Genomic DNA, 54,133 nt, shown 5'->3' with positions numbered 1-54,133 from the left:
CGCGAAGTACAAGTCGACCCTCACCCCCGCCGAGTACCGGGCTCTGCGTGACGAGGACGGTGACCACCCCTACCGCATCTACGACCCGGTCACGCAGGACCAGGACCCCGTCACCGAGGAGGTGGCGTGCGGCCCGTGGCTGGTCCTGGGCAGCGGCGAGCAGCCCCCCGCCACAAACGACCCCCGTTGGGTCGCCGACCTGCCCCGCGCCCTCACCAGCCACCCGGAGTTCCGGTGGTGGCTGCCCGGCAAGCTCACCGGCCTGCGCGCCGCCGTCGAAGCCCACGCCAAGAAGCGGACCCCTGGCCTCTTCGGCGTCAGCACCTCCAAGGCCAAGTACGACGGCGTCGACGGCCAGCTGTGCGTCGAGGTCGACGTGCCGTTCGAGCGGCCCGTGACCCGCCAGGAAGACACCGACTGGATGACCGGCAAGAAGCTGCGGCGGCCCAAGACCGTCCGGGTCACCGTCAAGCGCAAGCTGGTCCTGCCCGTCCCCCCGTCGGTGCACGCCGACAACTACGCCGCCGCACTCGCCGACTGGGACACCCAGTACGCCTACTGGACCGGCCTGATCGACTCCGAGATCGGCGTCCGGGCCTGCAACCACTGCGGCGGTCACGGCTACATCCCCGACGGCGCCGAGGAGTACACCCCGGCCCCCGCCTCCCGGAAAGACGCCCAGTGACCGACACCACCGCCCCGGAACCCGGAGAAACGGCCGCCACCGCCCCGGCCACCGCACTGACGCCGCGCGAGATCGCCCTGTACACCCTGCTCGCCATCGCCGACGTCGCCTTCAGCTTCGCCGACGTACTGCACAACTCCCGGTAAGGAGAGACCCCATGGCCGACACCACCGTCCTGCTCACCATCCACGGCCAGCAGCACATCCCGCTCGACCCCGCATCCCTGGCCGGAAAGACCGTTGAGCAGCTGGACGACCTCTTCGCCCCCTACTTCGACCAGCTCGACATCCGCACCGCCGTCGTACTGCCCGACGGCACCACCATCCCCCTCGCACCCGCACCGCTCCCCGGCCCGGACATCCAGGCCCTCGCGATCGCCGCGTACGAGAACGTCGTGGACGCGAAGCGCTCCGGCCCGATCGATGCCATGACGAAGCTGCTGCACGCCCTCGGCATCGACCCCGACCAGATCCCCCCGTTCTGACCCCACCCCCAACCGCCCCGGCCCCCGCCCCGCCCCGGCGCAGCGGGGGCCGACCCGTACCGGAAGGACCACCGGTGAACACCGACCTCGCCCAGTTTGCCGCAGCCGCCCAGCCGTGCCCCCTCTACCCCGACAAGGACCGCTACGCCACCGCCGAGGCCGCCGAGAAGGCCGCCGCTCCGCGCGCGATCCTCTTCGGCTACCGCCGCCAGCGGTCCTACCTCTGCGGAGCCTGCGACTGGTTCCACATCACCACCAAGCCCCCGCGCGTCGTCGCCGTTCCTACCGGGCCCGACGGCCGGCCGCTCGACCACGACGCCCTGGTGGCCTGGTTCAACGCCCGCCCGCGCGACGTCCAGCAGTACCTGGTCGTCAAGGACGCCGAACGCCTCCTCGCACCCGAACTCGCCGCCGCCCTGCGCGACCCCCGCTGCGTACCCACCTGGCTGCACGTCCTCAAGCGGCTGCGCGCCGCCGCGAGCGCCGCGACCACCGGCCCGACCGGCGCCCGCCGCACCGCCCGCGCCCGCCTCACCCTCCTCACCGCCCTCCACTCCGAGGCCCGCCAGCTCCTTCCCGCCCCGCCCACCACCCCGAGCAAGCCGAGCCCCATCACCGTCCGCCGATACGCCGCCGACGCCCTCGCACGCCGCCAGGCCGCTGAAGCCCGCGACAGCGCCGTCGACCTCCTCATCGGCCGGCACCCCGCCGAGTTCGCTGGCCTCCTCGACCACACCCGCCTGGAGCGCGGCCTGCCGCCCGAGGACGAGAACAGCACCGCCGCGGCATGAGTACCGTCTCCCGCCACGGCCTCACCCGCTGCGCACTCTGCCTCGAGACCGTACGCACCACCATCACCCAGGCCGCCCGCCGACAGCTGGTCAACCCCGAGCCCGACGTCCAGGGCAACGTCGTCGCCCGGCTCGACCACACCGGCACCTGGCGTTCCCGCGTTCCCACCGACGACCGGCCCCAGGAGCCGTACGAGAGGCGCTTCATGCCGCACGCCGCGACCTGCTCCCGCGCGCCGCGCCCCGTGTCCCAGACCCGGTTGCCCGAGGGCGTGGCCTCCCTTGACGCACAACGCCGGCGCCGGGAGCGGACGGTTCCTCACGAGCCCACATAAACAACTTGCACAATGAAGGTTGTTTATGTGAGGGTGTTCCTACCGGCAACGAACCCACCCCGGAAGGACCTCACATGGCAACCGAATGGCGCACCGAGACCTGCAACGACTGCGGCTTCGACTTCGAACGGTGCTGGGTGATTACGGCCCCCTCCCACGCAGCCGAGTCCACCCGCACCGCCAAGCCCACCCGTGACACCACCCTGTGCATGTGCGACGCCGAGTGACACACCGCTTCAACCGCCGCCGCCCGGCTGCACGCCGGGCGGCACCCACCCCAACGGAGAAGACCGTGAACCTCACTCACATCCGCACCGAGAACAGCACCACCACCCTCATCACCCGCGAAGCCCTCGACGAGATCAACGCCGGCCAGATGGACGAGGCCGTAGAGCGCACCATCCGCGAGATGTCGTGCGGCCCCCGTAGCGGCGCGATCATCAAGTACCGCGACGGCCGGGACGTCCGCATCCGCCGCGCGACCCCGGAGGAGATCGCCGAGCACACCGCGCCGACCCCGGTCCACGAGGCCACGCCCCTGAAGTACCGCACCCTCAAGGGCGCCCGAGTTGGCGACGTCATCACCCTCTGGACCCGCGGCGGCAACAAGGGCCCTGTCGGCGACCTGATCACCGTCACCATCGCTGGCACCAGTGGCGGCTGGCGCGTCACCAGCCCCGACAGCGACCGCGTCTGGTTCCTCGGCGGCACCGGCTCCAAGTACTGGGTCGCCGCGTGAGCGGGGGGAACACCTGCCGCGACAAGACGCACCGGCCGCGCTGGCGTGTGCAGTTGCGCAACGCCAACCGGTCCGCGTTCAACGGCTACCGGCTCACCCCGTCCGACTACTCGGAGGTCAGGTGCGGCGAGTGTGGCCACGTCTGGCGTACCAAGGCCGCCTACGTCACCACACTCCCGGACGCCTGACCACCCCCGGCGGCCGGCACCCACCGGCCGTCACACACACCCACCACGGAGACCAGATGCCCAAGCGCACCGCCCGCCAGGAGATCGAGCGCGCCTTCCACGTCTCGTTCAAACTCCCCGACCAGGCTGCCAAGTTGCTCGACGCCTACCGTGTCGAGGTGCTCAACGAGGGGTGCATGCTGATCACCACCGCCTCGAAGAGCCGGCTCGACGAGATCGACGAGGACGACCTCCGGCCCAGCGACTGGGAGCGGCACGAGCAGTGGGCCGCCGCCGCCGATGTCCTCAAGCGCGCCGCCGGCGGTGCCCAGTGACCGACACCCCGCCGCTCCCCGACCTCGCCGACATCCGAGCCCGGTTCGAACGCACCACAAACCCCGGTTGGCGCGACGTCACCGACGTCGGACGCCTCCTCGGCGAGATCGACCGGCTCCGTACCGAGCTGGCCGCCGCCCGCGCCCAGCACTTCACAGAGGCCGCCGAGCTGATCCGGCGTCACGCCGAAGAGCAGTGCGAGAAGTCATACAGCGACAACAAGATCTTCCACTTCAACGGTGCCCAGCGCGCCGCCGAACTCCTCCTCGCCGCCCGCACCACAACCAGCTGACCCCTGACACCGGACGCCGCCCGCGGGCGGCCCCAACCGAGGAGACCACCGTGGCCACCACCCGCCTGATCTGCCTGACCCCCGAGGTCGCCGCTGACGTCGTTGCCGAACACGCCCCGTTCGGCGGCCGCAGCAACACGGCCACCCAGGACGGCAACGCCGTCGTCATCGAGTTCTACGACCCCCGCTGGCCCATGGACATCGCCGAGTACGCGTTCAACAGGGCTTGACTCACGACGAGGACGCAGCTTGTGTGATCGCCGCCGCATCGGACGCGGTCGACGCTTCCCGCTGACTCGCCCCGGCCTGCCGTCACCCGGCGGCAGGCCCCAACCACCGCCGCTGGAGCACACCGTGAACCACAACGCCTACGTCGTCATGAGCGGCGACCGACCCATCACCGTCACCACCACCCTCGAAGCCGCCCAGCACGCCGCCACCGAGCACGACAGCCGCCACCTGCCCGACCCCCGCGAGTACCGGTGGGACGAGCGTGCCGACCAGTGGGAGCTGATGTTCCTTGGCCGCTCCGGCCGCTGGAACAAGGTATACACGGCCGTCCACCGGGTCCCCACCGCGTGACCGTCAGCCCGTGGCTGGTCCTGGCCGGCGCCCTCCTCGGCGCTGGCCTTCTTGCTGTCCTCGGCGCTCACCTTCCGCACCGCCCACAAGCAGGAAGACCGAACATGGCGAAGAAGCCGACTCCAATGCCCCTCACCGCGACCGAGCGCGCACACCTCGACAGCCTCATACGCCGAGCCGCCTACGCTCTCACCCCCACCGAGCAGGACCGCCTCCTCCGCCTGTGGGAGCACGACCAGGCCGACCGCGCCCAGGAGAAGCGCTCAGCCGGAGGTGCCGCCGCCGCCCTTCGACGCACCCAGGCCGGACGACCGGCCCCCGGAGGTCCCGCGCCCGCCTGACCGCGCCACCAGCCATGGCCGAGGGGCTTGGTGGTGGATGTGGCAGCGCGTCTGTGGCGTAGCGGAGTTGGTGCATCGTTGCAGGTCAGCGTGGGTGAGTTGACTCCGTGGCCCGGAGGGGGCCACTCGAAAGCTATAAACAACTTGCAAATTGAAAGTTGCTTATGAGAGGGTGGTGCCACCGACAACGAACCGGCACCACCGGGAGGGACCCCATGGACAACCACGACAGGATCTTCGAGCACGTCTCCTACTACGCCCTCGTCCACGGCGACAGCATCCGCATCCCGTCCATCGACCACGCCGGCACCTTCAGGAACTGGTCGCCCGTCCCCTACACCTTCAGCCACCTCACCGTCAGCGGCGACACCCTCACCGTGCACCTCGCCGAGCCGAGCCCCAGCGGCGCGCACGAACTGCCGCCCATCGCCGGAACGGTCCGGATCGCCTACGGCGTCCGCCGCCTCATCGACCAGGGCCAGCCCCTTGCCGACACCGTCGAGACGCTCAGCAGCACTCCGATGGCGTCCCCCGCGCTGCGCGCCTACGCGGATCTCCTCGCGCTGGTGGCGGACGGCAGTCTCATAGCGCCCCACAGCGTGCACATCGGAATCGACCAGCTGAAGATCATGATCCGGCCCGAGTCGATCGACCAGTGGGTGGCGTGGACGAAGGCGCTCAACGCGCCGTCCGGAATCGGGGTCGTCCACTCCGCTGAGGGGTCCTGCGCGGTCAGCGAAGGCGCGTGCTTCGGGGTCACGGTCGAGATCTCCGGGTGGAACGTCCCCGGGCTCCTCGCGGCGGCGCTGCGCGAGGCGTAGCACGAGCCCGTTTGGGGCGCCCCGGGACCGTCGTCCCGGGGCGCCCGCCAACCGCCCGTCAACACCCCAACATCCCGAGGAAGGCCTCCCATGGGCAGCCACACCTACTTCAAGATCCGCACCGAGCGCGGCGGCTGGATGCTGTCTCCGGCGGAGTCCGTGCACGCCGCCGCCAACCACGGCGACAACGTCTCCGAGCGCTACCCGGACGGCTCCGTGACCATCACCTACGCCATCGGGCGGGGGGAGCCGTCCCACTACATCCCGGTAACGGACGCCGAGGCCGAGGCGATCATGAACGCCAACGAGGCCTTCGGCAAGCGGGTCGCAGCCCTGCTCGCCCCGGTGCGCACGGCACTCGCGGCCGCCGAGAACGTTCCGGACGGCAAGCACATGCTGGAGTTCGGCGGCCCGCACGCGGCCCGGGGCGGTGTTGTCGCCTCCGTCCACGGCGGCGCGGTCCACGTCTACTGGTGGCACCTCACCCACGTTGCGGCGCTGGCCGCCGAGCAGCCGGGCCAGGACCCGTGGGCCGACGGCGGCGCCCGGGACGCGACCCGCGCAGCGCTGGTCGACTTCGCCCGCGAGCACCACGCCACCCTCACCGAGCAGCCCGGCCAGTTCGGGGAGCACAGCCGGTTCCTGATCGCCCCGGCCTGACGCTCCCCGGTGCCGCCCTGGCCGTCCGCCGGGGCGGCACCGCCCGCCCAGCCCCGTCGACAGGGCGCAGCACGGGGGCGGGGCCGGTTGCGGGTGATACCGGGGGCGCGGCACCGGTCGGGAGCCGGCCGGAGTGGCCGGGGTGGGAGGCCGGCGCAGGGTTCAAGATCACCTCTATAAACAACTTGCAACTTGAAAGTTGTTTATGAGAGGGTGGTGCCACCGACAACGAACCGGCACCAACCGGGAGGGGACCCCGATGATCCGCGCCACCGACACCGCCACCACCACCACCCGCCTCATCAAGGCCATGGACCGCCAGCACCCCGTCACCGTCTCCTACGTGAAGGAGGACAACACCACCACCGTCCGCACCATCGAGATCTACGACTTCACCGTCAGCAAGGCCGGAAACGTCCTGGTCAAGGCCATGGACCGCACCACCGGCGAGCGCCGCGACCTGCGCATCGACCGCATCACCGGGTACACCGTCCACCGCACCCGCTACCTCATCGAGCGCGAGGACACCACCCCCACCGCCCCCACCCTGCGCTTCCCCGGCGACCCGATGACCCTCGTGACCAACCCCGACATCCCCGCCGCAGACCTCGCGGACCCGGTCACCCTGCTGGCCGACCTCCTCTCCCACTGACCGCCCGCCGGGCCCGCCCCACCGGCGGGCCCGGCCCCCGCCCCGCCACCCAACAGCCGGAGAGAGGCACCCCCCCGTGACCGACACCGTCCGCACCCCCGCCGTCGCAGCGAGGATCGAAGAACTGTTCCTCGCAGTCCACGAGTTGCGGCGCATCCACCCGGACAACCGCACCGACGCCGACCGCAGGAACCACGTCGAGTTCATCCGCGAGCTGGAGCCCCTTCTCGCGCTCCCCCCGGCCGGTTACGCACTGCCCAAGGCCGCTACCCGCCTCATCGACCACGCCAAGGCCAACGGCTGGAAGCCGTACGTGCAGTGGTTCTGCCAGGCCGACGACGGCCCCTGGGTAACGGTCCAGGTCAGCCGCCTCCTCGCCCCGGCCGAAGCAGCCCACCGCCGGTCCAACCGCTGGACGTACTCGATCAGCTGGCACTCCCGCTACTGCGCCCCCGGCCGCGTCCGCCTCTTCGGCCGTGTCCTCGCCCGGACGCCGGACCACCCGGTCACCCACTACGTGCCCTCCCTCAAGGCCGTACGCGCCGTCATCACCGCCAACCCCACCGCCCCGTAACCCCGCCCCCTGCTGCGCTCCGACCCCCTCCCCGGGGCGCAGCAGGGCCCGCCCGGAAGAGACTCGCTATGTCCGTCCCGAACGTTGCCCCTGCCACCTCCGACGGTGTCCTCGCCGAAATCGGCGCCCTCACCAAGGAGCTGGCCAGCCGCCTCGGTTTTCGCGTCCGCACCTCCTACGACGATCACCGCATCACCGTGATCAACGCCCGGCTCCGCACCCTCTACGCCATCGCACCGTCGGGCTACGCCCTGCCCACCAAGGCCGGCCGCCTGGCGCAGCACGCGCGCACACACGGATGGACCGCTGACATCCGCTGGTCCCACGGCAACAACAGGGCGGTACACGCCAAACACGTTTCCGTGGTCCTTGACCTGCGCCGCCCCGACGTTGAGCACCAGCCGCACCCGGAACGCTCCGGCCTGTGGATGGTCACGTGCACCTGGCACGGCGGCTACTCCGGCGGGGACCTCGTCTATCGGGGCGGTCACATGCGCAACGGCACCGAAGTGCACAACGCCCCCGCCCTGAACGTCCTGCCCGACCTCATCGAAGCCAACAGCGCCATCCGGTAAGGAAAGTCGGACCAGCCGCTGCCTGCTGCGCCCCTCCCCGGGGCGCAGCAGGGTCCCTTGAGGTGTTGCCCCGGGGCCGGTCCTGTCCGGGGTTGTCCCCGGGGCCGGCCTTGGTCCCGAGACTCGGGGCCAACCTCCACCCTTATAAACAACTTGCAAATTGAATGTTGCTTATGAGAGGGTGATGCCACCGACAACGAACCGCCCCCAACCGGAACGGACCCCACCGTGGACCTCTCCAACTGCACCTGCGACCCCTGCTGCCCGTCCACCCCGTCCTGCCACGAGCCCGACTGTCCGGCCGTCAAGACCACGACCGCCGACTAAGCCGCAGGCCGGGCGGCCCTCCGGGGCCGCCCTTCCCAGGGAACCAGCGCCCACCGGACGCCAGAGAGAGGCCCACCATGATCACCGCCGCAGAACGCCGCGCGCTGTACCGCCGCACCACCATCGACGCCGCCCAGCCCATCGCCGACGCGCTCGCCAACATCCCCACCAGCACCCCGTTCCCGGTCGTCTTCAACTACCACGACGACAGCGTCACCGCCGTCTACAGCAACCGGGTCAGCGCCGAGCTGCGGACCGTCATCACCCACGCCGTCTGCGACGCCTTCAGGGCGGCGGGATGGGGCTTCAACAACCAGCTCGCCCCCTTCGACCCCGACTCACCTCGCGCGGTCACGATTCTCAGCACCCGCCTCACCCACCCCTCCTACCTCACCCGCATCGGCATCCCCGGTCAGGAACCCGCGACCCTGAACAGCGCCCTCGCCGCCTTCGCCGAGTGCATGGGCAAGCGGGACGGCATCGGCGACATCGTCGGACCGATGTCCTGCCCCGAGGCGGCCGCGATCGCCGACCTCCTCGCTGCCGTCGGCCGCACCGACGCCGCCGACACCTGGCGCAGCCAGCACAGGGAAACCGACCCCGAGTGCACCTGCGCCCCGGCGACCAGCACGCTCGCCACCGCCTGAATCGCCAACTCCACCCACCCCGGGGCGCGCACCGCGCCCCGGGGCCCCAGCCCCAGGAACAGCACATGGACACCCTGCCCAAGCCCACCTGCCACCACCTCTTCAACCACCCCGCCACCGACGCCGACCACGTCCAGCTGGCGGAGGCACTGGCCTACGCCCGCAGCATCGGCGACAACACCGGCATCATGATCGGCCTGGCACGGCTCTACGGTGCCGCCGCCTGCCGCGCCGAGCTCACGGCGGCCGCCCGGTGAACCTCCTCGCCGCCCGCTTCCACGCCTACCAGCTCCTCGCCGCCGCCACGGCCCGCCCGGACAGCGAGATCACCGACGTCGACATGTCCAACCCCGCCGACGGCAACGGCCCGTGGGCCATCACGGTCACCACCACCGACGGCCGCCGCTTCCGCTTCACTGTCACCGAGGACCAGGACCCCGGCGAGACGCCGGCCACGCTCCACCACTACCGGGCCGGAAACCGATCCCTGCCCCTCGGCACCTACACCAACCCGGCCGCCGCCCGGCAGCACGCCGAGGACTACGCCCGTTACCGCCTTGCGGCCGACTCCACCCGCTGGGAGCCGGCCGACGCCGACCCCGACCAGGAGCAGAGCCTGTACATCGGCCACGACGGTCACGAGTCGTTCACCGCCATCACTGTGACCCCGGTCGAGGTGCGCGACACCTACGACCCCGAGGCCGAGGAATGAGCGTCGACTACACCGCCCTGCCGTCCGGCGTCCGCCCGGCCGACGACGCCCAGGTGACCCGCCTCATCCGGCTGGTGCAGACTCTGGACGAGCGCCGTGACGAACGCGTGCTGCGCGCGGCCACCAACGACCTGGCCCACGTGGTCGGCGGCTACCTCGGCCCGGTCCTGGCCCGCCTCGCCGCCGTCGAACAGCTCCTGGCCGCCAGGGCCGGAGAGTGCTGGGACTGCGGCAACCAGCGCGGCAACCTCGCCTTCCTCTGCCCCGGTTGCGATCGGATCATCCCTGAGGAACAGGCCTACGGGGCCCCGTGCAACCACTGTGGCGCCGACCCCGGCGAACGCTGCGACCCCCTTACCTGCGTTCCCCAGCCCACCAACTGACCTACCCCCGGGGGCGCGGCGGCAGCGCTGCGTCCCCCGGGGTCGACCACCTCCTGGTGGAACGGACTGCCGTGCCCGCCGTCGGATCCGCCGGCCGCTACCGTGCCACGGCGTCGACCGGGACCGGAGAAGGGGGAGGGGCCGCCTCTCATAAACAACTTGCAAGATGAAGGTTGTTTATGAGGGTGTGCTGGTGTCGGCAACGAACCACCTACGGAGAGGCCCACCATGACCACCACCGCCCAGACCCCGCAGACCCACATCGCCCTGGCCGCCGCCGCCCCGATCGCCTCCGCCATGGCCTACCTCCCCAGCGACACCCGGTTCGTCGTCCGATTCGCCTACCACGACCAGCACGTCACGGCCTTCTACTACGGCGCCCACCTCACCCCCGAGGCGCTGAACCACGTCATGACCACCGTCGTCACCGCCTTCAGGAGCGCCGGGTGGGACCACAGCAACCGCTACGCCGGAGACGGCGAGACCGTGCTCCGCACCCGCTTCGACCACCCCACCACCCCCGCCCAGCGCACCCCGGCGCCCCGTGCCACCTTCACGGACGTCCTTGAGGCCTTCGCCGAGCACATGAGCCAGGACGACGCTGCCACCCGCCTCGCCCCGCACATGACCCCCGAGGAAGCGATGGCCCTGGCACACCTGCTGTCCCGCTTCGGCCACACGGCCAGCGTCATCAACTGGCTCACCATCCAGCACGCGAACTGACCCACACGCCCCCGCCCCGGGGCGCAGCACCACCGCTGCGCCCCGGGCGGCCCCGACCCAGAACGGACCGCCGTGGCCACCACCGCCGCACAGTTCCACGCCGTACTCGTCCGCCGACCCAACGGGTTTCGTGACATCAGGATCGGCCCCATCAGCTCCCCGCACGATGCGGATGTCCTTGCTGCCGGCCTGCGTTGGCAGATCAACCAGTGTGCACACCTGCCCGGTACCACCGTCACCACCGACGCCTACCGTCCCGACCTCGCGCACTGGCCGCTCATCCCCACAGGCCACCGCACCACCGTCCAGGGACTCGACACCGAAGAGGCCAACGAGGACAGCCACGCGCACTTCCCGGACCTCTACGCCCTCCTGCGCGCCGAGTACAGCGACCAGGAGGCAGCCAGCCTGTGGGAACAGGCAAGCCGCATCCACGACCTGCTCCACGCCACCAAGGACGACGACCGGGACCAGGCCCGGCCGCAGGACCCGATCACCGTCACCTGGGCAGACCAGGTCGACACCCCCCACGACCCGACCAAGCCCACCGTCGTCCACCTCGTTCTGGACGACGGCCGCCCGGTCCACCTCCACCTGGACGAAGAACACCGCGAAGCGCTCGGCCTGATGCTGGTCGACCCGAGCCTGCCCGGCGTCGAGACCGACGACCCCCACCCCCTTCGCAACCGCACCGCCCGCCGCCCGATCCGGCTGCGCCGCCGCATCCGCATCCGCTGACCACCCATCCGGGCCCGGCCTGGCCTCTACTTCCTCGGGGAGCAGCGGGAACGGGCTGCGCGGGCCGGTAAGGGCTTCCAGCTCGCCCGGTGGACCGGCCCGGTGGACGACGGCCCTGAAGCAGGCCATCGAGGACCAGCTCTGCGGCTGACCACGACGAAGGGCCTGGGACCGTGCTCACCACGGATCCCAGGCCCTTCGTACAGCATGTCCTACGCCGCCCAGCGCACCCGCAGCGCCGCCGTGGTGAACCCGGGCCCGAAGCCGAGCAGCAACCCCTGTTCCCCGTCGGCCGGGGGAGTGGCGTAAGTGCGTTCCAGGACCCGCAGCACGCTCGGACCGCCCAGGTTCCCGTCCTCGTCCAGCGACTGCCTGGCGTGCACCAACTGGGCGTCTGTCAGCTTCAGTTCCCGCTGGAGGTCGTCCAGGATGGACACCCCGCCCGCGTGCGGCACCACGAAGTCCAGCGGCCAGCCGGCCAGCCACTCCCGTAGCGCCGGCGCAGTGTCGTTCACCGACTGCGGCGCGGACTTCTCGCTGTCGAAGTGCACCCCCTGCCGGTCGGTCCGCTTGCGGTAACGGGCGGTGCTGCCCGGCAGCACGTGCTCCCATGTCTCCTCCACGGCCAGGCCCGGTCCGGACGGCACGTCCGACACGACGGTCGCCACCGAGGAGTCGCCCCACAGCAGCTTGTAGATGAAGTGTTCGATCCGGTCGTCGCCGTGGTGGTGGAGGCTGGAGAGCGACTCCCCGCCGACCACCAGCACCCGTGTGCCCGGGTGCGCCCGGACGTAGTGAACCGCCTTCACCAGGGCGTGCGCGCCGCCGCCGCAGCCGAGCTGCGACATCGGGACCCTCGACACCGTCGGCCGCAGCCCGAGTTCCCCGATCAGGTGGACGTCCAGGCCCGGCAACCAGTCCGTGGTCGAGCTGGTGGTGATGACGCAGTCGACGTCGGCCGGCGCGGTACCGGTTGCTTCCAGCGCGGCCCGGCAGGCCTTGGTGGCCATCTGGAGGACGTCGGCGACCGCGGTCTCGTTGCGTTCCTCGAAGGGCCGCTCGGAGAGCACCACGTCCAGCGGCTGCGAGAAACGCCGTGTGGACGGGGACTTGGCCAGGACCCGGTTGATCACCCCCATCCGCGGGTGGCCGACATGCCGGGCCACGACGTCGGCGGTCATCTCCTCTCGGGTGACCAGGTGCTCCCCGAGCACGGTGTGAGGTCTGGCTATGTACGCGTACGGCACGGTGGGGCCGCCTTCCTAGGGGGGTGAGCACGGCGCAGCGCGGGGCCGGGCCGGTAGTCGGGAATCAGGAACATCAGGCGGGCGCCGAGGGCGCCGAGGGGCATGGCCGGGCAGATCGTCACCGTGATCTCCCGGTCTTCGCCGGCGTGCCACATCGGGCGTACGTCGCCGTCGGGCTGGTAGTAGGCGTCGGCCATGCTGGCGTACACGGGGCCGGCCACCGGGTCGTCCTCGACGCGGCGCTCAAGTTCGGCGAGATCGCGGTTGTGGCGGTACTCGGTGCACGCCGCGCGCAACTGCGGCAGGACCATCGGCAGCCAGCTGGAAGCCCAGTCGGGCAGGCCGGTCTCACGGGCGTAAGGGGAGAGGACCATCCATTCCATCGTGTTCTTCGGCGGTATTCCGTCCGGGAACAGGGAGGCGAATTCGGGGTTGTAGGCGACTACATTCCACGCGAGATCGTTCACGTACGCGGGATTGCTCTGCGCGTGGACGATCGTCTCCCACTGGGATCCGACCGTCATTCCGTCCTCGGGGTCGAGGGTGTGGGGCGGCTGGTGGTGGTAGACGAGGTGCCACAGCGTGCGCCACTGCTCGCGGGTCAGGCGCAGGATCCGGGCGACCGTCTCGACGTAGTCCGGGGGGATCGCGCTCCGGGAGCTGGAGCACTCGAACCGGCCGTACGTGCCGGGCGCCCGGTCGGTCAGGTGGTCGATGTGCTCCTGGGCCAGGCCAGGGGCGCGCCGGCCGCTACCGGTGGGGCGTACCGGGGGAAGAAGGTCGAAGTCGGCGGGGTCGAGCTTGGCCCGGATCGGCTTGAGGAAGGCTTTCAGGGCCGCCCTGTCCGAGGTGCTGGTTTTGTCCAATGCGCTGTGCATCCCTTTTGACGGCAGGACGGCATGCTTCAACCCGACCTGCATTTTACCTTTTCTATAGGTACAGATCGTCCCTGTGAAAGACCGGCCACGGTGCGTAAGAATTTGAGGGACGATCATCCGCACACAGTGCGTGACGAAGAAGCAGGGACCGGTGCCAAGGGGGGCGCAGACCATGCAGACGAGGCCAGAGGAACCACCACAACAACGTCGGCACCGCCCGGCGTACCTACGCGCAGTACCCACCGCGCCCGACGAACCCGAACCCGCGGACCCGCTCCCGGCAACCCTCCGCTGCGCCCGGGCCGCAGGAACCTGGCCGGACACCCCCGACATCACCGCGCTCATCGGCGAACTGCGCCGGCCAGCCGTGCCGCGCTGAACCCAGTTCAGCGCGGCACAGGCGTTCCTACAGCGCCGCCGCCAACGCGTACACCCCGCCGGCCACCACCAGGCCGAGGACCGTGCCCAGGGCGACCTGGCCCACGGTGTGCTCACGCACCCGAACCCGCGCCCAGCTGAGCACCGGCACGAACGCGACCCCGGCCAGCCACCACCAGCTGTACGCCTGCGCCAGCATGATGAAGCTCCCGGCCGTCACCGCCGCGTGCACGCTGATCTTGTACCAGCGGGTGATCGGCCACACCGCCGTGATCGTCGCCCACATCGCGGCCGTCAGCGCGACCATCGGACGCGGCGCCGACGTCGCCCACTCCAGGGCGACACCGGCCGCCGCCGACGCACAGATCACCGGCAGCACCGTCATCCGCTTCACCCGGTCCACCAGGTGCCGCTCCGACCACTGGCCACCACTCTTCGCGTACACGATGTACGCCATGGGGACCACCGCGGCGAACACGATGGCCACCACCGCCCACCCCAGGCCCTTCCACCCGTACTGCACGCCGACCGCCAGCGACACCGCGACGATCACGTTCTTCGGGTCCACCCAGTCACTGACCCGCCGAGCGGTCTTCCAGGTACGGGACTCCTGCTGCTGCACGCTCACGAACTCGCCTTCCCGAACTCCCCGGCCACTGCGACCGCCCACTCGACCTCCCGGGCCGGCGCCCGCAGATCCTGCTCCTCGAACGTCGTGCCCGGCTTGGCCGGTGAGGCCTCACCAGAGGCCTTGCGGTAGATCGCCGCCCGCACCCACAGCGCGTCCGTCACCGCGTCCGCACCGATCGTGGCCGGCCGCACCGCCGCCGGATCGGCCCACGGTTCCAACGCCTTCATGCCGTCCCGGCAGCTGAACGCCATGTGCGCCACGTCGATCGTCCGGTCCCCGGTCCTGAACAGCTCCCGCCAGCGCGAGCGCCACTCACCCATGACCAGGCTCGGGAACTCGCCGGTGAGCGCCTGCCACAGCGGGTACATGCGCCAGATCGCGCGCTGGTCCCGGACGTAACGCACCAGCACAGGCACCGGAGAGACCGCCAGGCCGATGATGATCAGCAGGATGGACACCGACACCGTCAGGTCCGACAGACGGTCCATGGCCGGCGTGTAGGCGATCCCCGCGGTCGTCGCCGCCATGATCAGCACGTGCAGCACGGTGTAGAGCACACCGAAGACACAGCCCGCGGCGAGGCTGAACACCCCGGCGCGCAGCAGGCCGCGCGGCACGGCCTTGCGCGCGGACCAGAACACCACGGTCCCCGCGCACATGGACGTGCCCAGGAACGCGTAGAAGATCGACTGATAGATCGTCACCCACAGCTCGCCCTGGTGGTCGACGATCACCTGCGCAGCGTCGGGGGTGTCCGCACGCGGCAGCAGGACGAAGAAGATCACCGACATCGCCGCGCCGGCCACCGCCGTGACAGCGAAACTCGGACGCAGCCGCCCGCGCACCCGGCTGCCGTGCACGAGGTACAGGTAGTCCAGCAGCAACGCGATCGACGCCATGCCGATGAGGTGACGCAGCAGGACCGGCAGGTTGTGCACCGCGTGGTGCAGCGGACCGTCGTCGATCGTGGTGTAGCTGGTGAGGAGCGCCAGGCCCAGCGCGCCGACGCACAGCGTCAGCGAACGGGAGGCCCGGCCGGAACGTACCGCCGCCGGCAGGCGCCACAGGCTGATGCCGATCAGGGACAGCGGGATGACGACGCGGATGACGAGGGACAGCATCAGATGCTCCTCCGCCCCTCGACGGCCGGGCGCACCGGGTGGCCGAGCGTCGCGGTGAGGGCCTGGCCCTGCGGCGTGGTGCCGCGCCCCGAGCCCAGCCGGGAGGCGAGCAGCAGCGCCAGCATCTCGGCTTCCTGCTCCTGCACCTCGCTGAGGCTGGCCCTCGGCAACCCGAGGACCTTGGCGGCATGGCGCTCGTCCATGTCGGGGAACGCCTGAGCGATCGCGGCCGGGTTGATCTGACTCTGGTGTCCGAAGGCAATGTGGCCGAGCTCGTGCAGCTTGGTCAACGTCTGATGCGCCAGGCTGGTGCTGGCGTCGTAGAAAACCGCGTCGACGGACGGCAGCGGCACCCACAGACCGCTGAGCGTGTCGGGGCCGCCGGGGCCCGGGGGCAGCGGCCGTATGACGATCGGCCGGCCGCGCTGCTCCGCGAGGGCCTCGGCGAACGCCTCGGCGCTGAACGGCTCGGGTATCGGCAGGGTGGACAGGAGCGTGTCGCATCTCTTGCGAACGGCTCTGGGAACGGGCATGGCGGTACTTTCTGGTGCAGGGGGAGCAGTGCCAGGACGGAGAGCGTCAGGGCAGGACTGGCGGCCGGACACGCCGGGCTGAGCAGGGCGGGGCCGGCCGGTCAGGCTACTTCGGGCGGTACTGCGCTTCCAGGGCCGTGAGGTCGTCGAGGAGCGACAGCACCTGGCCCATGCCCGCTTCTGACACCCCTTCGGCGCGCATCAGCAGCTGGTCGACGCGTACCTCGGCCTCGGAACGCAGCGCGCTCAGGCCGTTGAGGGTGCGGACCTGGTCCAGGATCCGTGCGGCGGTCTTCTCCTCGCCGACGAAGTATTCGGCCCCGCTTCGGAGACCGAACGCCGCGCCGAGAACGGCCAGCGTCTCCACCGTCGGGTTCGGCGTGCGGCCCCCGCGGGCTTTCGCCGTACGCAGTTGCTGGACCGTGTCCTTGGAAATCGTCTCCTCGGCCGTGCTCGCGCGTTCGGCCAGCTCGCGGTTGCTGAGCGGACCCTCGCCACGTCGGGCACGGGCCTCGTTCTCCGAGTAGATGAGCTTGTTGAGGCGGTCGGCGATCGAATGCGCGCGCTTGGCGGCGGCGCTGTTCTCCGAACGGCTCATGGGCGGGTCCCCCTTCCGTTGCTGCTGGGTTCCGGTGGCCGGCCGCCGTTGGCCCGCACCGAAATGCCCCTACCTGATCATCGTGTGGTGTGATTATGCTGCATCGTCTGGCGATCTCAGTCCATCGGGCAGCGACTGGAGACGGCAGGGTGATGTATCCGTACAGCCACCTCTGGCCGCAGCCGGTACACGTCATGGTCCTGCCCCCGAAGAAAGAGGTGCTCCTGTGCCGTCCGCCGCGTTCAACCCCCGCCACGCCGCCACCCCCGCGCCCCGCCCGCAGTCGCCGACGATCCGCTGCGCCGTCGCCGCCCACGCCTGGCCGCAGACGCCCGACATCGCCACCCTCATCCACCAACTGCGCACCGCTGCCCCCGCAACCGCGCCGCGTTGACTCTGCGCCGAACCTGGCCCAGCATCATGACCAGCGCAGGGCCCCGGCGTCATGAACCTATGTGAACCCCCCGTGCACAGCAGAGTTTGCGCCGGGGCCCAACGCACCACCCCTGCGCCGCTCACGGCCACTCGGACTTCAACACGTCCGCCAGCAACCGCGCCCCCACCACGATCGCCGCCGAGTCCCTCTGACACTGCGACTCCGCCGCGAACACCACCTGGTCCTCACACCCGCCGCGGCTGTAGGAATCGCCCGCCGTACCGACCCGGTCGACCAGCTCCGCCACCCGCGCCTCCCGTTCCGCGCCCACCGGGTACCGGTCCACGTGGTTCGCCGCGTCCACCGACACCAACCGCGCCACCGCCCCGAGCCACTGCGCGCACTCCCGCCCACCGGCACCCAGACACCGGGCCGTGTTCGGCGGCTGCAACCTGCCCTCGAACATCACCACCAGCTCCCGCCCGCCCTCCGCTCCCGAAGCGGACGCCGGCACCACCGGGCCCACCGGGCCCACCGGGCCCACCGGGCCCTCACCGGCCCCACCCGAACACCCAGACACCCCCGCGACCAGCAGGCCGGCCGCCACCATCGTTCGTATCCGTAGCCACATGCGGCGGATCCTCCCACCGCACCGACGCCCGCAAGCCCTGAACACCGCATGCCGTAACCCACCTGTGAGCTGCGCGAACAGAGCACCACCAGCAGTAGGGGATCATGGAACCGTGCGCGGGGGTGCATGGAGCGAGGCATGGCCGGACCCCCGGGTAACAACGCAGCGCGCCAGGACCTCCAGGCCCGGCGCGCCGAAGCCGTGCGCCTCAAGCTCACCCGCGGCTGGTCGAACCTCGAGATCGGCCTCTACCTCCACGCCGACCCCGCCCACAACACCCGCAGCCGCGCCGTCCCCGAGGGCTACGGCGCCGAGCGCTACCGAACCGGCGACACCCCGCTCACCGACGGCAGCCTCGCCCGCGTCGTCGGCAAGGACATCGCGCGCACCCTCAAGTCCGCCCAGTCGAAGTACGACCAGGACGTCGACGCGCTGCGCCGCCTACGCGTCGCCCAGTACGAGGAACTGCTGCGCGTCGCCCTGGCCGAGGCCGCCGACCTCGGCGACCTGGACGAGTGGGAGAGCCCGGAGGACCGGGCCCGGGCCGCCGACCGACAGTTCCGCGCCCGAGACCAGGCCCTGCGAGTCCTCACCCGGCTCGACGAGATCCAGGGTGTCAAGAAGCCCGTGCGCACCGAGGTCACCGGCGTCGACGGCGCCCCCCTGATCGACACCGCCTCCGTCGACGAACTGCGCGCGCTCATCGCCGCCAACGCGGCCGCCGAACAGCAGCAGAAGAGGGCGGCCGCCGATGGCCAGTAAGAAGAAGCTCCGCGATCCCGACGCCGAGCTTGCCGAACTGGTCACGGTCTACAAGACCCTGCCCGCCCGCCAGCGCGCCGTCATTGCCGAGCAGGCCCGGCCGGAGCTGCGCACCCGCCTGGCCCAGGCCGAACAGGCCCTGATGATGGACCGCTCGCCCGGCGCCATGGCCCACGTGCTGACCGACGGCGTCGAACTCCAGGCTCCGCACCTCGACCTGATCGACCACCTGTACCGGCGTATCGACGCCGGCGAGCGCATCCGGGCAATGGTGGAGATGCCGCCCCGCCACGGCAAGTCCCAGCGCGCATCCCGTTGGGGGCCGCTGTGGTTCATGCGCCGCAACCCCCTCGCGCGCGTCATGCTCGCCTCCTACGGGGCCGAACTCGCCGACGACCACGGCCGGTGGGTCCGCGACCAGATCGCCGAGCACACCGACCTGCTCGGCATCCGGCTCCACCCAGGTTCCCACGCCGCGAACCGCTTCGACCTGATCCCGCCGCCGAAGTCCGGCGTGCGCGGCGGCATGGTCACCGCAGGCGTCGGCGGCAGCCTGAACGGCAAGGGGTTCTCGCTCGGCATCGTGGACGACCCGTTCAAGGGCAGCGACGACGCCAACTCGCCGGCCCAGCGCGACCGGGTCTGGGAGTGGTGGCGCTCCGTCTTCTACACCCGCCGCGCGCCCGGCGCCAGCATCATCGTGATCAACACCCGCTGGCACGAAGACGATCTCTGCGGGCGCATCCTCCAGCAGGAACCCGACAGCTGGATCCGCATCAACCTCCCGGCGCTCGCCGACTCCGCCGACGACCCCCTTGGCCGGCCGATCGGTCGTGCCCTGTGGTCCATGCGTTACGACGAGGCCGACCTTGCCGAAACCCGCCTGGCCGTCGGCGAACGCATCTGGTGGAGCCTCTACCAGCAGCGGCCTCGTCCGATGGAGGGCGGCGTGTGGCGCTGGTCCTGGATCACTGACCACCGCATCAGCCCCGAGGCGATGCGCGGCATCACCCTCACCCGCATCGTCGTCTTCATCGACCCGTCCGGCGGCGACGCGATGCGCGACGAAGTCGGCCTGGTCGCCGGCGGCCGCGACGCCGACGGCGACTTCTACATCCTCGCCGACCGCTCCGCCAAGATGGGCTCCGACCTGTGGGGCCGTGCCGCATGCCTGCTCGCCATCGAACTGGGCGCCGACGCGGTCGGCGTGGAGAAGAACTACGGCGGCGATATGGCCAAGCAGGTCATCCGTCAGGCCTGGGCCGAACTCGAACGTGAGAACGCGACCGGCGGACTGCTGTGCCCCCGGATCATCGAGGTCAACGCCCAGCAGGGCAAGCGTCTGCGCGCCGAACCCGTCGCCCAGTTCTACGCCCAGGGCCGCGGCCACCACGTCGGCGAGTTCACCGAGCTTGAGGGCCAGATGGTGTCGTGGATGCCCGGCATGGACAGCCCCGACCGGATGGACGCCGCCGTCCACCTGATCACCGAACTGATCGACCCCGCCTCCGCCGACGGCGGCAGCGGCACCTACCGCCGCGGCCCGCTGCCCGGCCGCCGATAACCCCCGGGAAGGAACGACCGATGACTGTGCTGGGTGCCGTACGGGGATGGATCCTCGACAGCTGGGGATGGCTCAACTACAAGCCCGTCTTTTCCTCCCAGGGCGGTGCGCCGAACCGGCGCGCCTACCCCGAGGCACACCTGCTCTGGGTGCCGGCCGAGGACGCCCGCCGCCTGGCCGCCTACAAGACCATGGTGGCCTACGACACCAACCAGGCCGGCGCCCTCGCCGCGATCCAGTCCGGCGCCGACGACGACCGCCGCGAGTACGGCGACGCCGCCATGCTCAACCAGGCCGTCCTCGCGCACATCCTCGGCCGGGAGCAGCACATCACCGTCAAGGGAGCCAGCGGCGGCGACGACGCGAGCAGCGACGACAGCAAGCACGCCCAGGACGTGCAGGACCGGCTGCGCGCCTGGGCCGAGGCCGAGCTGTTCCCCATGAGGCTCCAGCAGGGCGAGCGCAAGGCCGTCGTCCAGGGCGACGCGGTCTACTACCTCGCGTGGGACCCGGAGCGCGAGCGCCCGAGGCTGACCGCCACCGACCCCGGCTTCTACTACCCGGAGCTGTCCGAGGAACCCGGGAACGACTACCCGCGGCGCGTGCACCTCGCCTGGGAGCTGCCCGAGGACACCCGGCGGGGCCTGAAGGCGCGGGTGCGGCGCATCACCTGGGAACTCGACCGGATCGGTCCGGCCCGGGGATCCGCCGTGGACGGCAACGGCCGCTCCCTGCGCGCGCCCGCCGAACTGCCGGACGGCACCCTCGCCCTGACCCCCGGCGACGTCTACGACGAGGCCACGGGTACCGTCAGCCGCCAGTACCCGTGGAACGACAAGCCGGCAGCCTGGACGTGCTACCTCACCGACGCGACCTGGCTCCTCGAAGACCTGACCGGCGACATCGACGTGCACACCCTGCCCCTCGGCCGCGCCGAGTTCGCCGTCCGCTCCGACGGCCAGGTACTTGACCACCTCGACCTCATGATCGATTTCATCCCCGTCGTGCACGTCCCCAACACCGTGCCCGAGGCCGAAGAGCACTGGGGACAGCCCGCCCTGGCCAAGGTGTTGCAGCTCCTGGACGACCTCGCTGGCACCGACACCGACAGCGCGCACGCCTCCGCCACCACCGGCATGCCCGTCATCGCCGTCTCCGGCCTGATCAGCCGCCAGCACGAACTGCAGGTCCGCGCCGGCCTGGCCATGAAGCTGGAGCCCGGAGGCCGGATGGACGTCCTCGACACCGCCGGCCAGCTCGCCGAACTCCGCAGCGCCTCACACGACCTCCTCGACCGGCTCTCCGCAAACCTGCGCATGCCCGCCGTCGCCCTCGGCACAGCCGACCAGTCCCAGCTCCCGTCCGGCTACGCCCTGGCGCTGTCCATGAGCCCGCTGGACATGATGGTCGCCTCCGGCCGACTCGCCCGGAACCACAAGTACGCGCTGATGTTCAAGATGATCCAGCGGCTCTACCAGGCCGGACAGCACCCGGACTGGACCGGGCCCGTCGTCCCCGCCGTACTGGAGTTCGGCCCCTACACCCCGGCCGACCTCACCGCGGTGCTCGCCGACATCGCCACCGCCTACCAGGCCAGGCTGATCAGCCTGGAGACCGCGCTGCGCCTGCTCACCGACGCCGGCTGGACGATCGACGACGTCGAGCAGGAGATCGAGCGCATCCAGGCCCGCAGCTTCGACGATGCCGGGAAGCTCGCCGACGCCACCGGCGACTCCCAGGCCGTCCGCGACTACCTGGGACTCAAGGGCGCACCGCCCGAGCCGCCCGCCGTCGTCCTGCCCCCGCAGGTCCCTCAGCCGCCCCAGCCCGGTGCCACCCCGCCCGTTCCGGGCCAGCCCAAGCCCGCCGAGCCGGGCACGGCCGCGCGGCGACAGAGCACACCATGATCACCCCTACACTCGATAGTGGTTGGCGCGGGGGCGTTCACGGTGGAGGACATCCATGCGCCGTGACCTGATGCGCCGCCAGCTCCTGGCGGCCACCACGCTCTACAACACCCCGGCCGACTCGCCCACGCCGTCTGCCCCGCCGGTCGGTGGGCCGCCGCCGACTCCGGCCGACCTCGCCGCCCGCACCGTTCCCCCGGTCACACCGTCGGGCGACCCGGCCGGCCCCGGCGAGCAGACCGTTACCTACACCCAGCGCCACCTCAACCTCATCATGGCCAAGGAGAAGAAGCAGGGCGGACAGGCCGCCCTGCGCACCCTCGCCGAGGTCGCCGGGCTCGACCCCACGACCGTCACCGACGAGCAGCTGAAGACGTTTCTTACCGATGCCAAGGCCACCCGGGACGCCGCCCTGACGGAGGAGCAGCGGCGCGCTGCCGACTTGGACGCCCGGGAACAGGCCCTGGCCGCCAAGGAGGCGCAGGCTGTGGCCACCGCCTCCGCCGCGCAGGCCGAGTTGCGCAGCGCCCGCCAGCAGGCCGTGCTCCTCCAGCTTGGCGTGCCGGCCGCAGACGTCGAGGTCGCGCAGGCGTTCCTCGCCCGTGGTCTCGCCGACGACGCCGACGACGCCGCGATCCGTACCGCCGCCGAGCAGCTCAAGTCGGTCCGGCCCGTGCTGTTCACCGGCACCCCGGCCGCCCCGGCGGCGCCGCCGGCACCCGGCGGCGCCCCCGCCGGCAGCCCGGCCCACCGGACGGGTCCGGCCGCACGCCCCGGCGACCGCGGCCGCGCCCGAGCCGAGGCCATGGGCCTCGCCTGACCGCTGCACCCCGACGGGACCACGCCCGCCTTTCCCGTGGACGGCACCAGTACGTGTCCACCGCCCCAGCAGACACCTGCCATGGGAGGGAACCCGGCGTGAGCATCCAGCCGATCACCACCAGCAACACCTACACCGCCAACCGGCGCTGGCTCGCCGGCGTCCACGGCACCGAACTCAACCAGTCCGTCACCCTCGACCTCACGAGGTTCGTGGAGGGTACTCACTGGGTGCGCGGCTCCGGCATCAGCCAGCCGTACAGCAACGTCCGCAGCGGCATCCCGCTCGGCCGGCTCAACGAGTCCGGGCTGTACGCGCCGTACAGCCCGCCGACCTCCGAGACGCAGACCGTCACCGTCACCGGCGGCCCGACCGGCGGCACGTTCACGCTGACGTTCAACGGCCAGACCACCGCGCCGGTCCCGTACAACGCCACCCCGGCGCAGCTGCGCGGCGCACTGGAGGCGCTCAACAACATCGCCGCGGGCGACGTCACCGTGACCGGCAACGCCGGCGGGCCCTACACCGTCGCGTTCCTGGGCCACTTCCTGGGCGTCAACGTCGCTCAGATGACCGCCAGCGCCACCGGCCTGACCGGCGGCACCAGCCCGGCCGTCAACGTCGCCACCACCACCAACGGCGGCACCGCGACCGCTTCCGACGGCACCGAGATCCTGGCCGGCTTCGTGGAGTTCGACGTGCCATTCGTGCCCGGCGCGGCCAAGGCCGCCGGGGCGCTGCGCGTCCACGGCCAGGTCGACGTCTCCAAGCTTCCCGTCCCCGGGTTCGTCCCGCCCGCGCCCGGCTCGACCACGGCGCTCATCCACTACACCGGCGTCTGAGGAGGCACTGACCCATGGCCGTTGAGATGATCGAGAACCTCCTCAAGGGGATCGACGCCACCGAAATCCAGGCCTTCGTGAGGGCCATCAAGACCCCCACGGACTACGAGCTCACCAGCACGGTGATGCCCATCAAGACCATCAACAGCGTGAAGTGGCGCACCAAGCAGACGCGCCGCCGGATCCCGGCCGCGAAGTACCGCGCCTGGGACGCCACCACCCCGGTCGCCTCCCGCGAGGTCACCCGGATCCAGACCGAGGGCATGCTCCCCCCGCTCGGCCAGAAGTTCATCATCGGCGAACTCGAGCAGATCCTGCTCGACACCTCCCGCGGCATGGACGAGGGCGACCTGATCCAGTCCCTCTACGACGACGTCGCCGCCCACGTCACCGCGATCCGCTCCCGCCTGGAACTCGCCGTCGGCGACCTGCTGCTCGACGGGCGGTTCACGCTCGCCGGGGAGAACGGCCTCTTCGTCGAGGCGGACTTCGGGGTGCCGGCCGCGAACATGCCGACCGCGCCGGTGCCGTGGACCGACCCGACGGCCGACATCCTCGGCGACGAGATGCGGTGGATCGAGTACCTGCGCAGCACGGGAGCCCCGCTGCCGGCCCGCGCGATCACCTCGTACAAGGCGCGGGCGCTCCTGCAGTCCAACGCCTCCTACCGGGCCGCCTACTACGGGGCCGTCTCGTCCTCGACCCTTCCGACGGCCGTCCTGTCCCCGTCGGAAGTGCAGGTGGTGCGCGCCCGGTACGGCCTGCCGGAGATCACCGTCTACGACGTGCCGATCCCCACCGACAACGGCGACGTCCGCGCGCTGCCGGACAACGTGTACGTGCTGCTGCCGCCGAACCCCACCCAGTGGGCCGAGACGCAGTACGGCGTCACCGCCGAGGGCCTGGTGCTCTCCTCCGGCAGCAACCCGGCGATCCTGCGCGAAGAGGCGCCCGGCATCGTCGTCACCCACGGCTACAACGACGACCCGGTGCAGGTCTACACCAAGGGCTCCGCGGCCGCGATGCCGGTGATGTACGTGCCGGACATCCACATCACCGCGAAGGTCTGGTGACCGTGGTGGCCACGCTGGCGAGCACCGTGTTCGTGCAGGACCCGGACACCCACCAGACCGTCGTGCTGGACGCCGGGACTAAGCCGGAACCGCGCCTGGCCCGTCTGGTGACGAACCCGGCCGCGTGGGCCGGCGGCGTCCTGCCGCACCCCGTTCCCGAGACGGAACCGGAAACCGGCACCGACCCGGAAACCGGCACCGACCCGGGAGTCCAGCCCGAGCCGGACCCGGCGTCCGACGACCCCGAGCCGGAGCCGGAGCAGAAGCCGGCCGGCCGCCGCAACGGCCGCAAGACCATCACTGAGTAACCCGATCCCCTCGGGGCCGGGCCGGGCCGTCCTCCCCGGCCCGGCCCCGAGGCCCCCTCACCCGTCACGGAGGTGCGACGTGGACGCCGCCACCCGGGCCTGGCTGCTCGCCGAACTCGGCACCAGCACCGACCAAACAGACCTCGACGCCCGGTACACCCGCCTGCGTTCTGCCCGCGCCACCGCCCTCGAGGTGCTGCGCGAACGCCGACAGGCCCTGCTCGGACAGCCGCTGAGGATCACCCTCACCGGTGTGCTGGCCATCGACAACAGCGCCAACATCGCCTCCCTGGAACGCCAGATCGGCGCACTCGCCGACCCGGCCGCAGCCCCGGCCCCGGACGAGGCCCAGCCCGACGCCGCCACCGGGACAGGCCTGCTGCAGTTCACCGCCAGGCCGCGCCGGTGACCACCCTGGCCTGGCGTGACCAGGAACTCCACCACCTCATCGAGACGGCCGCCGACCAGCTCACCGCTGCCTGGCGCACCCTGACCGGCGCCCAACAGGCCGTCCTGACCGTCGTCGACTCCACCGGCGACACCCGCCGCCGCAGTGCCACGCTGCGCGCCGCCCTCGCCCAGTTCAACGCCGCCGTCGCCGGATTCGACGCGGCCGCCGTGAGCATCACCGCGCGCTGGGCCAGCACCGACCTGCCCCGCGCCTACCGGCACGGCGCCGAGGCCGCACTGCACACCGCCCGGATGCCGGCCTGGGCCCCGCGCCCCGCCTTCGAGTGGACCGCCCAACACCAGCACGCCGCCGCCGCACTCAGCGCCGGGGCCTACGCCGCGTTGCTGCGCCGGGTCCTCGACACCGTCCGCCGCGCCCGGAGCTTCCACCGCGCCGTCGCAGAGACCCTCCGCGCCCGCGGCCCGGCGGACACCAGCCGACTGACCGCCGGTCACCGTCTCGACGCCGTGGTCTACGCCGACGCCACCCGCTACCCGGCCGCGGCCTGGGCCCGTGCCGCGCTCACCGCCCAGGCCGTCACCGCCGCGAACACCGCCGCCGTACACGCCACCGCAGGCGACCTGAACGCCGACTGGGTGCAGGTCGTCGACGGCCGCGACTGCGGCTGGACCAGCCACCCCGACCCCGAGCCGGCCGACGGCACGCTGCGCAGCGTCGACTCCGCCGCCGCCCACCCGATCGCCCACCCCGGGTGTACCCGTGGCTTCATCCCCCGGCCGGACCTGACCGGCCGCACCGACATCGAGGACGGCCAGCAGGCCGAAGAGGAGGACCAGTCCACATGGCACTGACCACCATGGGGCTCGGCGTGCCCCTCTACCAGCACCCCGGCATCGACGCGGCCTGCTGGAACGCGCTCACCATCGCCGGTACGCCGCTGCGCTGGGTCGTCCTCAACCAGGCCAACGGGCCCGGGACCACGGAGGACCCGGTGTTGTACGACGCCGGCCGCAGCGTGAAGGCGAGCGGTACCCCGGTGCTCGGCTACATCAACCACGGGTACGGCGCCGTAGTCGACTTCACGGTGTTCCAGCAGGCCGACCAGTGGGTGAGCAGGGGCATCACCGACGGCGTCTTCCTCGACCAGGTGTCCGCGAAGGGCAGCGACGTCCAGGCGGTGTCGGCGACGGTCCAGGGCCTGCGCAAGCGCGGCGCGGGGCAGGTCGTCCTGAACTGCGGCACCCTGCCGGCCGACGAGCGGTACCTGCAGATCGCCGACCAGGTCGTCACGTTCGAGGGCACCATGGCGGACTACCGGCAGGCCATGGCCGCGTTCCCGGCCTGGGTCAGACGCTACAGACCGGAGAAGACCGTCCACCTGCTGCACGGCGTCACCACCTGGGCCGACGCCCGCGAGGCCGTGCTCCTCGCCCGCGCCAACGGCTGCCACACCATCTACATGCACTCCACCCTGTACACCCCGACGAGCAACCCGTGGGACGGCATACCCACCGCCTACTGGCAGGACCTGACCGAGCTGACCGCCCGCTTCCCCGCCCGTCCCGCCCCCAGGTGGCCCCGATGACCGACCCGGCGCCCGTCACCGTCACCGCGTCCAGCCGCCTTCTCAACGCCGGATTTACCACCCGCCACCAGGGAGCACCCGTGACCAGCATCTCCGAGCCCGGCCAGCACCACGTCGTCATCACCTCGGACGGCCTGCACGGCAGTATCCACCTCGACGGCCAGGACGTCGGTAACCAGGTGCGCGGCTACACCATCCACCACGAGGGCGGCCAGCCGGCTCAGGTCGTGCTGCGCGCCCGACTGGGTACCAGCGTGGTGTTCGACGGCCAGGCACTCGTCGCCGTCGCCGACGAGTGCCCCGACACCGACCCGGTCGTGGCGTTCCTCAGCGGCATCGACCCGGACGAGCTCGCCAACGCCGCCGTTCAGCGCACCGACCTGGACGGCGGCCGCAACGAGCTCACCAGGGCGGCGCTGCGCCAGCTCCGCGACTGGGCGAAGGGCCAGCGCTGATGCCGCTCCTCGACGTCTCCTCCCTCGCCGGCCTGGTCCAGGAACTGGTCATGGGCGACACCGTACGCATCGCCCGGCCCGGCCCCGGCAGGGTGCTCAACGAGACCACCGGCGAACTCGACGACGCCCCCGGCAGCACCGTCTACGACGGGCCCGGCGCCGTCGTCGCACCCGGCGCGCAGCCGATCGGCCGTGTGGTGCCTGCCGACCTTCAGGACTGGGTGGACGACCCGAAGGCGGCCTACAAGCTCCTCACCCCGCCCGACGCGCCGGTCCCGCTGCGCGACGACGTCCTCACCGTCACCGCCGTCCACCCGAACGGCGACCGGTCGCTGCTCGGCCGCAGGTGGCGGATCGCCCAGAGCGGCCAGGGCAACACCCTCATCGCAGTCCGCATGTCCTGGTGCGACGAGATCCAGCCCAGGACGGCGCCGTGACCACCTTCGAGGACGCCGGACAGCTCGCCGCCGCCCTGGACCAGGCCGCCGAACGCATCGGCCCCGCCATGACCCGCCTGGTACGCCACCAGGCCACCCTGCTACGCCAGCAGATCCGCGCCAACGCCTCCGGCAGGCCCGGCCCCAACGTCATCACCGGCGCTTACCGGAACTCGTGGACCGTCGAGGTCACCGCGGGCACCGGAGGCCTGGCCGAAGCCACCGTCGGCACCAACGCCCCGCAGGGCCGCCGCCTTGAGTTCGGGTTCGTCGGCTCCGACGCCCTCGGCCGGCACTACAACCAGCCCCCGTTCCCCCACGTCGCTCCCGCCCTCGCCACCTTCGGACAGCAGGCGGACGAGCAACTGCGTGCCGCCATCGAGGGGGTGTTCCGATGAGCAGCGGTCATGTCTTCCCCCTCGACGACCTGGTGGAGCACAACACGACGACGGAGGAACCCAACTGCGTGTGCGGGCCGACCACGGTCCCGGTGGAGCGCGACGACGGCAGCATGGCCTGGCTGATCGTGCACCACTCACTGGACGGTCGGGAGCGGCACGAAGAAGGCGCCTCGTGATCGCCCGGCGCCCCGTCACGAAGGCGCTCGCCGTGCTGCTGGAGGACACCACCGGCAAGCCGTGCGGCATCGGGAACCTGCCCCGCAGTCCTGCCGGTCCGCTGCCGCCGCCGTACACCGTGCTGCACCCGATCCGTTGGTCGGTCGAGGGAGCACCGTTCACCGACCGGGGAGAGGACGCCAGCGCGGTCTATCAGGCCGTGATGGTCGCTGAAACCACCGAGCAGGCCGAGTGGCTGGCGGACCGGGCGCGAGCCGGAGTGCTGGAGCGCGAGTCCGCGACTGGCCGCTGGCGGTACCCGCTCGCCCTCCCCGCCGGAGTGACGTGCCGTGCCCGGGGAATCGAGGTCGACGCGGGGACCGAGCCGGTCCCGGGCGACGGTATCGTTAGTTACATGATCAGGTTCCGGTTCGACTTCACCGGCCGGACGCCGCAGCTCTGACGCTGTAGCAGGACCCGCACCGCGGCGGAGATCGCGGACGCTACCCCCGCCTCCGCGGGTGGCCACCCCTCACCGTCCACCAGGGGCCGGGCCGTAACCAACTGGCCGACCCCGCAGGCACCTTGGGGTCCACCATGCCGACCACCACCATCCCGGCACCCACGCCGGTCGACAAGTACACCCGTCGCGGCACGTCGATCTTCCTGTTCGTCCCGACGATCACTGCCCAGACCATGATCCCGACCCGGGCGGAGCTGACGGCCGGCACCAACCTGTCCGCCGCGATCGCCGAGGTCGACGGCTGGACGTACGAGTCGCAGGCCATCGAGACCCCGGACATGTCGGACACGTTCGACTCTTCGATCCCGGGCTCGGACAAGGCCAAGGACTCGGGGCTGACCTTCTACGAGGACAGCTCGACCAACACGCTCGAGGAGCTGCTCAAGAAGGGGACCGCGGGCTACGTCGTCATCCTGCGCAAGGGCGACATCCCCCAGAGCAAGTCCATGGATGTTTTCCCCGTCAGGGTCGGCTCTCTTGCGCCAGTGTTCTCCGCCGACAACGAGGCCGCGAAGTTCAAGGTGAATTTTTACGTCGTCCGCCGCCCGGTTCAGGGCGCATCGGTCCCCGCCGCCTCCTGACGGCACCCCCATGCCCCCGGTCTGGGGTGTGCTCGCGCGCACGAGGGGACGCGCGAGCACACCCCAGACCGGGACCCATCCCCTCACTCCTGCTCGGAGGACACCATGCCCAAGACCACCACCAACGCCGCTCTGCCGGAGCCGCCGGCCGCCGCCGTCGCAGCCGACGCCCACTGGGCTCTCAAGCTGGCGAAGCTGCGCACCCGCCAGCTCGCCGAGGTCCCGGTCCGCCTGTGGGACGACGTCAACGTGCGGCAGGCCTTCGAGGCGATCCGGGAGCGGGCGGCGAACGCCGCGCTGATGGCGGCCGCCGACCCCGAGGACGAGTCCCGCCGGATCGTGGCCGAGGCCGCGGCCGCCGAACTGGAGGACGCCACGACGGGCGCCGACAGGTTCAGCACCCTGCTGACCTTCCGCGCCCTGCCCGGAGAGGCCTTCGCCGATCTGATCAAGGCGCACCCGCCGACCCCGGAAGAGGCCGAACGGGACTCCACCGCCGAGTGGAACGACAAGACGTTCCCGCCGGCGCTGATCGCCGCTGCGAGCGTGGACGGCATCACCGAGGAGCAGGCCGCCGAGTTCCTGGCCACCTGGGGCCACACCGACCGCCTCGCACTGTGGGAAGGCGCCTGGAGCTCGCAGATCACCCGTCGGGCGGACGTGGGAAAAGGCTGAGGTCCGAGCCGCGGCTACGGACCGAGCTGGAGCTGTGTGACCGCTGGGGCATCCCCCACTCCCAGTTCCTCGGCGGCGACGGCCGCTGGACGCCGACCGACCGGGAGAAGGCCGTGGCCTACGCCGAACTCCAGCGCCTGACCTGCTCGCAGTGCGGTACCCGGGACGAGGAGTGGCAGCCCGACCAAGGCGGCGACTGCCGGGCCTACGAGGTGTCCACCACCCGCTGCGCCGGCTGCGCGGCCATCGAACGGCGGCGGGAGGAACTGCCCGAGGGACTGGGCGCGGCCGGCCTGAACCTCGGCCTCGTTCCGGCCGAGCAGTACGCGGCGTTCATCGCCCAGCGCGAGGAGGAGAAGACCCGCCAGCAGCACCAGCACAGCAACTGACCGACCCGGGCCCGGCCCGGTACCAGGCGAAGGGAAACGGAGGCCCAGGTGAGCACGGAGTGGAACCTGCTCCTACGGCTGCGCGCCGACGGCCGCGACGTCTCCAACACCCTGCGCCAGGCCGGGCAGGCCGCCCGCGAGTTCGGCCAGCACGCGGCCAGCGGCCAGCGCGGCGTGCGCTCCCTCGGAGACGAATCGCAGTGGGCAGCCCGCCGGGTTCGCGACCTGGGCACCGACGCCCAGTACTCCGGACGCCAGCAGCGCCTGACCGGCGACTACGCCCGCCAGGCCGGGCGCGACCTGCGCACCCTCGGCACCGACGCCCAGCGCGCCGCCACCGAGCAGCGTGAAGCCGGGCACGCCGCCACCGCGGCCGCCACCGGCCTGCGCGAGACCGCCTCTGCCGGCGACCTCGCAGCGCGCTCCCAGCGCGGCGTCGCCACCAGCTCCCAGGCCGCCCAGACCGAACTGCGCACCCTGGCCACCGCGCTGCGCGCCACCGCCCGCGAGGTCCGCAGCCTCGGCACCGCCTCCGACACCTCCGTCGGCGGGATCCGGCGCATCGGGGACGCTGGAGAGGAGCACCTCGGCCGGGTCGGCAGGATGGCCGAGATGGTCAAGGCGCAGTTGCTCGGCATGGGCACCATGCTGGCCGGCGGCGCCCTGGTTCTCGGCGTGCACGGCCTGGTCGAAGCAGGCAACGAGTTCGCGAGTGGCCTGAACACCTTCGGGGCCGTCACCAGCGCGACCAACCTGCAGATGCAGCGTGCGTCGGCGACCGCACTGCAGCTCGGCAGTGACCTGGGGGTGCCCAAGAGCACGGCGGCCGACGCGGCCGAGGCCATGGTCGAACTCGCCAAGGCGGGGTTCCGGACGGACCAGGCGATCGACGCCACCCGGGCCTCCCTCGTGCTGTCAGCGGCCGCCGGGGTCAACGCCGCTGACTCCGCGAAGTATCTGGGCGACATGATGGACCAGTTCGGGATGGGAGCTGACCAGGCATCCCGTGCCGCCGACGTTCTCGCCGCGACCGCCAACCAGGCGTCCGGAGACATCGTAGACATCTACTACGCCATGAAGTACGCCGGCCCGGTCGCCCACGGCCTCGGCGTCTCCATGGAGGAGGCCGCCGCCGGGGTCGGCATGCTCGGCAAGGCCGGCATCCTCGGGCAGACGGCCGGCACCACGCTGCGCGGGATGCTGGCCAACATGGCCAGCCCCACCAAGGCCATGGCGCAGGGCCTGAAAGAGCTGGGCATCCAGGCGTACGACGCCCAGGGCAACTTCAAGGGCCTGCGGTACGTGATTGAGCGCCTCGAAGAGGCCCAACACCGCATGACACAGCAGGACTTCACGGCCGCGGTGAAGAACGCCATGGGCAAGCCCGCCATGTCCGGGGCGATCGCCATGGCCCACCAGGGCGTCGCCAGCTTCGACGCGTTGAACGAGGCTGTACGACAGACCGGAGCCGCCTCGCAGATCGCCGAGGCCCAGGGCAAGGGCCTCACCGGCGCCATGACCCAGCTCAAGACGCAGGTCAAGCAGACCGGCATCGAGCTGTACCAGGAGATGGCGCCAGGCCTGGAGAAGGCCGCGCGCGGAATGACCCGCCTGCTGGCCGACGGCACCCCCGCACTCAAGGGCATCATCGCCTACGGCCACGACATCTCCACCCTCTACGGGCCCACGATGGCCGACAAGTTCCACTCCGGCGTCGGCATCGCCAGCCGCTACATCCGCGAACTCGCCGAACCGCTCAAGGACACAGCGTGGGAGGTCGCCGCGACCGGTCTGCGCGGCATCTACATCGCGGGCCGCACCGTCGCCGACGTCCTCCGCAACCTCGCACGCGGCGCCGAACCGGTCGTCAAGGCCTTCGGCGGCTTCAACAAGGAGGGCGAGCGCAGCGTCGGCGTCCTGGAGATCGTCGCCACCGGCCTGGACCTGGCAGGCCGTGGGGTCGTCTTCGTCTCGGGCGCCCTGGTGCCGGCCGGCAGGTTGCTCGGCCAGATCATCACGCTGTTCGGCGAACTCCCGGGCCCCGTGCAGCTCGCCGTCGCCGCCATGCTGCTCACCCGCCGTGTCGGCCCCGTCGTGGACGGCCTCGCGGGAAGCGTGGGCGGACGCCTCACCGGAGCCTGGCGCGGCGTCAACGAACAGATGGCCGTCCAGCAGCAGCTTGCCGCCGCATCAGGCGTGAGCCTGGGCCGTCTCGGCAGCGCGTTCGCGCTGCTGGAGACCCGGGTGCCGGTCGTCGGCGCCATGGCCAACTCCTTCCGCAGCGCGCAGGAGCGGGTAGGTGGTTTCACCGGCGGCGTCGTCGGTGCGGCATCCGCTATCGGCACCGGCCTGCGCGGTGCCGCGGGCGGATTCGTCTCGTTCATCGGCGGCCCGTGGGGCGTCGCCATGCTCGCCGCCACCCTCGGCCTGGGCCTGCTGGCCCAGCGCCAGCAGGCCGCCGCCCAGGCCGCCGAGGCGCACCAGCAGCGCATCAAGACCCTCACCAGCGCACTCAAGGAGTCCGGCGGGGTCATCGACGCCAATGTCCGCACGCAGGCCGCCGCGATCCTCGTGGACACCAAGGTCAAGGACAGCAAGGAGAAGCTGGTCCAGACCATGGAGAAGGCCGGCGTCAACATGCGCCAGCTCACCGACGCCTACCTCGGCCAGGGGACCAGCCTGGAAGCCCTGCAACAGCACCTGAACGACACGGCCAAGGCCAACCAGCAGATGGTCGTCACGTCCGCCGGAGGGACGTACGTCTACACCGACCTCGGCCAGAAGGCCAAGAACGCCGCCAACGCGCTGGGCTCGGTCAAGGGCGAGCTGTCGGAGTCGGTCGCCAACGTCAAGCGGATGGCCGAAGCCCAGCGTGGTGTCGGTGCCGGAACCACGGCGTTCGACAAATTGAAGTTGGCCGTCAAGGGGCTGTCGGACACCACGGGCGACGCGGACTCCCGCACCCGGTCCCTCAAGGAAGCGCTGGACCTGCTCAACGGCGGCACCGTCAGCATGCAGGCCGCCGAGGCCCGGCTGAACAGCGCGATCCTGTCGGGCAACGACGCCATCAAGGACGGCATCACCGCGGCCGACGGCTGGGGCAACGCCCTCGTGCAGACCTCGGGGGCCATCAACACCACCAGCCGCAACGGACAGACGCTGTACAACAACCTGAACAGCATCGTGGACGCCTCGGGCGCGGCCGCCGTCCAGGCCTACGGCCTCGCCAAGGCCAACGGCCAGGACGTCACCCAGTCCCTCCAGTCCGCCGCCGACCAGATGGCGAAGGGCCGGTCCGCGGCGATCGACCTGGCGAGGTCGTACGGGCTGACACAGGAGCAGGCCGCGAAGGTCGCCGACTCGCTCGGGCTGATCCCCTCCCAGGTCGCCGTGTTGCTGAAGACGGAGGGCGTCGACTCCACGCTCGCGGACCTGCTCGCCGTGAAGTCGCAGATCCAGCAGCAGCCCAAGGCCGTCGAGATCAAGGTCGAGGCACTGTCCGACCAGGCGCAGACCATGCTGCGCTCTCTCGGGCTGACCGTGGAGACGATCCCCGGCACGCGCGAGGTCAAGATCTCGGCGATCACCGACACTGCGCGTGCCGCGCTGGACAAGCTCATCGGCACCCAGGCCAAGATCGCCGACAAGACCGTCACCATGACCGCGGAGACCCGCTCGGCGATCGAGGGCCTGACCGCTGTTCAGCGCGAGATCCGCCAGACCCAGGACAAGAGCGTCACGGTCACGGCGCTCACCGCCGAGGCCCAGAAAGCGCTGGCCGACCTCGGGTTCAAGGTCCAGAACTTGCCCGGCGGCGAAGTCAAGGTCACCGTGCCGCCCGGCACGGCACAGGCCGGCATCGACAAGATCCAGAGCGCGCTGAACAGCTTGCGGGACAAGGTCGTGAACGTCACCACGGTGCGCCAGGATCGGATCCTGCCGCCCGACAAGCGGAGCTCCTTCGACGGCGGCGCGTACATGGGCTCAGCGTTCGCGAACGGCGGCATCCGAGCCTTCGCCGACGGCGGCACCACCGAGCAGCACGTCGCGCAGATCGCCCGCGCCGGCGAATGGCGCATCTGGGGGGAGGACGAGACCGGCGGGGAGGCTTACCTGCCCCTCAGCCCCAACAAGCGGTCCCGCTCCAAGCGAATCCTGGGCGAGGTCGCGCACCGCTTCGGTGGCCAGGTCGTCTACGGCCTCGGCACCGGCCGCACGCAGGCATTCGCCGACGGCGGCTTCACTCAGGCACGCGCCTACGCCGCCGACCGGCCGAACCTGCCGCAGATCCCCACACCCGTCGCGGCCAAGCTCGTCGCCGCACGCCCGAGCAGCAGCACCACCGTGGTGTTCGTCCGGGACCAGGGCGGGGAGCAACAGCCGCTGATCGGCCAGCAGACCATCAACATCGCCCGGCCCGGTGCCACCGAGCAGCAGATCAGCTCCGCGATCGCCTACCAGGTACGCCGGGCCCAGCGTGGGGAAGTGCGTCGCCCATGACCGACCTGATCGACTTCCAGCACGACCTGGCCGGGGTACGGATCGGCGCCGGCACCAACGTGGTGATCCGCAAACTCCAGGGCATCGGTCTGCCCGACAAGCGCACCAACGACATCGAGCCTGCCGGGGAGGACGGTCTGTGGCCGGGTGCGGACCAGTACGGCGGGCGTCTGGTGCGGATCGACTGCGCCGTGAGGTGCCCCGGCGATCCGGCGGCCGCGCTCGACCTGCTAGCCGAACTCCAGGAGCACGCGGACCCCGACGGCGTCCGGCTCGCCGCGGGGGAGACCGTCGAGTTGCGCCTGAAGTACCCGGGCCGGGGGGTGCGGATGCTGCGCGGCCGACTGCGCAAAGCGGAGGAGGACCAGGAGCAGCTGATTCACGGTTGGCTGCCGATCGACGTCGAGTTCATGGCCACCGACCCGACCCTCTACGGGGACCAGCCGGAGCAGACCAAAATTCGGCTCGGGTCGGTCAGCACCGGCGGCTTCTCCGCACCCGTCGTGGCACCGGTGGTCACCGCCGCCGTGTCCACCGGTGTGCCGCCGGGAACGGTCGTCAACCCCGGCACCGCACCGACCTGGCCCGTCCTGCGGATCGACGGACCGTGCACCAACCCGGTCATCACCCACATCGAGAGCGGCCGCAGCATCGGCCTGGGCCCGCTCACCCTGCTTGCCGGGCAGTGGGTGGAGATCGACACCCGGCCCGGCTGGCGCACCGTACTGAACGACGGCGGCGGCAACATGGCGACGCTGCTGCGCTGGGGCGACCGCATCGACGAGTTTGCGATCCCGCCCGGCCGCTCCCGGCTCCAGTTCGACGCCGTCGACCCCACCAACACCGCGCTGCTGACCGCCACCTGGTGGCCGGCCTGGCGCACCCTGCGAAAGGAGCAGACCCGATGACCATGGTGAAAACCCCCCTCATGATCAACGGCGCCACACACTCCGCACAGTCGTTCAGACTGATGATCCGCGACCTCGCGCGCAACAGCGAAGGCATCACCGCGGGCGGCGACTTCAAGGTCGGCGCCCTGGCCGTACCGGGTGCGCAGGTTCAGGTCGGCGACGGCTCCTGCATCATCCGCGGCCGGGCCAACATCTGGCAGGGCCACTACGACGCCTACAACATCGGCATCACCAACGTGCCGATCGCCCCGACCGGTTCCACCGCCCGTTCCGACATGGTCTGCGTGCGCGTCCTCGACCCCGAGTACGAGGGCGGCCGCAACCCGGCCACCGACGCCACGGTGGAATTCCAGGTCGCCTCCAACGTCGGCGCGGCCGCCACCACGCCCCCGGCCGGGTGGACGGCGATCCCGCTGGCCCGCATCGACATGCCCGCCGGGACCTCGGTCATCACCCAGGCCATGATCACCGACCTGCGCTCCCTTGCGAACCCCCGCCGCGACCGCAAGCTCATGCCGATCGTCGGCTTCCCCTACGACCCGATCAACAAGTCCAGCGGTGGGGGTTTCAAGGACTGGCCGGCCGCCGCCCGCTGGCAGATCAACATCCCGGCGTGGGCGACCACGGCGAACATGATGACCACCGTGGCTGGGTTGCGCCTGTCGGGAGGCAACGTGTTCGGTGACATGCGGCATGTCCTTGGTGGTTCGGCCGGTGCGGCCGCGCAGATCGACGACGACGGCGGTTCCGGCTGGCGCCGGGCGAACCACATCGTCGTCGACGTTCTCACCGTCCCGGCTGCGATGAGGGGTACCACCCAGCTCCTCCGGCTCCAGACCGCCATCTACGAACCGGATCCCGGCACGGTCGACACCAACGCGGCGACCGCCGCGATCCTGGACATCGAGTTCGTCGAGGGCCTGCTGTGACGGCCGGCAGCAGGCTATGGCGGTACGTGCTGGCCGACGCCCTGACCGACGAGGTTCTGCACCCCGCCCTGCCGCTTCAGGACGTCGAGTTCGGGCCCCAGCTCGACGGGCCCGGCGCCTTCAAGGGCGTTCTGAAGCCGCGGTTCGTGAAGGCCAACCCGGCGCTGTTGGCCAACGGGCCGACCGCGCTCTACCCGGTGCGCGACAACCAGATCCGCGACGGCTACATGATCTGGCGCGTCGAACCCGACGGCGACGTCTTCCACGTCGAGGGCGCCGGCTGGCCCAGCTACCTGCACTACCGCCGCGACCGGCACGGCGACTTCAACGGCCGCGGCCCCTACATCCAGGCCGACCCCTGCCAGATCATCCGCGACGCCTGGGCCTACGCCCAGGAACAGCCCGACGGCGACCTGCGGGTGGTCGTGGACCAGGCCAGCAGCCCCCTCAAAGTCGGCACCAGCGAGCAGCCCCTCACCTACCCGTGGTGGACCAACCCCGTACCCGGCGAGGCCATCGACACCCTCGTCCAGGCCGCCGACCACCCCGAGTACACCCACACCGCCGAAGCCGGGCCCGACGGCCGACCAGTGCGCCGCGTCCGCCTGGCCTACCCCCGCCTCGGCACCCGACGCACCGACGTCAACTTCTCGACCGGCGTCAACATCATCGGAGACCCCAAGGTGGTCTACGACTACGACCACTACGCCAACACCGTCATCGGCCAGGGCGCCGGAGAAGGCCGGGACGCGGTGCGCGCCGTCGACTCCGTGCGCGACGGACGGCTGCTCATGGAGACGGTGCTGTCCCGACCGGACCTCACGGACCCCGTGCTGCTCGCCTCCCTGACCACCTCCGCCCGGATCGCGCGCCAGCAGACCGGCACCATCACCCAGATCACCGTCCGCCCGCATCCCGCCGCCCCGGCCGGGAGCTGGCAGATCGGCGACGACGTGCGTACCACCGTGCACAGCCGATGGGCCGACGTGGACGCGTGGATGCGCATCACCGGCTGGACCGTCCACCCGGACACCGACACCTACGACATCGACCTGGAGCCGTCCGGGTCATTCACCTACGGGAGCACCAGTGGCTGAGAACATCGGCGCCCGCCTGGCCGGGCTGGAGCAGCGGCTGAGCCGCCTGGAGGCCTCGCCCCGCCTCCAGCACAGCAGCATCGAGGGCGGCGCGGTCAACATCTACGACAAGACCGGCTCGCTCAAGGGCATCCTGGGCCAGCAGCTGGACGGCACCACCGGCCTGACCGTCACCAACGGGCCGACGCCTCCGACCCCGGCCGCGCCGACCGTCTCCCCGGCGCTGGCCGGCCTGACGATCGCCTGGACCGGCCAGTGGCAGAACGGCACCACCCCGCTCGACTTCTCCCGCGTCGAGGTCCACATCGGGACGAGCAGCGCCTTCACACCGACCCAGGCGACGATGGTCGGGACGATCGAGACCCCCCAGGGCGGACTTGTGACCGTCCCGCTGGACTACGGCCAGTGGTGGGTGCGGCTGCGGGCACGCACCACCTCCGGCGTCGCCGGACCCGCCACCGCGGCGGCCGCCGGGACACCGCGGCGGGCAGGAGGTGCGGACATCGAGGCCGACGCCATCAACGGACGCACCATCACCGGCGTGACGCTGACCGGTTCCACCGTGCAGACCGCCGCCTCCGGCCGCCGCGTCGTACTGACCCCCACCGACCCGGTCACCGGCAACCCCAACCCGGCGACGGCGCTGTTCTCCGGCGCCGCGGTCGAGAAGGCGCCGGCCCGCCTCACCGCGAGCGTCGTCGGCCAGGACGGACAGCCCCTCACCCCCGCCACCCTGCTGTCCAGCCCGCAACTCACCGACGGCGGCCTGAACTCGGCCAACCTCCAGCTCGGCGCCGGCATACCCGGCACCACCGGCTACGCCGCCCGCGCCGGCTTCTCGCTGGAGGCCCTCGGCGCGCTCGGGCTGAACGGCCAGACCACCATCTACGGCAGCGCCGGAGCGGGGGACAGCGAGGGCTACATCCAGCTGTTCATCCGGGGGAAGGACAAGCCGACCAAGCACGGCATGCTCTACCTCGACCTGGGCAGGTTCGAGGTCGACCTCGCCGACGACTCCCGGCTCAGCTACACCGTTGACGACGGGCTCTTCATCAACTCCCCGATGAAAATCCAAGGCGGGGACCTGACGCTTGGCGGCGGGACGAACTTGGTCATCAGCTCCTACCAGAAGATCACGAACAACGAGGCCTGGACCGACATCACCTTCAACACCCCGTACGACAACGCCAGCGCTGACGGCACCACCTACCGCAAGGTCCAGGTCCGGCGGCAGATCGACGGCACCGTGGCTTTGCGCGGCGTCGCCAAGGTGCCGACGACCTTCACCAACGGCGTGATCGGCACCCTCCCGGCGAACTACGCCCCTCCGGTGGACGAGACCTTCCGCGCTGCGACGTCCGGCTCGGTCGGATCGCTCGTCACCATCCGCAAGGACGGCCGGATCGAGATCACCTCCAGCGGAGCGATCAGCAGCGGGCTGATCTCCTTCTCCCGGCTGGTGTGGGACCTCACCTGACCCGTGAGCAGCAGGAGGGCGGGCGCGACCGCGCCGCCCTCCACCCGCCTTATCATTGATCATGTGCAGGGCGACCCTCCGCCCGCCGCCGCTCATGCGCTCCGCACCACCCCCGAGGGACGCCCCGGCCGCCACGGCCCGGGCCACCGCAATGTCCTGAACGGGCACGGGGGAGAAGCGGACCCGCATGACCACCACCCACGGCGTCGCCGTGCGCCTCTACGACCAGCACCCCGCGCTCGGCCGCCACCAGGTCCTCGACGCGCGCTCCCTGAACTGGCTGCACCCCCACCCGGCGCCCGCACCCAAGGCGGTGCACTGGACAGTCAAGGCCCCGGTCCTCGACCAGCAGCACCTCCTGCAACAGGGCATCCGCACCAGCCGAATCGTCACGGGCACCAGCGACGCGGACGCGCTCAGCAGCTGCACCGCCAACGCCGCCACCGCCGCCCTCTCCTGCATTGCCTCCGCCGAGTACTGCACGGCCGCCGGCCTCGACCTCGAGGACGCGACGGCCGCCGAGGAATGGGCGATCGCCCTGTACTCCGAGGCCACCCGCCAGGACGAGTGGCTGACCCGCCAGTGGCCCGCCGACGACTGCGGCTCCTCCGGCCTCGGCGTCGCCCGCGCCCTGCACGCCCGAGGCCTCATCAACTCTTACGTCCACGCCACCACCGCCGACACCCTGATCGGCCTGCTCCAGCACGGCCCCGTACTGCTCGGCATGCCCTGGTACACCGCCTGGTTCCAGCCGCCGTCGAGCGGCAACCTCGGCGAGACCGCCGGCTGGGAGGCCTCCGGCGTGGCCGGCGGGCACGAGGTGTGTGCCACCGGCATCGAACAGCTCGGCCTCGACGCCCACGGCCGTGTCGATCCCGCGCGCACCGTCCTGAGGGTCCGCAACTCCTGGGGCGCGAGCTGGGGCCTCGACGGCGACTTCCTGCTTCCCCTGACCCTCTACACCGCGCTGCGCCGCGAGATCGACGCGATCCAGCTCCGCCCGCCGCTGCCAGCTGCCCCGCATCTCCTCGACTCCCGTGAAGGGGAACCCCTGTGACCGAGTACCACGCCGCCGTCATCCACCCCGACCAGACCGTCACCTACTGCGGCACCGTCGACCAGGACCACGTCGACCAGGTCCGCGCGATCGCCGCCCTCGACGACTCCCCGCGGGTCCTGCGCGAGCACCCCCGCCAGGCCGGAGCCCTCTTCGTGCTGCGCGAGGACGGCGACCTCGACCAGTACGTCCCGGTCGACGCAGCCCCGTACGAAGTCCGCACCCCCGACACGGGCCCGGCCGCCGCCGCTCTGCCGCGAGGGCTCGGCGGCCCGGCCTACATCGACGGCGCCGTACGGCTGGGCGGCCAGCAGATCGGCGGGGCGATGGACCACCCCGAGTCCGGCCCGCGCATGGTCTGGCACACCACCGAATGCCCCAGCGGCGGCGGCTACTTCGCCTCCATGGGCTCCTACCTCTCCTCCGCCGGGGTAGAGCCGCAGGTGCTCTACGACCCCGCCTCCGACCGGCTCGGCCAGTTCGGGCCGCTCACCCAGTCCGGCCGCGCGCTGCACAACGACGGCGCGCGCCGGACCAACCGCGAGGGCTCGGTGTGCATCCAGGTCGAGGTCGTCGCCCGCGCCGGCCAGCCCTGGACCGACGGCTTCGACCCGGCCGCCAAGCCGAACTACCGCAAGCTCATCGCGGCCGCGCGCGCCCACGGCGTGCCGGACACCTGGCCGGCCGGGCCGCCCGCAGCGTCCCCGTCCGCACCGATGCCCCGGCGCCGCGACATCTGGCAGTCCCAGGGCGGCCACTACGGACACTGCCACGTGCCGGGTAACGACCACTGGGACCCCGGGAACATCGACACGGGCAAGGTGCCCGGCGGCGGTACGGTCTCGCCCACCCCGGTGCCGCCGTCCGATCCGGACGCCTTCCCCGGCGCCGACCAGTTCGGCCCGGGCGCGAACAACGACTTCGTCACCAGGCTCGGTCAGATGCTCGTCGCCCGGGGCGGCGGCCGCTTCTACAGCGAGGGACCCGGACCGCACTGGGGCGACGCCGACACCAACGCCACCCGCGCGTTCCAGGAGGCCCAGGGCTGGACGGACGGGGACGCCGACGGCCTGCCCGGACCCACCACCTGGCAGTACCTCGCCACGGGGCAGGGCAACAACATCCCGGACGCCCCGCAGCCGGCACCGGACCCGAACGCCTACCCGGGCGCCGACCAGTTCGGCCCCGGCGCGAACAACTGGAACGTCACCCGGCTCGGTCAGATGCTCGTTGCCCGGGGCGGTGGCCGCTTCTACAGCGAGGGACCCGGACCGGTGTGGTCGGACTCCGACCGGGCGGCGACCGAGGCGTTCCAGCGGGCCCAGGGCTGGAACGGCGGCGATGCCGACGGCCTGCCCGGACCCACCACCTGGGACTACCTCGTCAACGGACGCGGCAGCGACATCCCCGCCTCGGCTGGCGGCCGCGGCACCCTCGGTGCCTGGCCGGGCAGCCCGCCGGTGCGCTACGGCTACACCGCGAACGACGTCACCCGCCTGCAACTGCGCCTGCGCAGCGCCGTCGGTGCCGACCAGGCGGGCCGGCTGAACCCGAACGGGGCGACCGGCTACTACGGCGAGGAGACTCGGGCCCTGGTGACCTACGCCCTGCGCGGCCACCCCGAGACCTGGGACGCCGGAGCCACGGGCCACGACGGCCTGGTCGGCTCCCGCTCCTGGGCCGTGATCGACCAGCTCTGACCCCCGGTGGCCGGCCGGGCCCGCGCGGCCGGCCACCCACTGCCACCGACCCCCCCCACCACAAGGAGATACACGTCATGAACCTGACCGATGCCCAGCTCTGGGCCGCCATCGTGGCCTTCTTCTCGCCCCTCGCCACCGCCGTGGTCCAGCAGCCGGGATGGTCCAAGCCCGCGCGCACCGTCGTCGCCGCGGTGGTCGCCGCCGCGATCGGCGCTGGCAGCGCCTACTTCAATGGTGAGTTCACCGGCCGCACTGTCCTCTCGACCGTCCTCATCGCCGTCGTCGCCGCCACCACGGCCTACACCGGGCTGTTCAAGCCGCTCGGCGCCACCCCGGCAATCGAGCGCGCCACCCCCTTCGGCTCCGGCCGGTAACTCACACCCGTTCACCACCACCCCTACAGCACGAGGAGCAGCACGATGGACGCTGCCGAGATCATCTCCGGGCTCAGCGGGCTGGGCCTGGGAACGGTCGCGGCAGCGACCCTCAGCTTCCTGGCCCAGCGTAAGACCACCGCCCAGGACGGCTACCAGCGGCTCACCGACGACCTCCAGGAGAAACGCGCAGCCCTCCAGGAGGAACGCCGTGTGCAGCAGGCCGAGTTCCAGACCGAGCGTCTCCGACTGAGCGCCCAGCTCACGGAGGCGCAGCGGCAGTTGTCGGCCGCGTTCGATGAGGCCGCTGCCCTGCGCGAGGAGCGGCACCAGCTCAACCGGCAGCTCGCGGAGACCCGGGCTCAGCTGGCCATGACCCAAACGCAGCTCGCCGAGGCGCAGCAGCAGCTCGCCGAAGCCCGCTCCCAGCTGGTCGCCGCCGGCGCCCAGGTCGCGGCCGCGGTTGAAGCGGCCACTCAGATGCGTGAGCAGATCGTGCAGTTCATGGCACAGGCGGCCGCTGGACCGCAGAGCACCTGACGGAACGCCCGCAGCCTCAGCGCGGCGTGCTACAGCTCAGCCGTAGTCGTCCCGGAGCTCTTGCAGGAGGGGGCGGTGGCGGCTTCTTCGGGGTCCATGCCGGTGTTGATCCGCTGGCGCAATTTCACCTTCGTCACCACGCACTCGGAGCGCGCGGCGATCTGGGCGATCGTCAGGTCATCGCCGAAGGCGCGGTAGGTCGTGGCGGGCCTGCCACGCCGCGCAGGGGTAAGAAGCTTCGAACGGTGACAGGAACCAGGGGGCCCTCCCTTATCTGGGCTTACGCCAGCTTTCCGCAGGTAGAACCCCGTGATCAGCGTGCGGGCACATGAGGCACAGGACAGTCCAAACGTTTCGGTCGAAACGTTTCCAAGTCACCGGTCAGCCTTAGGTCGGGTGTCGCCGCCAGCGTTTGACGGTGCTCGCAGAGACGCCGATCCGCTTCGCCGCAGCTCGGCTCGGCAAGTCTCGGGTGGCCTCGACTGCTGCCAGCATCGACGCGAAGCCCGCTGCCACGGCGACGGCTTCCAGGGCGTTCTTGCGGGCCTGCCGGGCGGCCGAGAGGGTGCGCAGAGCTCCGGCTCTGCGGGCGGCTCGTACTGCGGGGAGGTTGTCGGTGCCCGCGCGGGCGGCGGCCGACCGACGGGCGAGTTCGACGAGCGGGGGCGTCGCGGTCAGCATCGGGTCGAGCAGATCCGGGTCGGCGGCCATCGCGTCGCGGCGGGCCTGCGACAGCGAACTGCGGACGTCCGTTGCCATCAGCGCGGTGCTGGCGGGCAGCGCGTTCTCGGCCCGGTACTCGGCGGCCGACATCTCGTGGACGCGGGCTAGGTGCGGGGCGAGCGAGCGGAAGCGCCGCCCGCACACCAGACAGGTGACCAGGCCGTCGGTGTCGGCGCCGTCCGGCCGGCGCGATCGTGCCTCGGTGGCTGGACGTGCGGCGGCGAGCAGGACGTCCAACTCCCATAGCAGCGCGCGGTCGCGCCTGCGGCAGGCCACCGGTTCGGGCCAGCGGCCGCGCTTCTGCTGCATGACGGCCTTCAGGCTGCCGGGAGCGTAGCCGAGAACGGGTTCGGCCTCCCGCCGGGTGACCAGGCGGGAGGCGGCATCGGGCTGATCCACGGTTAGCGGCGTCCGTCGCGGATCTGGTAGAGACGGGCCCGGCTGAGGTCGGCGGCCTCCTCCAGGTCCTTGACCCTGACCTTCGTGGTCTTCCGGTTGAGCATCGCGGAGCGGATCACCTCGTTGAACTCGCGCTCGGCGTCATCCCGGGCCCGGCGCGCGTCCTCGACGGCCTGGAGGACCACGGCGGCCGGCCCCGTGGCCGACGCCGACCCGTCGTCGGTGTTGAGCTGGTCGGCCAAGACCTCCCACTGGTCATCCAGCGGAAGCCCCTGGTCGTCGGCGTCGACCTGGTCAGCGAGCGCAGCCAGGTCGTCCTTCGTCACCGGAGCCAGGTCGCCTCCCCGGTCGATCACCGCTCCCGGGCTGACCGCCTCCCACAGCTCGCGTACCTGCTCCGCCGTGATCGTGTGCGACATGACCATCTCCAGACTGCTGATGCCACTAGATGTGTAGCGCGCTTGACATTCAGCATGGGTCGTCGCAGTCGAGATGTCAAGCTGGCTACACATTTATTGCTCGGATGCCAGCCTCCCTCATGTGCCCGACGAACCCCCAGATATCCGTCAGGCACGCACCCGTCTGGGCCCCAATCCTCATGTGCCTCACGACTCCCGGGCGCCCCAGATAACTACTGGTCGACGATCTTGCGGAGTTGTTCCATCGTCGGCAGTGGACGTGAACCGCGGCGGCGGGTGGCGTTGATCCTCTCGGCGGCGCGGTCGAGGGCCCGGCGCAGGCCCTGTGGCTGCAGCGGCATCCCGGCCGGTCGCAGCGGGGTGCCGCCTTCGACGCTCGGACGGCCGCCGGTGTGGTTCGGCTGCAATGAGACGAACAGGTAGTCGTGGTGCGGGTGGACATCCTGGTCCGGATGCAGAACCGTCCACGCGGACAGCTCGTGGACCAGGCGCTCGCGGATCGGCAGGTAGCGTTGGAGGGAGGCCACGGTGATGGGGTGCAGTCTGATCGGTCCGGTGAGAACCCGTTCCGGGCCGGGCCGCCGTTGAGGGTTGAGCCGCAGGCGTGCAGCCAGGTACGGCTTGTTCCGGCCGCCGGGCGCCTCGATGGAGATGTCGGTGGTGCGCATCGCGGCGAGTTCGTTGGACCGGCTGCGGGTGTCCAGGACCAGGCCGATCACGAGCAGGATGCGGGCGTGGTCGTTGTCGAGCAGCGGCTTCTCGTTGGCGGTGTCGAGGTAGCGGCGCAGCGCTCTTTCTTCCCGGCTCGTGGTACCTCGCTTGGCAGCCGGGGCGCTTGAACGGTGCTCGAGGTTCAGGGGGCGGCCGGCCAGGGTGGAGAGGGCGTTGAGGCAGCCGACCCGTACCCGGTTGGTGACGGCTGACGTCGCGCCGGTGCCGCCGGGGGCTGTGCGGTAGAGCCCGTCTTCTGCGGCGTCCAGGAACGTTTCCAGGAGGTCCGGGGTGAGCGGGCTGTTGTCGGGGAGGGTGTTCTCTCGGACGGCTTGGTCGAGCTCGTGCATCGCAGTGTTGTACTGGCGGGCTCGTTCTGGGGTGACGTCGTCTCGTTGAAGGAGCGCGGTGTGGGCTCTGCGCAGGTCTTTGACGGTGGGAAGCAGTGCGGGTGTCACGGTCGGTCCTACCTTCCAAGTGGGTCCGATTCGAATGTCACGATATTAACGGGCCCGGTAAACCCGGCTTGACCACGTCAAACGCGACGAACAGGGCAACTGGGTCGGGGGGTGGCGCGGTGGTTCGCGTCGGAACCTCCGGCATGCAGTTTCAGCCGAAGTTGCGGCGCCCCCTGCGCGAAAGCGGGGCTGCCGTTACGGTATGCGTGCTCTCAACTACTTGCTGTGGAATGCCGCCTCTGGCCGGCGGCACCGCGTGGAGGAGGACGGGATGACTGCACCGTGGGGTACCACCCGCATGACGCCCTTTCAGGAGACCAAGCCCGTGCCCCGGCTCACCGTCGTGATCGACCCTGAGACCCAGGTGGCCGTGTACTTCGACGACCAGGGCCGCAGGGTAGAGCTGGGCGCGCACGGGACCAGCACGGACACCAGCGGTCCGACGAGCACCGGCGCTGGTGACGGCAAGAGCGGAAAGCAGAACCAGCCGACGGACGTGGACAGCATCTCCTCGAACGACCAGGACCAGGGCAGCCGCTGATGTCGGAGGAGCGGCAGCGGACTGTCCTGGTCCTCACCGACCCCTACGACGTCACGGCCGACGTGGTGCTGCGTGTCCTGGCCGGACGGGGTGTTCCGGTGGTCCGGGCGGATCCTGGTGTCGATCTCCACGCCGGTGCTGTGCTGTCCGCCCGCTACCTCGCGGGCGGACAGCACAGCACCCTCATCACCCGCACCCGCACGCTCCGCCTCGATCAGGTGCGTTCCGTCTGGTACCGCCGCCCTTCGGCGTACGAGGCGCCGGAGGGGATGGACGGCCAGGACGCGGTCTTCGCCCGCTCACAGGCGTACTGGGGCGTCAGCGGGGTTCTCGCGTCGCTTCCCAGCGCCCACTACGTCAACCACCCGTGGCGCGTGCGCGAGGCCGAACACAAGGCCGCCCAGCTCGCCACGGCGCTGCGGGTGGGTTTTCGGGTGCCGGCGACGGTGATCACGACCAGTGCGCGGGAGGCGCGGGAGTTTTGTGCGGGTCAGGCTGGCGGTGCGGTGTACAAGCCGTTGTGGAACACGCCGTACTGCCGGGAGGACGGGGAGCCGTTGCAGGCGTGGGTGGCCGAGGTGCGGGCGGAGGAGATCACGGATGCCGTCGATGCCTGTCCGCACCTGTTCCAGGCGAAGGTCGACAAGGCCTTCGACGTCCGGCTCACCGCGGTGGGCGGGCGGTTGTTCGCGTCCCGGATCGACAGTCCGGACCTGGACTGGCGGCGGCGCCAGGACCTGATGACCCATACCCCGGTGCCGGTGCCCGGGGACGTCGCCGAGGCGGTGGCCGACTACCTCCGGGCGTTCGGCCTGGTCTTCGGCGCGTTCGACTTCGCCGTCGATCACGACGGCGTCTGGCACTTCCTCGAGTGCAATCCGAACGGCCAGTGGGCCTTCCACCCGGCGGCGATGACCGACGCCATCGCGGAGGCCATCGCCGACGAACTTCAGAGAGGCCGTACCCCGTGAGCAGCCCTTCCGAACTGCGTGCCGCCCTGGCCGACGAACTCACCGACGAGGGCGTTCTCACCGATCCGGGCTGGCGGGCCGCCGTCGCGGCCGTGCCGCGCGAGGCGTTCGTCGATGAGTACTTCCTGCCGGTGCCGGAGAGCGTGCCGACCGCGTACGCGCCGGTCCTGTCCGACGATCCCGGCTTCCTGGCGGCGGTCTACTCGGACGAGACACTGGTGACCCAGCTGGACGGTCATCTGCGGCCGGCCGATGCCGAGGAGCCGGTCACCGGTTCGCCGTCGTCGTCGTCCACGCTGCCCTCCCTGGTCCTGGAGATGTGGCAGCAACTCGGTGTCGAAGACGGCCACCGGGTGCTGGAGGTCGGCACCGGCACCGGCTACTCCACGGCCCTGGGCTCTCACCGCCTCGGGGACGCCCAGGTCGTCAGCGTCGAGGTCGACGAGGGGGTGGCCGCGCGCGCCGCGGCGTCGCTGAAGAGCGCCGGCTTCGCACCCACCCTGATCGTCGGCGACGGCCTGGCCGGGCACAAGGACGGCGGCCCGTACGACCGCCTGATCGCGACCTGCTCGGTGCGTACCCTCCCGCTGCCCTGGCTCTACCAGGTCCGGCCCGGCGGGAAGATCCTGGCCACGTTCTCCGGATGGAGCTTCGCCTTCGGCCAGGCCCTGCTGACCGTCACCGAGCCGGGGTGCGCCAGCGGCCGGTTCCTGCCCGGGTACGTCAGTTTCATGATCGCCCGTCAGCACGACCGGCCCCCACGCGGCAGCCTCACCCTCATGGCCGGGGACGAACGGCCCACCGAGGTCGACCCTGCGACCCTGTCCGACTGGACCGGCAAGTGGGTGGCACAGCTCGCCGCCCCATCCGCCGAGATCCTGGGGGCCGGCGGCCAGCAGATCCTGATGGACGTCGCTACCGGCTCCCACGCCCGTACCACGCCGGACCCCGACGGTGGCTGGACTGTCGTCCAGCGCGGACCCCTGCGACTCTGGGACCAGGTCGAGACCGCCATCCAGCAGTGGCAGCGCCACGGTGCCCCGCACCAGGACCGCTTCGGCATCACCATCGACGGCGCCGGCCAACGTGTCTGGCTCGGCACCGAGGACGGCCCCACCTGGAACCTCCCCGTCTAACCCGGTTGCTCCTTGTCCGACCCGGCGTCTACTCCAGGCGCAGCGGCCACATAGCTGGTGTGCCGGTTCGGCTGTGCGGGTCGGGTCCCCGACGGGGGTGTCATTGCTTCGTGCAGCGGCAGGGGTGGTGTGTGGGCAGTTTGTTCAGGGCGTGCATCAGGTAGACGGCGTGTGCCCCGTTCTGTGCGCCGATTCTGGTGTAGAGCTGGTGCAGGTGGGATTTCACGGTCATGTCGCTGAGGAACAGCTCTCGTGCGATTGCCTTGTAGGACAGACCGCTCGCCAGCAGTTCGACGGACTGCCGGCAGCGCGGGGGGAGCCGGTCCTTGGGCGGCTGGATGGTGTCCGGCACGCTGAGGAGCCGGGTCCGGCAGCCGGTGTCGACGATGTTGGCGCGTCCCAAGGCGGTCAGCGCGCTCTGGAGGTCGCTGACCGCCTCGGCGCCCCGGTCGGTGTCGCGGCGCTCGGAGTGCCCCTGACCGATGGCCGTGCGGAGGGTGCGGCCGATCTTCAGGTTGGATGCCCCCAGCGCCATCATGCGGAGAACTTCCTGCTGGATCTTGGTGATGGTGGCGTAGGTGCCGCATTGCGGGCAGGGCTTGCCGTGGACGGCTCCGGTGGTGCCTCTAGCGATCATGATCATGTGATGGTCTCCGTCCTCGGCAGGGTCTGTTGTGGGGCGGTGCGGTTCAGGTGGTACGGGGTTGGCGGTGCCAGTACCGGTCCTCGTGGGGGATCGGCGCTCGGACGGGGCGTTTCTGGGCGGGGTCGGGGACGGGTAGTGCGGCGCGGGCCTGGTCGCGGGCGGCGGTGAGCTCCTGCCAGCCGTCCATGAGCCGACGGCGCCCCTTCTCCAGCTCGGCTTCGCCGCGCTGGAGGTCTTCCTGGCCCCGCTTCAGGGCGACGTAGGCCTGGTGGAGCTCGTGGGCGCGGTAGCGCAGGTTTGCGACGTCCTCGGCGGCGGTCTGTGCCTGGTGGCGTAGGGCGTCGAGGCCGGCGGTCATCGCGTTGGTCGCGGTGGTGGCGGCGTTGGTCTGGCGGCGTAGTGCCTCTGTTTCGTGGAGGGCCTGTTGCGCGTCGTGTTGCGCGAGGCCGAGTTCGGCCAGGCTGCCGTTGAACTTGCTGACGGTGCTAGCGAGTTGTGCGCGGGCCCGGCGGTTTTCGGCACGCAAGCGGGCTGCCAGGGAGGTGTCGGCGGCCCAGTGCAGTGCCGCGTTGCGAGCGTCCTGCAGGTTGTCCGGGTGCTGCTCGCGGGCGTGGCGTGCTGCGGTGCAGGCGGGGGTGGGGCAGGGGTGGGTGCGGGCCAGTTCGCCCAGGCTGTAGAGCATGGTGAGGGCGGCGCACAGGTTCGGCACGCCGAGCATCTGGCGGATGTCGCGTTGGGTGCGGAACACCACGTCGCGCTTGAAGCCGCCGACCTCGCTGGTCTCGTCGGCGCTCAGGCCCTCGGCGTGCGCGGACGCCACCAGGACCTGGCGGGAGGTCAGTCGGCCGGGGTGGCGGTGGGGCACGAGCAGGGGGACGAGTCCGGCCCGGACGCCGATCGCGGCGAGGTGGCTGGCGGTGCGGGCGCCGGTCCTGCCGCGCAGACGGGCGAGGTCTTTTTGGACGGTCGTACGGCCGAGGCCGAGGCGTTTGCCGACCTGTCGGACCTCGTCCCCGGTGGCGGTCAGCACGAGCACGTCGTGCTCGCGCTGTGTCAGGACGATCCGGTCTCCGCAGGTCTGGCAGGGGTCGCCGTGCACCGATTCGTCGGTTGGGAGGGAGAGGGCGCCGATGTTCACGTGTGCACTCCGGACAGGCGGGCCAGGGCGGCGCTCACGCGGAGGTGGTCGTGGGGACTGCGGTCGCGGTAGAGGTCGAGTGCCTGGCGGTACAGGACGGCGGCACGGCCGGCCTGTCCGCGCTCCTCGAACGCCTCGGCGCTCCAGGTCAGGATCCGGGCCTGCCACAGGGCGCCCTGGGCGGCGAAGTCCGTGAGCGCGGACGTGAACAGCGGCGTCGCCTCGTCGTAGCGGCCGGCCTGGACCAGTACGCGGCCCCGCCAGGCCCGGGCGCGTGTCGCGTTGTAGAGGTCTCCCTCGGCCGTCAGGTCCCGTTCGGCGGCGCGCAGTTTCTCCACGACGTCGGCCGGTGGGGCCTCCCGGTCGAGGTCGGTGACGGCGAGCGTCAGCAGGGTGAGCGCGGCGTCGCGGCGCCGCCCGAGGGCGGTGCGGCCGCGCAGTGCCTCCAGCAGGTAGGTGCGGGCGAGGTCGGGGGCACCGGCCGGGTGGAGTGTGACACCGAGGTCGTGTTGGTGCTGCGCGATTCCGGGCTGGTCGTCGTCGGCGCGGGCCAGGGCCAGGGCCTCGTGGCCGTTCTCCAGCGCGACGGTGAAGCGGCGCAGGCCGCGCAGTGCGGTGGCGCGGGCGCTGAGCAGTTCGCGGCGCAGCAGTCGTTGGGCGGCGGTGGTGGGTTGGTCGAGGATGGTGAGGGCCAGGGTGTGGTCGTGGACCCAGGTGGTGTAGTTGCGTTCGCGCAGGTAGTGGGGCCAGAAGGCGTGGACGAGGTGGGGTACCGCTGCGCGGTGGTGGACGGTGGCGAGGGGGAGGGCGGCGGTCAGGTGGCGGCCGCGGTTGGTGAGGAAGGTGAGGGCCTGGTCGGCGCTGGTGAGACCGAGGCGGTGCGGTGGCGGGCAGGTGATGGGTGGTTCGATCGGGCGGCGGTGGGGGTCGGTCAGGCGGCAGGCGCTGACGGCTTCGGCGAGCAGCCAGTCCAGGGCGCGCTTGATCAGGCGTCCCCGTGTGTCCTGGTTGTCGATGCTGGTGGCCACGTGGCTCGCGTGGCGGCGGACGGTGGTAGTGGCGAACCGGTACGGGCCGTCGGGGCCGTCGGGGGCGGTGAGTAGTTGGCGGTCGGTCAGGCGGGCGAGGAGGTCGAGGGTAGTGGCGGGGTCCAGGCGGGCGGCGGCGCCGGCCATCGCGGTGTCGATCGTGGTGTCGGTGGACGGCAGCAGGCCCAGGACGCGGTAGAGGCGGGTGGCTTTGGTGGTGCCGATGCGCTGGTAGGCCTGGTCGAGGGCGTGGTTCGCGATCACGGGTTCTCCAGCAGGGCGGGGGAGGACGGACGGCCCGGGCGGCCGGGGGGCAGGGAGTCGGCACCGATCAGGCGCAGCGCCGGGAGCCTGCCGCGGTCGCCCTGGTCGGGGGTGAGGTGCAGCAGCGTCCAGTCGCGCCAGATGCCGGCGCGGACGATCAGGCCGTCGTGCCGGGCCTCGATGCCCAGGGTCATCCGGCCGGGTGTCGCCAGCATCGCGGAGTGGAACGTCCCGGCGCCGGGCAGCAAGCGGCGGGCGAGCTGCTCCGGTTCGGGGCCGCCGGGGACGTGGACCTCGGCGCACAGACCGTCGTCGTAGAAGGTGGCGGTCGCGGTGTAGTGGCGCGGGTGGGCGGGGCAGAGGCTCGCGGACAGTGTCGGCACGGTGGTCTCGCCGGCCAGCAGCAGTACCGGGATGCCGGTGCGGGCGACCAGCAGGGCGGCCTGGTCGCCGGGCACCGGTTCGGTGCGGGCGGCCGCGGCGCCGAATTCGGGAGTCAGCATCGTTCCTGCGCAAGGTAGTTGGGGCGTGGGTGGGGACTGCTTGGGCCGGGCCGGTTGGGTGGTGGCCCGGCCCAAGGGGCCTGCTCCGGTGCCTCCGCCGAGTGCGGGACCACGGGCACCCTCAGGAGCAGGCAGGGCCGGAGCGCGGGCCGGGCGGCCCGTGTTCCGGCGGCAGCCGGACGCCGGACCCGGACCTCCCCAGGTCTCTTGGCCGTCCTGCGTCGGCTGTCGTCCGCCGCCCGTCGCGGGGTCGCCGCGGCGCACGGAAGTGCGGGTCAGAGGGGCCAGTGCTCGGCGGGGATGTCCAGGAGCTCGGGCAGGACCGAGAGCTTCATGCACAGCATCCGCAGCTCGGCCAGGATCTCCACCGGGTCGGGGTTCGCGGCGAAGGCGTTGTGCAGGTCGGTGCCGATCTCGTCCAGCGCGTACGTCGCCGGATCCTCCCTGCTCTCGTGCATCAGCCACCACGCGGTGAAGGCGAAGGCCATCGACAGTTCCTCGACCGGCAACGGGGCGCCGTGGTTCCCGGGGTGGCCCTTGGACATCAGGTGGGCCGTGATGAACCGCAGGGCGGACTCCTGCGACAGCATCGGGGTGTTGCCCTCGAATACCGTGCCGGGCATGCGCTGACGCGCGAGCTCGACCAGGTCGCGGGCGTGCAACGGCATCAGCGGTTCCCCGCAGCCAGGACGGTGTGCAGGCGTTCCTGGTCGAGGTGGAGCAGCAGCGGTTGCCGGGGCGCGCCGCCGTCCGCGACGGTGAGCGAGGTGACCGCGGGCAGCAGGGCGGTGCTGACGTGGATCGACCCCGGGTAAGCGCCCCCGTTCGTGCCGGCGGCGGGCGGCGGGGTGACGGGGACGGCGGACAGGCCGCCCTGCGCCAGCACCCGGTCGACCGCGTCCCGCGCGTCCTGCGGCCAGGTGCCGGCGGCCACCACGGGCTCGACGGCGGCGGTCGCGCCCAGCCACCGGGCCTCGGTGTCGGCGCGCTGCGGCGCCCACGGGCACGGGGCGGCCGCCACCACGCGCAGCACCGGCCTGCGCCGGCCCCCGCCCGCCCCGCGCAACCGCACCGGCAGCTGCGCCGCGAACGGCCAGGGCGCGGCAAGGGGGAGTTCGTCCAGACCCGCGACCAGCGGTCCGTCATCGCTGATCACCACGGCCGCGCACCGGTCCCGCGCCTCGGTGAGCTGGGGGTAGATGTGACGGGCCACCGCTTCCAGGAGGCGGTGCACGAGACGGGTGTCCAGACCCCACACCAGGGCCAGGTCCGGATCCTGGTCACGCAGCCAGACCGCGGCCCTCGACAGGTCGGCGCCCTCCAGGTCCCACGCCACCACCACCAGCAGCCGCTCCCGTCCCCCCGGCGACTCGGGGGCCGGCTGCGCCCCCGCCTTCGGGCTGTCGGCGCCGGTCGTCCGCGCGGTGTGACGCCGTGCCGTACGCACCGTGCGGGCCGCCGTCGGCGCCGCCGCGAGTCTCGTCCGGCCGTCGGCGAACGCCGCCGTCCCCGATCCCATCTCCTGGTCCTCGTCTCTTCGTCCTGGTCGAAGGGGTGGCGGTGGGCCCTGCCAGCGCCCGCCAAGGAGCCCACGGGCCCACCGCCTGGCCGCTGTCGGAGCGGCCGTCCATGGGGTGGTGGGGGGGCGGGGCCGCGGGGGGCGCGCCCCGCGACCCGGGGCCCGCCCCCCCCCCCAACCAGCGGGGGCCCCCCGCCGGTTGGTTTGGGGGGGGGCGCCGGGGGGGGGGGGGGGCGCCCCCC

General features: G+C 71.5%; 71 protein-coding genes (1 of these 71 cut by a window edge). 55 read left to right on the top strand and 16 right to left on the bottom strand.

Annotated features, from left to right (window positions below; genetic code table 11):
* The 24 genes from ACFWPT_RS21160 to ACFWPT_RS21045 form a co-directional block, all read left to right on the top strand.
* Window positions 1-685, top strand: the 3' portion of a protein-coding gene (locus tag ACFWPT_RS21160) for a hypothetical protein (protein ID WP_380483415.1). The gene continues 281 nt to the left of window position 1, outside the view; the window shows 685 of its 966 coding nt (coding positions 282-966); the start codon falls outside the window, past its left edge; it ends in the stop codon at window positions 683-685.
* Window positions 682-831 (top strand): hypothetical protein, encoded by a 150-nt coding sequence (locus ACFWPT_RS21155; protein WP_380483413.1) that lies wholly within the window; start codon window positions 682-684, stop codon window positions 829-831. The genes ACFWPT_RS21160 and ACFWPT_RS21155 overlap by 4 nt, the downstream gene beginning before the upstream one ends.
* Before the next feature lie 11 nt (window positions 832-842).
* Window positions 843-1,169, top strand: a complete 327-nt coding sequence (locus tag ACFWPT_RS21150; protein ID WP_380483411.1) for a hypothetical protein — start codon at window positions 843-845, stop codon at window positions 1,167-1,169.
* A gap of 74 nt (window positions 1,170-1,243) precedes the next feature.
* Window positions 1,244-1,960 (top strand): hypothetical protein, encoded by a 717-nt coding sequence (locus ACFWPT_RS21145; RefSeq protein WP_380483409.1) that lies wholly within the window; start codon window positions 1,244-1,246, stop codon window positions 1,958-1,960.
* The gene (locus tag ACFWPT_RS21140; RefSeq protein ID WP_380483407.1) at window positions 1,957-2,295 is read left to right on the top strand and encodes a hypothetical protein; all 339 of its coding nucleotides are present in this window, start codon (window positions 1,957-1,959) and stop codon (window positions 2,293-2,295) included. Before ACFWPT_RS21145 ends, ACFWPT_RS21140 begins: the two co-directional genes overlap by 4 nt.
* Window positions 2,296-2,369: 74 nt before the next feature.
* Window positions 2,370-2,522 carry a hypothetical protein gene (locus tag ACFWPT_RS21135; RefSeq protein WP_380483406.1) on the top strand — a complete coding sequence of 51 codons (153 nt, stop codon included), beginning with the start codon at window positions 2,370-2,372 and terminating at the stop codon, window positions 2,520-2,522.
* 65 nt (window positions 2,523-2,587) lie between these two features.
* The gene (locus tag ACFWPT_RS21130) at window positions 2,588-3,034 is read left to right on the top strand and encodes a hypothetical protein (protein WP_380483404.1); all 447 of its coding nucleotides are present in this window, start codon (window positions 2,588-2,590) and stop codon (window positions 3,032-3,034) included.
* Window positions 3,031-3,222: a hypothetical protein gene (locus ACFWPT_RS21125; protein ID WP_380483402.1), complete on the top strand. Its 192-nt coding sequence runs from the start codon at window positions 3,031-3,033 to the stop codon at window positions 3,220-3,222. Before ACFWPT_RS21130 ends, ACFWPT_RS21125 begins: the two co-directional genes overlap by 4 nt.
* Before the next feature lie 56 nt (window positions 3,223-3,278).
* Window positions 3,279-3,536 (top strand): hypothetical protein, encoded by a 258-nt coding sequence (locus tag ACFWPT_RS21120; RefSeq protein WP_380483400.1) that lies wholly within the window; start codon window positions 3,279-3,281, stop codon window positions 3,534-3,536.
* The gene (locus ACFWPT_RS21115) at window positions 3,533-3,829 is read left to right on the top strand and encodes a hypothetical protein (RefSeq protein ID WP_380483398.1); all 297 of its coding nucleotides are present in this window, start codon (window positions 3,533-3,535) and stop codon (window positions 3,827-3,829) included. Before ACFWPT_RS21120 ends, ACFWPT_RS21115 begins: the two co-directional genes overlap by 4 nt.
* Window positions 3,830-3,879: 50 nt before the next feature.
* The gene (locus ACFWPT_RS21110; protein ID WP_380483396.1) at window positions 3,880-4,059 is read left to right on the top strand and encodes a hypothetical protein; all 180 of its coding nucleotides are present in this window, start codon (window positions 3,880-3,882) and stop codon (window positions 4,057-4,059) included.
* A 124-nt stretch (window positions 4,060-4,183) separates the two neighbouring features.
* Complete coding sequence (locus ACFWPT_RS21105) at window positions 4,184-4,411, top strand: hypothetical protein (RefSeq protein WP_380483394.1); 228 nt, start codon at window positions 4,184-4,186, stop codon at window positions 4,409-4,411.
* 125 nt (window positions 4,412-4,536) lie between these two features.
* Window positions 4,537-4,752 carry a hypothetical protein gene (locus ACFWPT_RS21100; protein WP_380483392.1) on the top strand — a complete coding sequence of 72 codons (216 nt, stop codon included), beginning with the start codon at window positions 4,537-4,539 and terminating at the stop codon, window positions 4,750-4,752.
* A 215-nt stretch (window positions 4,753-4,967) separates the two neighbouring features.
* A complete protein-coding gene (locus ACFWPT_RS21095) occupies window positions 4,968-5,573 on the top strand; it encodes a hypothetical protein (protein WP_380483390.1) in 606 nt (201 codons plus the stop codon).
* Between the two features lie 90 nt (window positions 5,574-5,663).
* Window positions 5,664-6,233 carry a hypothetical protein gene (locus ACFWPT_RS21090; RefSeq protein ID WP_380483388.1) on the top strand — a complete coding sequence of 190 codons (570 nt, stop codon included), beginning with the start codon at window positions 5,664-5,666 and terminating at the stop codon, window positions 6,231-6,233.
* A gap of 259 nt (window positions 6,234-6,492) precedes the next feature.
* The gene (locus ACFWPT_RS21085) at window positions 6,493-6,885 is read left to right on the top strand and encodes a WYL domain-containing protein (RefSeq protein ID WP_380483386.1); all 393 of its coding nucleotides are present in this window, start codon (window positions 6,493-6,495) and stop codon (window positions 6,883-6,885) included.
* A 76-nt stretch (window positions 6,886-6,961) separates the two neighbouring features.
* On the top strand, window positions 6,962-7,459 hold the full coding sequence (locus ACFWPT_RS21080) for a hypothetical protein (RefSeq protein ID WP_380483384.1): 498 nt from the start codon (window positions 6,962-6,964) through the stop codon (window positions 7,457-7,459).
* A gap of 68 nt (window positions 7,460-7,527) precedes the next feature.
* On the top strand, window positions 7,528-8,034 hold the full coding sequence (locus ACFWPT_RS21075) for a hypothetical protein (protein ID WP_380483382.1): 507 nt from the start codon (window positions 7,528-7,530) through the stop codon (window positions 8,032-8,034).
* 404 nt (window positions 8,035-8,438) lie between these two features.
* Entirely contained in the window at window positions 8,439-9,008 is a 570-nt protein-coding gene (locus tag ACFWPT_RS21070) for a hypothetical protein (RefSeq protein ID WP_380483380.1), read from the top strand.
* Between the two features lie 65 nt (window positions 9,009-9,073).
* A complete protein-coding gene (locus tag ACFWPT_RS21065; RefSeq protein ID WP_380483378.1) occupies window positions 9,074-9,265 on the top strand; it encodes a hypothetical protein in 192 nt (63 codons plus the stop codon).
* A complete protein-coding gene (locus ACFWPT_RS21060) occupies window positions 9,262-9,720 on the top strand; it encodes a hypothetical protein (RefSeq protein ID WP_380483376.1) in 459 nt (152 codons plus the stop codon). Before ACFWPT_RS21065 ends, ACFWPT_RS21060 begins: the two co-directional genes overlap by 4 nt.
* Window positions 9,717-10,103 (top strand): hypothetical protein, encoded by a 387-nt coding sequence (locus ACFWPT_RS21055; protein ID WP_380483374.1) that lies wholly within the window; start codon window positions 9,717-9,719, stop codon window positions 10,101-10,103. Before ACFWPT_RS21060 ends, ACFWPT_RS21055 begins: the two co-directional genes overlap by 4 nt.
* A 228-nt stretch (window positions 10,104-10,331) precedes the next feature.
* Window positions 10,332-10,826: a hypothetical protein gene (locus ACFWPT_RS21050; protein WP_380483372.1), complete on the top strand. Its 495-nt coding sequence runs from the start codon at window positions 10,332-10,334 to the stop codon at window positions 10,824-10,826.
* Window positions 10,827-10,898: 72 nt separating this feature from the next.
* On the top strand, window positions 10,899-11,564 hold the full coding sequence (locus ACFWPT_RS21045; protein WP_380483370.1) for a hypothetical protein: 666 nt from the start codon (window positions 10,899-10,901) through the stop codon (window positions 11,562-11,564).
* Window positions 11,565-11,776: 212 nt separating this feature from the next.
* Here the strand turns inward: ACFWPT_RS21045 and ACFWPT_RS21040 are convergent, their stop codons facing one another.
* The 6 genes from ACFWPT_RS21040 to ACFWPT_RS21015 all read right to left on the bottom strand — a co-directional run bounded on the left by ACFWPT_RS21040 (window position 11,777) and on the right by ACFWPT_RS21015 (window position 16,950).
* A complete protein-coding gene (locus ACFWPT_RS21040; RefSeq protein ID WP_380483368.1) occupies window positions 11,777-12,811 on the bottom strand; it encodes a 3-oxoacyl-[acyl-carrier-protein] synthase III C-terminal domain-containing protein in 1,035 nt (344 codons plus the stop codon).
* The gene (locus ACFWPT_RS21035) at window positions 12,793-13,677 is read right to left on the bottom strand and encodes an XRE family transcriptional regulator (protein WP_380483366.1); all 885 of its coding nucleotides are present in this window, start codon (window positions 13,675-13,677) and stop codon (window positions 12,793-12,795) included. The genes ACFWPT_RS21040 and ACFWPT_RS21035 overlap by 19 nt, the downstream gene beginning before the upstream one ends.
* Before the next feature lie 418 nt (window positions 13,678-14,095).
* Window positions 14,096-14,695, bottom strand: a complete 600-nt coding sequence (locus ACFWPT_RS21030) for a hypothetical protein (protein WP_380483364.1) — start codon at window positions 14,693-14,695, stop codon at window positions 14,096-14,098.
* Window positions 14,692-15,819, bottom strand: coding sequence for an MAB_1171c family putative transporter (locus ACFWPT_RS21025; protein ID WP_380483362.1), 1,128 nt, complete (start codon window positions 15,817-15,819; stop codon window positions 14,692-14,694). Before ACFWPT_RS21025 ends, ACFWPT_RS21030 begins: the two co-directional genes overlap by 4 nt.
* On the bottom strand, window positions 15,819-16,352 hold the full coding sequence (locus ACFWPT_RS21020; protein ID WP_380483360.1) for an ImmA/IrrE family metallo-endopeptidase: 534 nt from the start codon (window positions 16,350-16,352) through the stop codon (window positions 15,819-15,821). Before ACFWPT_RS21020 ends, ACFWPT_RS21025 begins: the two co-directional genes overlap by 1 nt.
* Before the next feature lie 106 nt (window positions 16,353-16,458).
* On the bottom strand, window positions 16,459-16,950 hold the full coding sequence (locus tag ACFWPT_RS21015) for a hypothetical protein (protein WP_380483358.1): 492 nt from the start codon (window positions 16,948-16,950) through the stop codon (window positions 16,459-16,461).
* Window positions 16,951-17,176: 226 nt separating this feature from the next.
* Between ACFWPT_RS21015 and ACFWPT_RS21010 the strand changes: the two genes are divergently transcribed.
* Window positions 17,177-17,344 (top strand): hypothetical protein, encoded by a 168-nt coding sequence (locus tag ACFWPT_RS21010; RefSeq protein ID WP_380483356.1) that lies wholly within the window; start codon window positions 17,177-17,179, stop codon window positions 17,342-17,344.
* A 121-nt stretch (window positions 17,345-17,465) separates the two neighbouring features.
* Here the strand turns inward: ACFWPT_RS21010 and ACFWPT_RS21005 are convergent, their stop codons facing one another.
* A complete protein-coding gene (locus ACFWPT_RS21005; RefSeq protein ID WP_380483354.1) occupies window positions 17,466-17,957 on the bottom strand; it encodes a hypothetical protein in 492 nt (163 codons plus the stop codon).
* 138 nt (window positions 17,958-18,095) lie between these two features.
* Between ACFWPT_RS21005 and ACFWPT_RS21000 the strand changes: the two genes are divergently transcribed.
* The 27 genes from ACFWPT_RS21000 to ACFWPT_RS20870 all read left to right on the top strand — a co-directional run bounded on the left by ACFWPT_RS21000 (window position 18,096) and on the right by ACFWPT_RS20870 (window position 43,435).
* Complete coding sequence (locus tag ACFWPT_RS21000) at window positions 18,096-18,719, top strand: hypothetical protein (RefSeq protein WP_380483352.1); 624 nt, start codon at window positions 18,096-18,098, stop codon at window positions 18,717-18,719.
* Window positions 18,709-20,283, top strand: coding sequence for a terminase large subunit domain-containing protein (locus ACFWPT_RS20995; RefSeq protein WP_380483350.1), 1,575 nt, complete (start codon window positions 18,709-18,711; stop codon window positions 20,281-20,283). The genes ACFWPT_RS21000 and ACFWPT_RS20995 overlap by 11 nt, the downstream gene beginning before the upstream one ends.
* 20 nt (window positions 20,284-20,303) lie before the next feature.
* Window positions 20,304-22,190, top strand: a complete 1,887-nt coding sequence (locus ACFWPT_RS20990; protein WP_380483348.1) for a hypothetical protein — start codon at window positions 20,304-20,306, stop codon at window positions 22,188-22,190.
* A 55-nt stretch (window positions 22,191-22,245) separates the two neighbouring features.
* Window positions 22,246-23,010 (top strand): hypothetical protein, encoded by a 765-nt coding sequence (locus ACFWPT_RS20985; RefSeq protein ID WP_380483346.1) that lies wholly within the window; start codon window positions 22,246-22,248, stop codon window positions 23,008-23,010.
* A 98-nt stretch (window positions 23,011-23,108) separates the two neighbouring features.
* On the top strand, window positions 23,109-23,852 hold the full coding sequence (locus ACFWPT_RS20980) for a hypothetical protein (protein WP_380483344.1): 744 nt from the start codon (window positions 23,109-23,111) through the stop codon (window positions 23,850-23,852).
* A 14-nt stretch (window positions 23,853-23,866) separates the two neighbouring features.
* Complete coding sequence (locus ACFWPT_RS20975) at window positions 23,867-24,925, top strand: major capsid protein (RefSeq protein ID WP_380483342.1); 1,059 nt, start codon at window positions 23,867-23,869, stop codon at window positions 24,923-24,925.
* Between the two features lie 2 nt (window positions 24,926-24,927).
* Window positions 24,928-25,233 (top strand): hypothetical protein, encoded by a 306-nt coding sequence (locus ACFWPT_RS20970; protein WP_380483340.1) that lies wholly within the window; start codon window positions 24,928-24,930, stop codon window positions 25,231-25,233.
* A 79-nt stretch (window positions 25,234-25,312) separates the two neighbouring features.
* Entirely contained in the window at window positions 25,313-25,642 is a 330-nt protein-coding gene (locus ACFWPT_RS20965; protein WP_380483338.1) for a hypothetical protein, read from the top strand.
* Window positions 25,639-26,496: a hypothetical protein gene (locus ACFWPT_RS20960; protein WP_380483336.1), complete on the top strand. Its 858-nt coding sequence runs from the start codon at window positions 25,639-25,641 to the stop codon at window positions 26,494-26,496. Before ACFWPT_RS20965 ends, ACFWPT_RS20960 begins: the two co-directional genes overlap by 4 nt.
* Window positions 26,487-27,230, top strand: a complete 744-nt coding sequence (locus ACFWPT_RS20955; RefSeq protein ID WP_380483334.1) for a spherulation-specific family 4 protein — start codon at window positions 26,487-26,489, stop codon at window positions 27,228-27,230. Before ACFWPT_RS20960 ends, ACFWPT_RS20955 begins: the two co-directional genes overlap by 10 nt.
* Window positions 27,227-27,685 carry a hypothetical protein gene (locus ACFWPT_RS20950; RefSeq protein WP_380483332.1) on the top strand — a complete coding sequence of 153 codons (459 nt, stop codon included), beginning with the start codon at window positions 27,227-27,229 and terminating at the stop codon, window positions 27,683-27,685. The genes ACFWPT_RS20955 and ACFWPT_RS20950 overlap by 4 nt, the downstream gene beginning before the upstream one ends.
* On the top strand, window positions 27,685-28,122 hold the full coding sequence (locus ACFWPT_RS20945) for a DUF6093 family protein (RefSeq protein WP_380483330.1): 438 nt from the start codon (window positions 27,685-27,687) through the stop codon (window positions 28,120-28,122). The genes ACFWPT_RS20950 and ACFWPT_RS20945 overlap by 1 nt, the downstream gene beginning before the upstream one ends.
* Window positions 28,119-28,520, top strand: coding sequence for an HK97 gp10 family phage protein (locus ACFWPT_RS20940; RefSeq protein WP_380483328.1), 402 nt, complete (start codon window positions 28,119-28,121; stop codon window positions 28,518-28,520). Before ACFWPT_RS20945 ends, ACFWPT_RS20940 begins: the two co-directional genes overlap by 4 nt.
* Window positions 28,517-28,699: a hypothetical protein gene (locus ACFWPT_RS20935; RefSeq protein WP_380483326.1), complete on the top strand. Its 183-nt coding sequence runs from the start codon at window positions 28,517-28,519 to the stop codon at window positions 28,697-28,699. The genes ACFWPT_RS20940 and ACFWPT_RS20935 overlap by 4 nt, the downstream gene beginning before the upstream one ends.
* Entirely contained in the window at window positions 28,696-29,142 is a 447-nt protein-coding gene (locus ACFWPT_RS20930) for a hypothetical protein (protein ID WP_380483324.1), read from the top strand. Before ACFWPT_RS20935 ends, ACFWPT_RS20930 begins: the two co-directional genes overlap by 4 nt.
* A 134-nt stretch (window positions 29,143-29,276) precedes the next feature.
* Window positions 29,277-29,783, top strand: coding sequence for a hypothetical protein (locus ACFWPT_RS20925; RefSeq protein WP_380483322.1), 507 nt, complete (start codon window positions 29,277-29,279; stop codon window positions 29,781-29,783).
* 105 nt (window positions 29,784-29,888) lie between these two features.
* Window positions 29,889-30,458 carry a hypothetical protein gene (locus tag ACFWPT_RS20920; protein ID WP_380483320.1) on the top strand — a complete coding sequence of 190 codons (570 nt, stop codon included), beginning with the start codon at window positions 29,889-29,891 and terminating at the stop codon, window positions 30,456-30,458.
* 113 nt (window positions 30,459-30,571) lie between these two features.
* Window positions 30,572-30,847 (top strand): hypothetical protein, encoded by a 276-nt coding sequence (locus ACFWPT_RS20915; RefSeq protein WP_380483318.1) that lies wholly within the window; start codon window positions 30,572-30,574, stop codon window positions 30,845-30,847.
* Between the two features lie 48 nt (window positions 30,848-30,895).
* Entirely contained in the window at window positions 30,896-35,347 is a 4,452-nt protein-coding gene (locus ACFWPT_RS20910) for a phage tail tape measure protein (protein WP_380483316.1), read from the top strand.
* On the top strand, window positions 35,344-36,255 hold the full coding sequence (locus tag ACFWPT_RS20905; RefSeq protein ID WP_380483314.1) for a hypothetical protein: 912 nt from the start codon (window positions 35,344-35,346) through the stop codon (window positions 36,253-36,255). The genes ACFWPT_RS20910 and ACFWPT_RS20905 overlap by 4 nt, the downstream gene beginning before the upstream one ends.
* On the top strand, window positions 36,252-37,187 hold the full coding sequence (locus ACFWPT_RS20900) for a hypothetical protein (RefSeq protein WP_380483312.1): 936 nt from the start codon (window positions 36,252-36,254) through the stop codon (window positions 37,185-37,187). Before ACFWPT_RS20905 ends, ACFWPT_RS20900 begins: the two co-directional genes overlap by 4 nt.
* 26 nt (window positions 37,188-37,213) lie before the next feature.
* The gene (locus ACFWPT_RS20895) at window positions 37,214-38,284 is read left to right on the top strand and encodes a hypothetical protein (RefSeq protein ID WP_380483310.1); all 1,071 of its coding nucleotides are present in this window, start codon (window positions 37,214-37,216) and stop codon (window positions 38,282-38,284) included.
* Window positions 38,277-39,761: a hypothetical protein gene (locus tag ACFWPT_RS20890; RefSeq protein WP_380483308.1), complete on the top strand. Its 1,485-nt coding sequence runs from the start codon at window positions 38,277-38,279 to the stop codon at window positions 39,759-39,761. The genes ACFWPT_RS20895 and ACFWPT_RS20890 overlap by 8 nt, the downstream gene beginning before the upstream one ends.
* Before the next feature lie 187 nt (window positions 39,762-39,948).
* Window positions 39,949-40,818, top strand: a complete 870-nt coding sequence (locus tag ACFWPT_RS20885) for a hypothetical protein (RefSeq protein ID WP_380483306.1) — start codon at window positions 39,949-39,951, stop codon at window positions 40,816-40,818.
* Window positions 40,815-42,518, top strand: a complete 1,704-nt coding sequence (locus tag ACFWPT_RS20880; protein ID WP_380483304.1) for a peptidoglycan-binding protein — start codon at window positions 40,815-40,817, stop codon at window positions 42,516-42,518. The genes ACFWPT_RS20885 and ACFWPT_RS20880 overlap by 4 nt, the downstream gene beginning before the upstream one ends.
* Before the next feature lie 77 nt (window positions 42,519-42,595).
* A complete protein-coding gene (locus ACFWPT_RS20875; protein ID WP_380483302.1) occupies window positions 42,596-42,895 on the top strand; it encodes a hypothetical protein in 300 nt (99 codons plus the stop codon).
* Between the two features lie 45 nt (window positions 42,896-42,940).
* Window positions 42,941-43,435 (top strand): hypothetical protein, encoded by a 495-nt coding sequence (locus ACFWPT_RS20870; RefSeq protein WP_380483300.1) that lies wholly within the window; start codon window positions 42,941-42,943, stop codon window positions 43,433-43,435.
* A 387-nt stretch (window positions 43,436-43,822) separates the two neighbouring features.
* Here ACFWPT_RS20870 and ACFWPT_RS20865 read toward each other — a convergent pair whose 3' ends face one another.
* From ACFWPT_RS20865 to ACFWPT_RS20855, 3 genes are all read right to left on the bottom strand, one after another.
* Window positions 43,823-44,557, bottom strand: a complete 735-nt coding sequence (locus ACFWPT_RS20865) for a MucR family transcriptional regulator (RefSeq protein ID WP_380483298.1) — start codon at window positions 44,555-44,557, stop codon at window positions 43,823-43,825.
* Between the two features lie 2 nt (window positions 44,558-44,559).
* Window positions 44,560-44,976: a hypothetical protein gene (locus tag ACFWPT_RS20860; RefSeq protein WP_380483296.1), complete on the bottom strand. Its 417-nt coding sequence runs from the start codon at window positions 44,974-44,976 to the stop codon at window positions 44,560-44,562.
* 212 nt (window positions 44,977-45,188) lie between these two features.
* Complete coding sequence (locus tag ACFWPT_RS20855) at window positions 45,189-46,037, bottom strand: hypothetical protein (RefSeq protein WP_380483294.1); 849 nt, start codon at window positions 46,035-46,037, stop codon at window positions 45,189-45,191.
* 379 nt (window positions 46,038-46,416) lie between these two features.
* Between ACFWPT_RS20855 and tgmA the strand changes: the two genes are divergently transcribed.
* Genes tgmA through tgmC form a run of 3 tightly spaced genes read left to right on the top strand, consistent with a single transcriptional unit; the run spans window position 46,417 to window position 48,793 of the window.
* Complete coding sequence (gene tgmA, locus ACFWPT_RS20850; RefSeq protein ID WP_380483292.1) at window positions 46,417-46,686, top strand: putative ATP-grasp-modified RiPP; 270 nt, start codon at window positions 46,417-46,419, stop codon at window positions 46,684-46,686.
* Window positions 46,686-47,657: an ATP-grasp ribosomal peptide maturase gene (tgmB, locus tag ACFWPT_RS20845; protein ID WP_380483290.1), complete on the top strand. Its 972-nt coding sequence runs from the start codon at window positions 46,686-46,688 to the stop codon at window positions 47,655-47,657. The genes tgmA and tgmB overlap by 1 nt, the downstream gene beginning before the upstream one ends.
* Window positions 47,654-48,793, top strand: a complete 1,140-nt coding sequence (gene tgmC / locus ACFWPT_RS20840; protein WP_380483288.1) for an ATP-grasp peptide maturase system methyltransferase — start codon at window positions 47,654-47,656, stop codon at window positions 48,791-48,793. The genes tgmB and tgmC overlap by 4 nt, the downstream gene beginning before the upstream one ends.
* A gap of 100 nt (window positions 48,794-48,893) precedes the next feature.
* Here the strand turns inward: tgmC and ACFWPT_RS20835 are convergent, their stop codons facing one another.
* The 6 genes from ACFWPT_RS20835 to ACFWPT_RS20810 all read right to left on the bottom strand — a co-directional run bounded on the left by ACFWPT_RS20835 (window position 48,894) and on the right by ACFWPT_RS20810 (window position 53,891).
* On the bottom strand, window positions 48,894-49,436 hold the full coding sequence (locus ACFWPT_RS20835; protein WP_380483286.1) for a LuxR C-terminal-related transcriptional regulator: 543 nt from the start codon (window positions 49,434-49,436) through the stop codon (window positions 48,894-48,896).
* Window positions 49,437-49,482: 46 nt separating this feature from the next.
* Window positions 49,483-50,577, bottom strand: a complete 1,095-nt coding sequence (locus ACFWPT_RS20830) for a hypothetical protein (RefSeq protein WP_380483284.1) — start codon at window positions 50,575-50,577, stop codon at window positions 49,483-49,485.
* Complete coding sequence (locus tag ACFWPT_RS20825; RefSeq protein WP_380483282.1) at window positions 50,574-51,869, bottom strand: tetratricopeptide repeat protein; 1,296 nt, start codon at window positions 51,867-51,869, stop codon at window positions 50,574-50,576. The genes ACFWPT_RS20830 and ACFWPT_RS20825 overlap by 4 nt, the downstream gene beginning before the upstream one ends.
* Complete coding sequence (locus ACFWPT_RS20820) at window positions 51,866-52,372, bottom strand: hypothetical protein (RefSeq protein WP_380483280.1); 507 nt, start codon at window positions 52,370-52,372, stop codon at window positions 51,866-51,868. The genes ACFWPT_RS20825 and ACFWPT_RS20820 overlap by 4 nt, the downstream gene beginning before the upstream one ends.
* A gap of 275 nt (window positions 52,373-52,647) precedes the next feature.
* Entirely contained in the window at window positions 52,648-53,040 is a 393-nt protein-coding gene (locus tag ACFWPT_RS20815; RefSeq protein WP_380483278.1) for a hypothetical protein, read from the bottom strand.
* On the bottom strand, window positions 53,040-53,891 hold the full coding sequence (locus tag ACFWPT_RS20810) for a hypothetical protein (RefSeq protein WP_380483276.1): 852 nt from the start codon (window positions 53,889-53,891) through the stop codon (window positions 53,040-53,042). The genes ACFWPT_RS20815 and ACFWPT_RS20810 overlap by 1 nt, the downstream gene beginning before the upstream one ends.
* Window positions 53,892-54,133: the final 242 nt, after the last annotated feature.

The sequence above is a fragment of the Kitasatospora sp. NPDC058478 genome (genome assembly GCF_042720345.1).
Taxonomy (GTDB): domain Bacteria; phylum Actinomycetota; class Actinomycetes; order Streptomycetales; family Streptomycetaceae; genus Kitasatospora.
Note: the sequence above shows the minus strand (reverse complement) of the source record. Positions and strands in the feature narration are given on the sequence as shown.

Coding starts and splice junctions, on each gene's coding strand:
- ACFWPT_RS20855 (WP_380483294.1), bottom strand. CDS start 46,037: ATGCACGAGCTCGACCAAGCCGTCCGAGAGAACACCCTCCCCGACAAC.
- tgmA (WP_380483292.1), top strand. CDS start 46,417: ATGACTGCACCGTGGGGTACCACCCGCATGACGCCCTTTCAGGAGACC.
- ACFWPT_RS21020 (WP_380483360.1), bottom strand. CDS start 16,352: ATGCCCGTTCCCAGAGCCGTTCGCAAGAGATGCGACACGCTCCTGTCC.
- ACFWPT_RS21050 (WP_380483372.1), top strand. CDS start 10,332: ATGACCACCACCGCCCAGACCCCGCAGACCCACATCGCCCTGGCCGCC.
- ACFWPT_RS20975 (WP_380483342.1), top strand. CDS start 23,867: ATGGCCGTTGAGATGATCGAGAACCTCCTCAAGGGGATCGACGCCACC.
- ACFWPT_RS20920 (WP_380483320.1), top strand. CDS start 29,889: ATGCCCAAGACCACCACCAACGCCGCTCTGCCGGAGCCGCCGGCCGCC.
- ACFWPT_RS21085 (WP_380483386.1), top strand. CDS start 6,493: ATGATCCGCGCCACCGACACCGCCACCACCACCACCCGCCTCATCAAG.
- ACFWPT_RS21070 (WP_380483380.1), top strand. CDS start 8,439: ATGATCACCGCCGCAGAACGCCGCGCGCTGTACCGCCGCACCACCATC.
- ACFWPT_RS21135 (WP_380483406.1), top strand. CDS start 2,370: ATGGCAACCGAATGGCGCACCGAGACCTGCAACGACTGCGGCTTCGAC.
- ACFWPT_RS20820 (WP_380483280.1), bottom strand. CDS start 52,372: ATGCTGACTCCCGAATTCGGCGCCGCGGCCGCCCGCACCGAACCGGTG.
- ACFWPT_RS20885 (WP_380483306.1), top strand. CDS start 39,949: ATGACCACCACCCACGGCGTCGCCGTGCGCCTCTACGACCAGCACCCC.
- ACFWPT_RS20955 (WP_380483334.1), top strand. CDS start 26,487: ATGGCACTGACCACCATGGGGCTCGGCGTGCCCCTCTACCAGCACCCC.
- ACFWPT_RS20935 (WP_380483326.1), top strand. CDS start 28,517: ATGAGCAGCGGTCATGTCTTCCCCCTCGACGACCTGGTGGAGCACAAC.
- ACFWPT_RS20900 (WP_380483312.1), top strand. CDS start 36,252: ATGACCATGGTGAAAACCCCCCTCATGATCAACGGCGCCACACACTCC.
- ACFWPT_RS21025 (WP_380483362.1), bottom strand. CDS start 15,819: ATGCTGTCCCTCGTCATCCGCGTCGTCATCCCGCTGTCCCTGATCGGC.
- ACFWPT_RS21065 (WP_380483378.1), top strand. CDS start 9,074: ATGGACACCCTGCCCAAGCCCACCTGCCACCACCTCTTCAACCACCCC.
- ACFWPT_RS20985 (WP_380483346.1), top strand. CDS start 22,246: ATGCGCCGTGACCTGATGCGCCGCCAGCTCCTGGCGGCCACCACGCTC.
- tgmB (WP_380483290.1), top strand. CDS start 46,686: ATGTCGGAGGAGCGGCAGCGGACTGTCCTGGTCCTCACCGACCCCTAC.
- ACFWPT_RS21140 (WP_380483407.1), top strand. CDS start 1,957: ATGAGTACCGTCTCCCGCCACGGCCTCACCCGCTGCGCACTCTGCCTC.
- ACFWPT_RS21075 (WP_380483382.1), top strand. CDS start 7,528: ATGTCCGTCCCGAACGTTGCCCCTGCCACCTCCGACGGTGTCCTCGCC.
- ACFWPT_RS21095 (WP_380483390.1), top strand. CDS start 4,968: ATGGACAACCACGACAGGATCTTCGAGCACGTCTCCTACTACGCCCTC.
- ACFWPT_RS20995 (WP_380483350.1), top strand. CDS start 18,709: ATGGCCAGTAAGAAGAAGCTCCGCGATCCCGACGCCGAGCTTGCCGAA.
- ACFWPT_RS20925 (WP_380483322.1), top strand. CDS start 29,277: ATGCCGACCACCACCATCCCGGCACCCACGCCGGTCGACAAGTACACC.
- ACFWPT_RS21055 (WP_380483374.1), top strand. CDS start 9,717: ATGAGCGTCGACTACACCGCCCTGCCGTCCGGCGTCCGCCCGGCCGAC.
- ACFWPT_RS21090 (WP_380483388.1), top strand. CDS start 5,664: ATGGGCAGCCACACCTACTTCAAGATCCGCACCGAGCGCGGCGGCTGG.
- ACFWPT_RS20835 (WP_380483286.1), bottom strand. CDS start 49,436: ATGATCATGATCGCTAGAGGCACCACCGGAGCCGTCCACGGCAAGCCC.
- ACFWPT_RS21000 (WP_380483352.1), top strand. CDS start 18,096: ATGGCCGGACCCCCGGGTAACAACGCAGCGCGCCAGGACCTCCAGGCC.
- ACFWPT_RS20810 (WP_380483276.1), bottom strand. CDS start 53,891: ATGGGATCGGGGACGGCGGCGTTCGCCGACGGCCGGACGAGACTCGCG.
- ACFWPT_RS21015 (WP_380483358.1), bottom strand. CDS start 16,950: ATGAGCCGTTCGGAGAACAGCGCCGCCGCCAAGCGCGCGCATTCGATC.
- ACFWPT_RS20815 (WP_380483278.1), bottom strand. CDS start 53,040: ATGCCGTTGCACGCCCGCGACCTGGTCGAGCTCGCGCGTCAGCGCATG.
- ACFWPT_RS21005 (WP_380483354.1), bottom strand. CDS start 17,957: ATGTGGCTACGGATACGAACGATGGTGGCGGCCGGCCTGCTGGTCGCG.
- ACFWPT_RS21150 (WP_380483411.1), top strand. CDS start 843: ATGGCCGACACCACCGTCCTGCTCACCATCCACGGCCAGCAGCACATC.
- ACFWPT_RS20875 (WP_380483302.1), top strand. CDS start 42,596: ATGAACCTGACCGATGCCCAGCTCTGGGCCGCCATCGTGGCCTTCTTC.
- ACFWPT_RS20860 (WP_380483296.1), bottom strand. CDS start 44,976: ATGTCGCACACGATCACGGCGGAGCAGGTACGCGAGCTGTGGGAGGCG.
- ACFWPT_RS20990 (WP_380483348.1), top strand. CDS start 20,304: ATGACTGTGCTGGGTGCCGTACGGGGATGGATCCTCGACAGCTGGGGA.
- ACFWPT_RS20905 (WP_380483314.1), top strand. CDS start 35,344: ATGACCGACCTGATCGACTTCCAGCACGACCTGGCCGGGGTACGGATC.
- ACFWPT_RS20870 (WP_380483300.1), top strand. CDS start 42,941: ATGGACGCTGCCGAGATCATCTCCGGGCTCAGCGGGCTGGGCCTGGGA.
- ACFWPT_RS20945 (WP_380483330.1), top strand. CDS start 27,685: ATGCCGCTCCTCGACGTCTCCTCCCTCGCCGGCCTGGTCCAGGAACTG.
- ACFWPT_RS21120 (WP_380483400.1), top strand. CDS start 3,279: ATGCCCAAGCGCACCGCCCGCCAGGAGATCGAGCGCGCCTTCCACGTC.
- ACFWPT_RS20950 (WP_380483332.1), top strand. CDS start 27,227: ATGACCGACCCGGCGCCCGTCACCGTCACCGCGTCCAGCCGCCTTCTC.
- ACFWPT_RS21100 (WP_380483392.1), top strand. CDS start 4,537: ATGCCCCTCACCGCGACCGAGCGCGCACACCTCGACAGCCTCATACGC.